The sequence below is a fragment of the Paenibacillus sp. J22R3 genome, from assembly GCF_056269305.1.
This window is the reverse complement of the sequence record NZ_JBWDNS010000013.1, coordinates 1-57,671: the sequence shown is the minus strand read 5'-3', so window position 1 is coordinate 57,671 and position 57,671 is coordinate 1. Positions and strand designations below refer to the sequence as shown.

The 57,671-nt window shown below is 49.9% G+C and carries 51 protein-coding genes and 1 other annotated feature (1 of these 52 running past the window's edge); of the genes, 32 read left to right on the top strand and 19 right to left on the bottom strand.

Annotated features, from left to right (window positions below; genetic code table 11):
• On the top strand, positions 1 to 836 hold the 3' portion of the coding sequence (locus AC0YN4_RS30515; protein ID WP_475784345.1) for an SMP-30/gluconolactonase/LRE family protein. 100 nt of this gene lie to the left of the window's left edge; the window shows 836 of its 936 coding nt (coding positions 101-936); the start codon falls outside the window, past its left edge; the stop codon is at positions 834 to 836.
• Positions 837 to 959: 123 nt separating this feature from the next.
• Complete coding sequence (locus tag AC0YN4_RS30510; RefSeq protein WP_475784197.1) at positions 960 to 1,475, top strand: hypothetical protein; 516 nt, start codon at positions 960 to 962, stop codon at positions 1,473 to 1,475.
• 86 nt (positions 1,476 to 1,561) lie between these two features.
• Here the strand turns inward: AC0YN4_RS30510 and tyrS are convergent, their stop codons facing one another.
• Positions 1,562 to 2,848 (bottom strand): tyrosine--tRNA ligase, encoded by a 1,287-nt coding sequence (tyrS, locus tag AC0YN4_RS30505; protein ID WP_475837557.1) that lies wholly within the window; start codon positions 2,846 to 2,848, stop codon positions 1,562 to 1,564.
• 68 nt (positions 2,849 to 2,916) lie between these two features.
• Positions 2,917 to 3,144 (bottom strand) — a binding site (T-box leader).
• Between the two features lie 135 nt (positions 3,145 to 3,279).
• Between tyrS and AC0YN4_RS30500 the strand changes: the two genes are divergently transcribed.
• The 4 genes from AC0YN4_RS30500 to AC0YN4_RS30485 all read left to right on the top strand — a co-directional run bounded on the left by AC0YN4_RS30500 (position 3,280) and on the right by AC0YN4_RS30485 (position 9,851).
• Complete coding sequence (locus AC0YN4_RS30500; protein ID WP_475784199.1) at positions 3,280 to 3,807, top strand: hypothetical protein; 528 nt, start codon at positions 3,280 to 3,282, stop codon at positions 3,805 to 3,807.
• A gap of 327 nt (positions 3,808 to 4,134) precedes the next feature.
• Complete coding sequence (locus AC0YN4_RS30495) at positions 4,135 to 4,884, top strand: hypothetical protein (RefSeq protein ID WP_475784200.1); 750 nt, start codon at positions 4,135 to 4,137, stop codon at positions 4,882 to 4,884.
• Positions 4,885 to 4,931: 47 nt separating this feature from the next.
• Positions 4,932 to 9,377: an S-layer homology domain-containing protein gene (locus AC0YN4_RS30490; RefSeq protein ID WP_475837556.1), complete on the top strand. Its 4,446-nt coding sequence runs from the start codon at positions 4,932 to 4,934 to the stop codon at positions 9,375 to 9,377.
• A gap of 183 nt (positions 9,378 to 9,560) precedes the next feature.
• On the top strand, positions 9,561 to 9,851 hold the full coding sequence (locus AC0YN4_RS30485) for a TlpA family protein disulfide reductase (RefSeq protein WP_475837555.1): 291 nt from the start codon (positions 9,561 to 9,563) through the stop codon (positions 9,849 to 9,851).
• A gap of 71 nt (positions 9,852 to 9,922) precedes the next feature.
• Here AC0YN4_RS30485 and AC0YN4_RS30480 read toward each other — a convergent pair whose 3' ends face one another.
• On the bottom strand, positions 9,923 to 11,287 hold the full coding sequence (locus tag AC0YN4_RS30480) for a dicarboxylate/amino acid:cation symporter (RefSeq protein WP_475784203.1): 1,365 nt from the start codon (positions 11,285 to 11,287) through the stop codon (positions 9,923 to 9,925).
• Positions 11,288 to 11,502: 215 nt separating this feature from the next.
• On the opposite strand from AC0YN4_RS30480, the gene AC0YN4_RS30475 reads away from it, so the two are divergent.
• From AC0YN4_RS30475 to AC0YN4_RS30445, 7 genes are all read left to right on the top strand, one after another.
• The gene (locus AC0YN4_RS30475; protein WP_475784204.1) at positions 11,503 to 12,192 is read left to right on the top strand and encodes a class I SAM-dependent methyltransferase; all 690 of its coding nucleotides are present in this window, start codon (positions 11,503 to 11,505) and stop codon (positions 12,190 to 12,192) included.
• 144 nt (positions 12,193 to 12,336) lie between these two features.
• Positions 12,337 to 12,597, top strand: coding sequence for a hypothetical protein (locus tag AC0YN4_RS30470; protein WP_475784205.1), 261 nt, complete (start codon positions 12,337 to 12,339; stop codon positions 12,595 to 12,597).
• A gap of 140 nt (positions 12,598 to 12,737) precedes the next feature.
• Positions 12,738 to 13,841, top strand: coding sequence for an N-acetylmuramoyl-L-alanine amidase (locus AC0YN4_RS30465; protein ID WP_475784206.1), 1,104 nt, complete (start codon positions 12,738 to 12,740; stop codon positions 13,839 to 13,841).
• A 185-nt stretch (positions 13,842 to 14,026) separates the two neighbouring features.
• Entirely contained in the window at positions 14,027 to 14,659 is a 633-nt protein-coding gene (locus AC0YN4_RS30460; protein ID WP_475837554.1) for a hypothetical protein, read from the top strand.
• A 15-nt stretch (positions 14,660 to 14,674) separates the two neighbouring features.
• Positions 14,675 to 15,268, top strand: a complete 594-nt coding sequence (locus AC0YN4_RS30455; RefSeq protein ID WP_475784208.1) for an eCIS core domain-containing protein — start codon at positions 14,675 to 14,677, stop codon at positions 15,266 to 15,268.
• A 166-nt stretch (positions 15,269 to 15,434) separates the two neighbouring features.
• Complete coding sequence (locus AC0YN4_RS30450; protein ID WP_475784209.1) at positions 15,435 to 16,877, top strand: glycoside hydrolase family 71/99 protein; 1,443 nt, start codon at positions 15,435 to 15,437, stop codon at positions 16,875 to 16,877.
• A gap of 141 nt (positions 16,878 to 17,018) precedes the next feature.
• Entirely contained in the window at positions 17,019 to 19,205 is a 2,187-nt protein-coding gene (locus AC0YN4_RS30445; protein WP_475837553.1) for an acyltransferase family protein, read from the top strand.
• A 53-nt stretch (positions 19,206 to 19,258) separates the two neighbouring features.
• Here AC0YN4_RS30445 and AC0YN4_RS30440 read toward each other — a convergent pair whose 3' ends face one another.
• From AC0YN4_RS30440 to AC0YN4_RS30430, 3 genes are read right to left on the bottom strand one after another with little or no spacing between them, the layout of a single operon-like run.
• Positions 19,259 to 20,134: an ABC transporter ATP-binding protein gene (locus AC0YN4_RS30440; RefSeq protein ID WP_475837552.1), complete on the bottom strand. Its 876-nt coding sequence runs from the start codon at positions 20,132 to 20,134 to the stop codon at positions 19,259 to 19,261.
• A 14-nt stretch (positions 20,135 to 20,148) separates the two neighbouring features.
• The gene (locus tag AC0YN4_RS30435) at positions 20,149 to 21,192 is read right to left on the bottom strand and encodes a FecCD family ABC transporter permease (protein WP_475784212.1); all 1,044 of its coding nucleotides are present in this window, start codon (positions 21,190 to 21,192) and stop codon (positions 20,149 to 20,151) included.
• Between the two features lies 1 nt (position 21,193).
• Positions 21,194 to 22,198 carry a FecCD family ABC transporter permease gene (locus AC0YN4_RS30430; RefSeq protein WP_475784213.1) on the bottom strand — a complete coding sequence of 335 codons (1,005 nt, stop codon included), beginning with the start codon at positions 22,196 to 22,198 and terminating at the stop codon, positions 21,194 to 21,196.
• 195 nt (positions 22,199 to 22,393) lie between these two features.
• Between AC0YN4_RS30430 and AC0YN4_RS30425 the strand changes: the two genes are divergently transcribed.
• A complete protein-coding gene (locus tag AC0YN4_RS30425) occupies positions 22,394 to 23,395 on the top strand; it encodes an ABC transporter substrate-binding protein (protein ID WP_475837551.1) in 1,002 nt (333 codons plus the stop codon).
• Positions 23,396 to 23,461: 66 nt separating this feature from the next.
• Here AC0YN4_RS30425 and AC0YN4_RS30420 read toward each other — a convergent pair whose 3' ends face one another.
• Together AC0YN4_RS30420 and AC0YN4_RS30415 are read right to left on the bottom strand one after the other, a co-directional pair.
• Complete coding sequence (locus tag AC0YN4_RS30420) at positions 23,462 to 24,013, bottom strand: DUF2812 domain-containing protein (RefSeq protein WP_475837550.1); 552 nt, start codon at positions 24,011 to 24,013, stop codon at positions 23,462 to 23,464.
• A gap of 6 nt (positions 24,014 to 24,019) precedes the next feature.
• Positions 24,020 to 24,352: a PadR family transcriptional regulator gene (locus tag AC0YN4_RS30415; protein ID WP_475784216.1), complete on the bottom strand. Its 333-nt coding sequence runs from the start codon at positions 24,350 to 24,352 to the stop codon at positions 24,020 to 24,022.
• A gap of 291 nt (positions 24,353 to 24,643) precedes the next feature.
• Here AC0YN4_RS30415 and AC0YN4_RS30410 point away from each other — a divergent pair, with 291 nt between their 5' ends.
• Positions 24,644 to 26,341: a M28 family peptidase gene (locus AC0YN4_RS30410; RefSeq protein ID WP_475837549.1), complete on the top strand. Its 1,698-nt coding sequence runs from the start codon at positions 24,644 to 24,646 to the stop codon at positions 26,339 to 26,341.
• Positions 26,342 to 26,742: 401 nt separating this feature from the next.
• Here the strand turns inward: AC0YN4_RS30410 and AC0YN4_RS30405 are convergent, their stop codons facing one another.
• Positions 26,743 to 27,138 (bottom strand): winged helix-turn-helix transcriptional regulator, encoded by a 396-nt coding sequence (locus AC0YN4_RS30405; RefSeq protein WP_475784218.1) that lies wholly within the window; start codon positions 27,136 to 27,138, stop codon positions 26,743 to 26,745.
• Between the two features lie 163 nt (positions 27,139 to 27,301).
• On the opposite strand from AC0YN4_RS30405, the gene AC0YN4_RS30400 reads away from it, so the two are divergent.
• Together AC0YN4_RS30400 and AC0YN4_RS30395 are read left to right on the top strand one after the other, a co-directional pair.
• The gene (locus AC0YN4_RS30400) at positions 27,302 to 28,534 is read left to right on the top strand and encodes an MFS transporter (protein ID WP_475837548.1); all 1,233 of its coding nucleotides are present in this window, start codon (positions 27,302 to 27,304) and stop codon (positions 28,532 to 28,534) included.
• Between the two features lie 21 nt (positions 28,535 to 28,555).
• Complete coding sequence (locus tag AC0YN4_RS30395) at positions 28,556 to 29,401, top strand: aldo/keto reductase (RefSeq protein WP_475837547.1); 846 nt, start codon at positions 28,556 to 28,558, stop codon at positions 29,399 to 29,401.
• Between the two features lie 112 nt (positions 29,402 to 29,513).
• On the opposite strand, the gene AC0YN4_RS30390 is transcribed toward AC0YN4_RS30395, so the two are convergent.
• The 8 genes from AC0YN4_RS30390 to AC0YN4_RS30355 all read right to left on the bottom strand — a co-directional run bounded on the left by AC0YN4_RS30390 (position 29,514) and on the right by AC0YN4_RS30355 (position 39,586).
• Positions 29,514 to 30,335 (bottom strand): serine/threonine-protein kinase, encoded by an 822-nt coding sequence (locus AC0YN4_RS30390; protein ID WP_475837546.1) that lies wholly within the window; start codon positions 30,333 to 30,335, stop codon positions 29,514 to 29,516.
• 134 nt (positions 30,336 to 30,469) lie between these two features.
• Entirely contained in the window at positions 30,470 to 31,315 is an 846-nt protein-coding gene (locus tag AC0YN4_RS30385; protein ID WP_475784221.1) for a carbohydrate ABC transporter permease, read from the bottom strand.
• Between the two features lie 13 nt (positions 31,316 to 31,328).
• On the bottom strand, positions 31,329 to 32,231 hold the full coding sequence (locus AC0YN4_RS30380; protein WP_475784222.1) for a carbohydrate ABC transporter permease: 903 nt from the start codon (positions 32,229 to 32,231) through the stop codon (positions 31,329 to 31,331).
• 88 nt (positions 32,232 to 32,319) lie between these two features.
• Positions 32,320 to 33,708: an ABC transporter substrate-binding protein gene (locus tag AC0YN4_RS30375; protein ID WP_475784223.1), complete on the bottom strand. Its 1,389-nt coding sequence runs from the start codon at positions 33,706 to 33,708 to the stop codon at positions 32,320 to 32,322.
• 155 nt (positions 33,709 to 33,863) lie between these two features.
• Positions 33,864 to 35,144 (bottom strand): extracellular solute-binding protein, encoded by a 1,281-nt coding sequence (locus AC0YN4_RS30370; protein ID WP_475784224.1) that lies wholly within the window; start codon positions 35,142 to 35,144, stop codon positions 33,864 to 33,866.
• Between the two features lie 27 nt (positions 35,145 to 35,171).
• Positions 35,172 to 36,158: a substrate-binding domain-containing protein gene (locus AC0YN4_RS30365; protein ID WP_475784225.1), complete on the bottom strand. Its 987-nt coding sequence runs from the start codon at positions 36,156 to 36,158 to the stop codon at positions 35,172 to 35,174.
• A 12-nt stretch (positions 36,159 to 36,170) separates the two neighbouring features.
• The gene (locus tag AC0YN4_RS30360; protein ID WP_475784226.1) at positions 36,171 to 37,958 is read right to left on the bottom strand and encodes a cache domain-containing sensor histidine kinase; all 1,788 of its coding nucleotides are present in this window, start codon (positions 37,956 to 37,958) and stop codon (positions 36,171 to 36,173) included.
• A gap of 2 nt (positions 37,959 to 37,960) precedes the next feature.
• The gene (locus tag AC0YN4_RS30355) at positions 37,961 to 39,586 is read right to left on the bottom strand and encodes a response regulator (protein WP_475837545.1); all 1,626 of its coding nucleotides are present in this window, start codon (positions 39,584 to 39,586) and stop codon (positions 37,961 to 37,963) included.
• A 224-nt stretch (positions 39,587 to 39,810) separates the two neighbouring features.
• Between AC0YN4_RS30355 and AC0YN4_RS30350 the strand changes: the two genes are divergently transcribed.
• Genes AC0YN4_RS30350 through AC0YN4_RS30340 form a run of 3 tightly spaced genes read left to right on the top strand, consistent with a single transcriptional unit; the run spans position 39,811 to position 41,227 of the window.
• Entirely contained in the window at positions 39,811 to 40,257 is a 447-nt protein-coding gene (locus AC0YN4_RS30350) for a hypothetical protein (protein WP_475837544.1), read from the top strand.
• Between the two features lie 7 nt (positions 40,258 to 40,264).
• Positions 40,265 to 40,477 carry a helix-turn-helix transcriptional regulator gene (locus AC0YN4_RS30345; RefSeq protein WP_475784229.1) on the top strand — a complete coding sequence of 71 codons (213 nt, stop codon included), beginning with the start codon at positions 40,265 to 40,267 and terminating at the stop codon, positions 40,475 to 40,477.
• Positions 40,478 to 40,495: 18 nt separating this feature from the next.
• Complete coding sequence (locus tag AC0YN4_RS30340) at positions 40,496 to 41,227, top strand: DUF4386 domain-containing protein (protein ID WP_475837543.1); 732 nt, start codon at positions 40,496 to 40,498, stop codon at positions 41,225 to 41,227.
• A 75-nt stretch (positions 41,228 to 41,302) separates the two neighbouring features.
• Here the strand turns inward: AC0YN4_RS30340 and AC0YN4_RS30335 are convergent, their stop codons facing one another.
• Positions 41,303 to 41,563 carry a hypothetical protein gene (locus AC0YN4_RS30335; RefSeq protein ID WP_475784231.1) on the bottom strand — a complete coding sequence of 87 codons (261 nt, stop codon included), beginning with the start codon at positions 41,561 to 41,563 and terminating at the stop codon, positions 41,303 to 41,305.
• 202 nt (positions 41,564 to 41,765) lie between these two features.
• Here AC0YN4_RS30335 and AC0YN4_RS30330 point away from each other — a divergent pair, with 202 nt between their 5' ends.
• From AC0YN4_RS30330 to AC0YN4_RS30320, 3 genes are all read left to right on the top strand, one after another.
• A complete protein-coding gene (locus AC0YN4_RS30330; RefSeq protein ID WP_475784232.1) occupies positions 41,766 to 42,170 on the top strand; it encodes a CBS domain-containing protein in 405 nt (134 codons plus the stop codon).
• Between the two features lie 1,004 nt (positions 42,171 to 43,174).
• Positions 43,175 to 43,897 carry a siderophore-interacting protein gene (locus AC0YN4_RS30325; protein WP_475837542.1) on the top strand — a complete coding sequence of 241 codons (723 nt, stop codon included), beginning with the start codon at positions 43,175 to 43,177 and terminating at the stop codon, positions 43,895 to 43,897.
• A 22-nt stretch (positions 43,898 to 43,919) separates the two neighbouring features.
• On the top strand, positions 43,920 to 44,432 hold the full coding sequence (locus tag AC0YN4_RS30320) for a MarR family transcriptional regulator (RefSeq protein WP_475837541.1): 513 nt from the start codon (positions 43,920 to 43,922) through the stop codon (positions 44,430 to 44,432).
• 35 nt (positions 44,433 to 44,467) lie between these two features.
• Here the strand turns inward: AC0YN4_RS30320 and AC0YN4_RS30315 are convergent, their stop codons facing one another.
• On the bottom strand, positions 44,468 to 45,730 hold the full coding sequence (locus AC0YN4_RS30315; protein WP_475837540.1) for an MFS transporter: 1,263 nt from the start codon (positions 45,728 to 45,730) through the stop codon (positions 44,468 to 44,470).
• 499 nt (positions 45,731 to 46,229) lie between these two features.
• Here AC0YN4_RS30315 and AC0YN4_RS30310 point away from each other — a divergent pair, with 499 nt between their 5' ends.
• The 6 genes from AC0YN4_RS30310 to deoC all read left to right on the top strand — a co-directional run bounded on the left by AC0YN4_RS30310 (position 46,230) and on the right by deoC (position 52,728).
• On the top strand, positions 46,230 to 47,348 hold the full coding sequence (locus AC0YN4_RS30310; protein ID WP_475784236.1) for a BMP family lipoprotein: 1,119 nt from the start codon (positions 46,230 to 46,232) through the stop codon (positions 47,346 to 47,348).
• Positions 47,349 to 47,467: 119 nt separating this feature from the next.
• A complete protein-coding gene (locus tag AC0YN4_RS30305) occupies positions 47,468 to 48,985 on the top strand; it encodes an ABC transporter ATP-binding protein (RefSeq protein WP_475784237.1) in 1,518 nt (505 codons plus the stop codon).
• A gap of 26 nt (positions 48,986 to 49,011) precedes the next feature.
• Complete coding sequence (locus AC0YN4_RS30300; protein ID WP_475837539.1) at positions 49,012 to 50,058, top strand: ABC transporter permease; 1,047 nt, start codon at positions 49,012 to 49,014, stop codon at positions 50,056 to 50,058.
• Between the two features lie 3 nt (positions 50,059 to 50,061).
• The gene (locus AC0YN4_RS30295; protein WP_475784239.1) at positions 50,062 to 51,021 is read left to right on the top strand and encodes an ABC transporter permease; all 960 of its coding nucleotides are present in this window, start codon (positions 50,062 to 50,064) and stop codon (positions 51,019 to 51,021) included.
• Between the two features lie 78 nt (positions 51,022 to 51,099).
• On the top strand, positions 51,100 to 52,020 hold the full coding sequence (locus tag AC0YN4_RS30290) for a sugar-binding transcriptional regulator (protein ID WP_475784347.1): 921 nt from the start codon (positions 51,100 to 51,102) through the stop codon (positions 52,018 to 52,020).
• 24 nt (positions 52,021 to 52,044) lie between these two features.
• Positions 52,045 to 52,728, top strand: a complete 684-nt coding sequence (gene deoC / locus AC0YN4_RS30285) for a deoxyribose-phosphate aldolase (RefSeq protein WP_475837538.1) — start codon at positions 52,045 to 52,047, stop codon at positions 52,726 to 52,728.
• 59 nt (positions 52,729 to 52,787) lie between these two features.
• On the opposite strand, the gene AC0YN4_RS30280 is transcribed toward deoC, so the two are convergent.
• The gene (locus AC0YN4_RS30280; protein WP_475837558.1) at positions 52,788 to 53,312 is read right to left on the bottom strand and encodes a DinB family protein; all 525 of its coding nucleotides are present in this window, start codon (positions 53,310 to 53,312) and stop codon (positions 52,788 to 52,790) included.
• A gap of 95 nt (positions 53,313 to 53,407) precedes the next feature.
• Here AC0YN4_RS30280 and queF point away from each other — a divergent pair, with 95 nt between their 5' ends.
• From queF to AC0YN4_RS30265, 3 genes are all read left to right on the top strand, one after another.
• Positions 53,408 to 53,911: a preQ(1) synthase gene (gene queF, locus AC0YN4_RS30275; protein ID WP_475784242.1), complete on the top strand. Its 504-nt coding sequence runs from the start codon at positions 53,408 to 53,410 to the stop codon at positions 53,909 to 53,911.
• Between the two features lie 26 nt (positions 53,912 to 53,937).
• Positions 53,938 to 55,143 carry an MFS transporter gene (locus AC0YN4_RS30270; protein WP_475837537.1) on the top strand — a complete coding sequence of 402 codons (1,206 nt, stop codon included), beginning with the start codon at positions 53,938 to 53,940 and terminating at the stop codon, positions 55,141 to 55,143.
• Between the two features lie 209 nt (positions 55,144 to 55,352).
• Positions 55,353 to 57,671, top strand: a 2,319-nt coding sequence (locus AC0YN4_RS30265; protein ID WP_475837536.1) for an Ig-like domain-containing protein, incomplete at its 3' end; no start/stop codon positions are given.

The window sequence follows — 57,671 nt, the reverse complement described above, 5'->3', positions numbered from 1 at the left end:
ATGCGGAGCAACGGAAGCTCTATTGGGTGGATATAACCGGCGGATCATTCAGCCGGTTCGATCCGGCTACGGGGCGCAACGAGCAGTTTACGATCGGCAAGCCGGTCGGCGCTGTCGTATGTGATGCTTCAGATGGCGATGCCGTCATTCTGACGACGCGGGATGGGTTCGAGCATTACCACTGCGGAACCGGGAAGCTGACCCCGATTGCAAATCCGGAGGCGCATTTGCCTGAGAACCGATTTAACGATGGAAAATGTGACTCTGCCGGCCGTTATTGGGCGGGGACGATGCAGGATGCCGAAGTGGATGTTAAAGGGTCCTTCTATGTGCTGGATCATGATTTAAGCTGCCGCAAAATGGTGGATGACGTTGGCGTATCCAACGGCATCGCTTGGAGTCTCGACGAAACGCAGCTGTACTATATCGACTCGATGAAACAGACGGTGACAGGGTTCGACTACGATGTGTTGACAGGGACGATTCGTAATCCGCGGCTGGTGATTGATTTTCGGCCGGAGGAAGGGTTCCCGGATGGAATGACGATCGATAGCGAAGGCATGTTATGGATCGCCCATTGGGATGGATGGCAGGTGTCGAGATGGAATCCACTGACGGGACAAAAGCTGGAATCGATCTACGTTCCTGTGGCAAAAGCGAGCTCATGCATCTTCGGCGGCGACAACCTGGATATCCTCTACATCACGACAGCTAGTATCGGTCTCACGCCGGAGACGAGTGGGGATCAACCGCATGCAGGCGGAATCTTCACCTGCAAACCGGGCGTAGTCGGTACGCCGACACATGCTTTTCGAAGCGACAAAACATTTACGTAAATTTTAGCAAATTCGAGCTTGCTGAATCTATCAATTTCACCCAAAACGGGTATAGTAGAGATAGAGGCAAGTCTTACTAAAAGGCAAGTCTCGCTAACGCTCGCGAGCGAGGAGATGGTAATTATGAACCGACATGCACTAGGCATCACGCTAACAATCATCGGATTGGTAGCTTGCATCTCAACAGCATCGGCAGTCGATAATAAGGGCTACGCGCCTGTAACCCAAACTCCGGAAATGATCACGGTTTACATCAACGGCATGGACACGCAAGGCGGTAAGCTGCTTCTGCAGACAGACGAGATTCAGTGGTTCGAAGGGGAAGCGGCGGATGCGGCTTTCGTCAAAGAAGAACCGGATTCCGGTCTCGACAAAGCCCCAGACGGCTACTACATCGTGAATGATGATGAAACGGTGAAGACGCTCGAGGTAGATCCTCACGCAGCCGTCATTATGCAGATCTATGACCGTACCGGCAGCCTTGTGAATGCTTCCACCGAGTGGAACCAAGCCATTTCGCTTGATAAATTCGATGCGATTTTTCACGCAGACGGCCTCATTACTGTCAGCGATTATCCGTATCATCTAACGATTCAGAACGGTAAAGTTACGCGCATCGTACAGCAATTTATACCTTAAACTATTGGGCCCTTGGCCATCGAAAAAGCCGCTATCCATCATGGATAGCGGCTTTATTTTGTTTGGTTATATCAAGATCAAGTATGTTATTCAAACCGCGCCAGGAAGTAGTTCTTCTTCCCGCGGCGAAGGAGAATGTACTTGCCGTACAGCTTCTGATCTTGTCCGAGTACGGTTTCACTGACGGTTTGTTTCTGTCCGTTGATAGAGACCGCACCGCTCTCAATGTCCTGTCTCGCTTGGCGACGTGATGAAGCCGCACCGACTTCGATCATCAGGTCCATTAAGCTGCGATCTTCTTCACCCGTACAAACGGTAGTCGGCATATCTTGCAGCGCTTCTACAAGCTCGGCTTCGCTCAGCGACATGAATTCGCCGGAGAACAGCGCTTGCGTGATTTTCTCTGCGGTTACGACGGCTTCTTCTCCATGCACAATCTTCGTTACTTCACGAGCAAGCTCCCGTTGTGCAACGCGGCGTTCAGGCTGCTGCTTCAGTTCGTTCTCGAGCGCTTCGATTTCCGCTTGGGAGAGGAACGTGAAGTATTTCAAGAATTTCACGACATCGTTATCGTCCGTGTTGATCCAGAACTGGTAGAACTGGTACACCGATGTTTTGCTCCGATCGAGCCAGATTGCGCCTGTCTCGGATTTGCCGAACTTCTTGCCGTCGCTCTTCGTAACAAGCGGCATCGTCATGCCGTAAGCGTCGCCGCCGCCCATTTTGCCGATCAATTCAAGACCCGCGGTAATGTTGCCCCATTGGTCGCTTCCGCCTACTTGCAGGGAACAGTTATGTTCTTGATGCAGCTTATAGAAATCGTAAGCTTGCAGGATCATATAGCTGAATTCCGTAAACGAAATGCCATTGGATAATCGCGAGTCTACGGAGTCCTTCGCCAGCATGTAATTAACCGTGAAGTTCTTGCCGATATCCCGCAGGAACGTAATGACATCTAGCTGAGCAATCCAATCGTAGTTGCTGACCAGCTTAGCAGGATTGCCTTCTGAGTTGAAATCGAGGAATGCAGAAAGCTGTGCTTTCAAGCTGTTCGTCCACGATGCAACCGTGTCCGCCGTATTAAGCGAACGCTCGCTGGAGCGACCGCTTGGGTCGCCGATCAAGCCTGTACCTCCGCCTACAAGTGCAAGCGGAATATGGCCAGCAAGCTGGAAGCGGCGAAGGCATAGAATAGGTAGCAGGCTGCCGATATGAAGGCTGTCGGCTGTCGGGTCGAAACCGCAGTACAGCGTGACACGCTCACTTTCCAGCTTCTTTCTCAAGTTTTCGGTATCCGTTAGCTGATGAATCAGTCCACGGTATTCCAGATCATTAACCAAGTCTTTACTGCTTTGTACGCTTCCGCTTAACATTGTTGAAATCCCTCCATTAGGTAGTTGAATTGAGTTGGAAAACAAAAGAAAGACCCGCCCCTGTCATAGACAGGGACGAGTCATCGCGTTACCACCCTAATTGAAAACGCAGTGCGCTGCGTTCTCCACTCTTGTCATGTAACGGCTGACAACCGTCTGCTCCTTCTGCAGCTTGCAGTTTCGGAGACGAGAAGCTCGGGAAATGTAATTGACGTTCAACCTGTACCGGCTTGCACCAACCGCCGACTCTCTGGAAGCAGGATTTGAACGCTGCTGTTTTCCTTCATGGCTTTATCCATTTGCTTGTTATTGAAATAACTGTATACGATTATAGCTCAGCATGTCAACTTGGAACGGAGCTGAAGAAGAACTTGGCAGGTATTTCACAACGTTATAAGATAAGACCATACCAGCGAAGGGAGCTCGATCATATGTTTGATCCGACTGTATTTGATAACTTGAAGGTAGCGATCGAGAATCAAGTCTATGATCTGGACAATATTGCCGGACAAATCCTGATTACGCATCGCGTCGATCGGCTGGAAATGGCTGTTATGGCACGGGTATTCGCGCTGCAATTCACGCTGGTGAACGGAGGCGGCATTACGGCAGAGATGCGGCTGGAAGCATCGCTGAAGGATCTCGCGGCAGAGCTGCTGGAACAGAAAGGCGAGAACCCGGGGTGTTCGCTGCGACTGCGCTTCTATATGCCGGTTCAAGATACGGAAGCGGAGTGCAAGGCGATTGAGCAGAAGCTGCTCGAATTATGGCAGCCGGAGCTGCCGCCTACACAAACGCTGAGCTTTACGTATGGTGAGCAAACAGTCAGCTATTTTAATGAAATTGAACTGCATTTTAATCGGAAAATCAACGAGGAGCAAATGGAGGATTTGCCGGATCTTATTGATCACGTGATGCAGACACTTGAGGCGCTGGATGGCCTAAGTACGGGGGATTGACGAGTTATTTTGAGGTATGAATTTTAATTCCGACAAAAACGATAGGAAAAGTCTTGACTTTGGATTCTATTGCCAATAAGATAGAAACAAGTAAAGCAAACGACAGCATTTCATTTGTCGGATGACATAGGATGATTAGTCTACTGGACCACCAGAGATTCAATGAGAGAGCGTGATTGTACACGCCATCGTTGGGTCTTCTTTTTTTATCCGGAATTCATCATTAAGGGGGAGGAACGACGAAGTAAGCTGTCGTTCTTTACAGGCAAGACCAATTAAGATCCCACTACACTATGCTCAGAGAGCGAAGAAGGAGATGTTCTTACTATGAAAAAACCAAACGTATCGAAACTTACTTATTCCCTTGTGATCGCAAGCGCTGTGTTTCTGGTGTTGACTTATACCGCCGTATTCGCCAATAAAGATTCGCAAGATAGCACGAATCCTACTACTCCTGCTGTTGAACAAGCTGCAGCACCAGCGTCTGCACCTGCCGAAACGAAGGAGACTGCTCCTGCGGCAGTTGTAACAACAGAAGAACAACAACCAGCGTCAACGGTTGCTCCTGCTGAAGAAACGCAGGCAGCCGAACCAACTGTTGAAACGGCTGCTGCCCCAGCGCCTGCCGAAGAAACACAAACGGCAGCAGTGGACAATACGGATGCTTCAGCGAAACAAGCAAAAACAGAGCCTGCTGCATCCACTAAAGCTGCAGCAGTGAAACAAGTGAAAGCTCCGGCTACAAGCACGAAAGCTGCTTCCCCGGTAACAACCAGCTCTGCTGCGCCTAAAACAGCAGCAGCATCCGTGAAACAAGAAGCACCGGCAGCAGCAGTTGTATCCGCACCGGTAGTTGAAGAGCAACCAAGCACACCGGCTCCTGCAGCAGCACCTGTTGACAAAGGACCGAAGAAGGTGGGCTCCCTGGTGGCTAAGAAAGAAACTACACAAGCAGCAGCTTCGACATCGTCTTCTTCATCATCGTCGTCATCAAGCTCCAACTCTTCGTCTTCGGATTCCTCGAACTCTTCAGGCGGAGAAAACAGTGGTGCGGTGGAAGAAGAGGTTTGCCCATAACCGCAGCTCTTCTATGCACTCATCCCACTAATTAGGAGCGTAACTATATGCGAAAACATCAGCCAATTGTCAGACTAGGGGCACTATTACTAGCCATCTTCCTAACGATCCCGTTCTTCCAAGCTTCGACCGCTGCCGCGGATCCGGCAACTCCAAGCCCAAGCGCAATCAGCCATTATAATTATTTCAGCGACGTATACCCGAATTTGAAGGATGCCAATCATGTGTTCAGAACGGCTACGTATGAAGATATCGCCCACATATTCGAGAGCGAAGGTACATACGCGGTTCTGTTCGGCGGCGCATCCGTTGCCAGCACACAGGCGAATATCGGTTTCATTAATCAGGTTGCCAAAGAATACAACATCTCGACGATCTACAACTTTGACACGAAGCTCGACGGCGTGAGCTTGGATCTGGCAGACAGCACCAACCAGTTTGCGGGTGTGTACACCGACCTGGTGAACAAATATTTGACGGCGAAGGATGCAAGCGGCACAGCGTTGGGCACAAGTCCGGCAGCGGACGTGAAGGATCAAACGCTCCTCTTCATCTACAACAAGGATAATAAAGACGGCGCGAACAGCCAGCCAATCGTGGCTTCGCTGAAGAGCAGCAACACTTCGGCTGATTTCCTGACAGACGGCGTGGAGGATGCGGCGAAGGTAACGGCGTATAAGGACCAAGTGAAAGCGGTCTTTGGCGCAGCGGAATCCTTCGACACGATCAATCCGAACGATTTTATTGAACTGGCGTTCAACAAGAACGTGAAATTCAATTCGACGATTGGCCGGGATATCTTCGACGGTACGGACGGTAATGTCGTACTGGAGCATGTAACGTATCATGAGCTTACGAAATTGCTTGCTTCGCAAGGCAACTACGCGATTCTCTTCGGCGGATCGTGGTGCCCGAATACGCAGGCGGCGATTAAGTTTATCAATGAATACGCGAAGAAATACAACGTCGATAAAGTGTACATGTGGGACCCAAGACTGGATGCGGGCGTTGATGTGACGCAGACGGATTCGGAGACGTTTGACTCCCACGATATCGATCGTCTGATGGTTCGCGACACGAAACACCCGTATGCCAACCTGTACGTGGACCTGGTAAAAACGTACCTGACTAACATTCAGACGCAATATGTGAAAGGGACAAATGACGTCCGATATAAAGATGTGAATAACAATGATGTCATTGCAAACAAGCTTCAAGTGCCTTACTTATTCACGTACAACAAGGATAACAAGGATGCAGCAGGCAACAGCGCTCCGATTCTTGGACATGTGGAGCTGATGTACTCGTGGACGAATATCCAGCCGGATTACGTACCGAATGGCGTATTGCCAAACACGATCTACAAAGCTGCGCTCGACAAACTGTTCTCGCGATTAGAGGCTGTACCGACAGGGCTTACTGGGGTTGCGCCAACTTCCCCAACCGTAAATGACGGTCGCATTACAGGCTCGAAAGCAGGCTTGGAATACAAGCTGTCCGGAGATGCAAGCTACACAGCTGTAACGGGCAATTCCATTACAGGCTTGGCGCCAGGTACTTACAATGTGCGTTATGCGGCTAAACCGGGCTACAATGGTCCTGTCAGCCAGCGTGTGAACAATGTTTCGACGCTGATTGCTCCAACAGCAGTACCATATAGCGCGGGCGAGTCCGTGAATGTAGTCGTACCGCCTTCAACCAATGCCATTAGCCATTATAATTATTTCAGCGACGTATACCCGAATTTGAAGCATGCCAATCATGTGTTCAGAACGGCTACGTATGAGGATATCGCCCACATATTCGAGAGCGAAGGTACATACGCGGTTCTGTTCGGCGGCGCATCCGTTGCCAGCACACAGGCGAATATTGGCTTCATTAATCAGGTTGCCAAAGAATACAACATCTCGACCATCTACAACTTTGACACCAAGCTTGACGGTGTGAGCTTGGATCTGGCAGACAGCACCAACCAGTTTGCGGGTGTGTACACCGATCTGGTGAACAAATATTTGACGGCGAAGGATGCAAGCGGCACGGCGCTGGGCACAAGTCCGGCAGCGGACGTGAAGGATCAAACGCTCCTCTTCATCTACAACAAGGATAATAAAGACGGCGCGAACAGCCAGCCAATCGTGGCTTCGCTGAAGAGCAGCAACAGCTCGGCTGATTTCCTGACAGACGGCGTGGAGGATGCGGCGAAGGTAACGGCGTATAAGGACCAAGTGAAAGCGGTCTTTGGCGCAGCGGAATCCTTCGACACGATCAATCCGAACGATTTTATTGAACTGGCGTTCAACAAGAACGTGAAATTCAATTCGACGATTGGCCGGGATATCTTCGACGGTACGGACGGTAACGTCGTACTGGAGCATGTGACGTATCATGAGCTTACGAAATTGCTTGCTGCGCAAGGCAACTACGCGATTCTCTTCGGCGGATCGTGGTGCCCGAATACGCAGGCGGCAATCAAGTTTATCAATGAATACGCGAAGAAATACAACGTCGATAAAGTGTATATGTGGGATCCTAGGCTGGATGCGGGCGTTGATGTAACGCAGACGGATTCGGAGACGTTTGACTCCCACGATATCGATCGTCTGATGGTTCGCGATACGAAACACCCGTATGCCAACCTGTACGTGGACTTGGTAAAAACATACCTGACTAACATTCAGACGCAATATGTGAAAGGGTCAAACGATGTCCGATACAAAGATGTGAATAACAATGATGTCATTGCAAACAAGCTCCAAGTGCCTTACTTGTACGTGTACAACAAGGATAACAAGGATGCAGCCGGCAACAGCGCTCCGATCCTTGGACATGTGGAGCTGATGTACTCGTGGACGAATATCCAACCGGATTACGTACCGAATGGCGTATTGCCTAACACGGTTTACAAGGCAGCTCTTGACAAACTGTTCTCGAGACTGGAAGCTGTACCGACAGGTCTTACGGGGGTAGCTCCAACTTCGTCAGGCGCAAGTGACGGTCGCATTACAGGCACGAAAGCGGGCTTGGAATACAAGTTGGCGGGAGCAGCAAGCTACACGGCAGTAACGGGCAATTCCATTACAGGCTTAGCGCCAGGTACTTACAATGTCCGTTATGCGGCTAAACCGGGCTACAATGGTCCTGTCAGCCAGCGTGTGAACAATGTTTCGACGCTGATTGCTCCAGTTGAAGTACTCTACAATCCGGGAGCATCCGTGGATGTTGTCGTTCCCGGCGATCCAATCATTAGTCCACCAACGCCGCCTTACGCAGTAGTCACGCCTCCTGCTGCAGAGGTAACGAATACAACTTCAGGTAACACAGCTACTTCAAGTTTTACTGTACCTTCCAAAACCGATGCGGCTACAGGTACAACATCAGCTGTCGTCACGAAGGAAGTAGTTACAGCTCTTGTAGCGGATGCAAAGAAAGCGGAAACGGCCGGAAAATCAGCGGTTGTCGAGTTTAAGGTAGAAGCAAGCGCAGCTACCGAAACCGGCCAGCTAAGCATTCCGCGCAGTGCTTTCAACGAAGTTGCGGATGGCACCGGGGCGCAGGTTAAAGTTAATTACACTGCAGTCGGTTCCATAGTGTTCGACGCCAAAGCAGCGGATAACATCCGTGCAGCCTCAGGTGATGGCGATATTAAGATCGAAATTGCTAAGCAAGAACTTACTGAAGAAGGTAAGCAAGTATTGGGCGACCGGCCTGTATATGAGCTTACCGTGAAAGCGGGAGACCAAACGGTTTCCACTTTTGGCGGAGGCAGTGTCAAAGTCAGTGTGCCTTATACGTTGAAGGCGGACGAAGATCCAAGTGCAGTCATTGTCTACTATTTGACCGACGATGGTTACTTGGAAACGGTAAACGGAGTCTTCAACGCTGCAACGGGTACGGTAGACTTCGAGACGAACCACTTCTCGCAATATATCGTGGGCTATAACAAGGTTACATTCTCAGATGTTGCGACGGCTTCTTGGTACAGCAAAGCGGTAACCTTCCTGGCGGCAAGAGATATTGCTACGGGAACGGACGATACTCACTTCAGCCCGCTCGCGAACGTAACGCGCGGCCAGTTCCTGGTGCTGTTATTGAAAGCATACGGCATCGTGCCGAACGAAACCGAAGCGAATAATTTTGCGGACGCAGGCAACGCCTATTACACGAATTATCTGGGCGCAGCGAAACGTCTCGGCATCACCAACGGCCTTGGCGACAATCTGTTCGCACCGGATAAAGCCATTACCCGCCAGGATCTGTTTACACTTCTGTATCGCTCGCTTGATGCACTTGGCAAGCTTCCTGAGGCCGAATCAGGCGTAAGCGTAAGCAGCTTCAAGGACGCTGATCAAATTGCAGCCTATGCACAAGAGGCAGCTGCAGCGCTCGTAGAAAGCGGTATCGTATCCGGCAATAACGGCAAGCTAAGCCCTCAAGGGGTTACGACAAGAGCTGAGGTCGCTCAGGTATTGTATAACTTGCTTTCGAGCAAATAAACCAAATAAACATTCCGTTCAAAATGGGCATCCAACCGGCTGCCCATTTTGTTCATTTGTAGTATGTAGGAGGAGAAAACATGGATATCATCGTTGCCTTGGTGATCCTCGGTGTCCTTGTCTTTACGGATAATCTGGAGCTGATTAGCGGAGGCGAAGGCCTGTTCGATCTATAGAAGGAGCTTGAAGAATGAAGAGAAGCGTGATGCTATGGGGGACGCTGATTATTGTCATGATGATTGGGGCTGCCGTAACGTCTACATCAACTTCTGGGCAAGCTGGTGCAAATACTGCAAGAAGGAAATGCCGGATATAAAGAAGATCTATGAACACTATCCGGATAAGAAGATCGCGATGAAGTACGGCATCACGTCGATACCGGTATCCGTGTTCGTTGATCGACAGGGTAATATTGTGCAAAAACGAGTGGGTGCGATGAAGGAATCGGATATGAGGGCTATTCTGACCCTATGATTAATTCGTAAATGATAAAAAGCCCTCCATCGTCCATAGGGACGGGAGGGCTGTTCTTCGACGAGTTCTACTTAAGCAGTTTGCAGGGAGATTTCGTCGTCCTTGTCATTGTTGAAGGCTTCACGGTCAAACTCGCCTTCCGAATTCGCAACGAGCAAGGAAGTAACGGTTGTTCCTGTTGCGTTAACCGTTGTGCGGCCCATGTCGATCAGTGCCTCAACGCCGGCAACAATGGCAATCCCTTCGAGCGGAAGACCCAGAGCAGTCAATACGACGGTTGTCGAGATAACGGCAGGTCCCGGAACGCCGGCAACGCCGATCGATGAAACAATGCTGACAAGCACAAGTACGATATAATCCGTAAACGATAGATCAATGCTGTACACTTGAGCGGTAAAGACAACGACAATGGCCGGCCAGATGCCGCCGCATGCATTGAAGTTAACGGAAGCGCCAAGCGGTGCAACGAAGCTCGCGATACGCGGCGACACGTGCAGACGCTTCGTAATGACATCCAGATTAACGGGAAGCGTTGCATAGCTGCTGCGGGTTGTGAACGCGACAGCGATTGTCGGATAGATTTTGCGGAAGAACCGAATTGGATTGACTTTGGCTACGAAGAAGACCAGACCGCCGAAAACGAGAACAAAGTGTACGATCAGTGCAACATAAGAGGTGATAATTACGCTTCCGAGTTCCTGCAGCGTTTCCCAGCCATAGTGGGATGTAACGCCGGCAATCAGAGCGAATACGCCATAAGGTGTGAGTCGAATGATGAACTTGACGACCTGATGAAGCACTTGAGCGAGCGATTGAATCAGATCACGGACAGGCTTCACCGTTTCCGCGTTTCTGGATCCGAGCTTGATAATCGCTACGGCAAGGAAGATCGCGAAGATAAGTACAGGGACGACTTTGCCATCAGCTGCTTCGTTAATCGGGTTCGAAGGAACGAGGCTCAGAATAACTTCAGAGAAGGTCGGGATTTCGCGGGCTTGGAAATCTGCCGGCGCCGCCTGTTGAATGCCGCTGCCCGGATTGAACGCAAGTGCGATCACAAGGCCGATAATAGAGCCGACGCCGGTCGTTCCGAGGAACCAAGCGAAGGTTTTAAGACCGATTTTGCGTAAGTACTCCAGGTTCGTTAAGGATGAAATACTGTTAAGGACAAGGATGAAGACCAGCGGCACGACGAGCATCCGAATTAAGCTTATGTATATACTGCCGAATGTTGTAATGCCCTTGGTGTCATAGTCCAAGTTCTGAAACAGAATGCCGACTACAAGTCCGATGCCTAGGCCGATCAGTACCCGAGCACCGAAGCTCACCCGCTTACGTGCAAGATAGAATAATACCCAGAATACAAAGATGGAAGTAACAAAGCTGTACCAGTTCGTTTCAATGGCTGACAAAAAGTTGTTGTCTATATGTCCCATCGTTTAATCCCCCTAATCCAAGTTGTTTTGTCGGAAATATAGTTTTACTCTAATGGCATAGGCGAATATTGTCAATAAAAAATAACAAATAAATGGCATCGATGATGATATCTTCAGTTAGTATAGGTGAAAGTGATGGAACTCATAGATTCTAAATATTTCACGGATTCGCTTCGCTCTATTATGATGGAGGCAATCATTGGGAGGTGTTCAGCATGGAGAAACATGAGCATGTGCGCAGTACATTCGATGAAACAGCAGCCGTCTACGATCAGCAGAGGCGGAAATTAATCCCTTGCTTTGACGACTTCTATGGCGTTGCTTCGGCGCTCGCCGAGGTCGAAACGGAGGCACCTGCGATTTTGGATTTAGGTGCGGGAACAGGGCTGCTCTCTTCCTTTCTCTTAGCGCGTTATCCGCAAGCGAAGCTCACGCTCATCGATCTATCCAATAAGATGCTTGCCGTCGCGAAATCGAGATTTATGGAAATGGATTCGTCGCGTATTACGTACCTCTGTGAAGACTACACGGCCTATGTTCCGGGAGAGGCATTCGATATCATCGTTTCCGGGCTGTCGATCCACCATCTGTCCGATGCGGATAAGCTCACTTTGTATCGCAACAGCTTCGCTAATCTTAAGCCCGGCGGCGTGTTTATCAATGCGGATCAGGTGCTGGGACATACGCCTTTCGTGGACACGCTCTATAGAGAGGATTGGAGAGGAAAGGTTGAGGCGAGCGGATTGACAGAGCCTGAAATCGCTGCCGCTTACGAGAGGACGAAGCTTGATCGGATGACGGATTTGCAAACCCAGCTTGGCTGGTTGACCGGAGCCGGCTTCTCAGATGTGGACTGTGTATACAAGTATTATAATTTTGTAGTGATGTTCGGGAGAAAGCTGTAGCGGACGATAGAGGAGTTCGGCGAGTGAAGCGCGCATGATGCGCCTTGACTGTCGGACTTTATATTTTAGCGGGCCATAAGCTATTGTGCCTATTTTACGGGTATAATGAGGAACAACACCAAGATGAAGAAGGAGGACATTAGGATGAGTCAAATGCTGAACAAGCTGTGCGTGAAAACGTTCAATAATACGAATGTCATTACCGAAATCGGCGTCGTGAAGAAGGTGAATAACCGTACGATTCACGTGGATTGGGGCAAGAAAGTATGGGTCTATCAGAATCGCGAGTTTCGCTGGGTGCCGGTGACGGAAGAAGAGTTCCTTCAGAAGTACGCTAAGAATAAGTTTTCCCCTGAGGCACTTGCCAGAGCAGAAGAGCTCGGTCTGAATATCCAGAAGGGATAGGGACATGGGTTTAGTATATGGAATCGACTTTGTTCGACAACCTTCGCAATACCTAATTATTTTGTAAAATAGGATGCCCTAATCGGCAAACTGCTGATATAATAAGAGTCTACCTTTTTTATCCACTGGAAGGAGACTCTATGCGTAGATATATCAGCCTAGTAATCATGTTTACACTTCTGGTCGGCAGTCTCGGCATTTCATTGGTTTCTGCCACGTCGGCATTCCCTTATCAAGCTAAAGTCAGCAGTACCGCACTGAATGTACGCAGCGAGCCTTCTCTGCAATCCTCCGTAGTCGGCAAGCTGAATAAAGGCGAAGTCGTTACGGTTACCGATGAAGACAGCGATGGCTGGGTTCAAATTAAACACAACAAATTGACCGGTTACGCCGCAGGCTACCTGCTCAGCAAGCTGGATAACTCAGGCGAAGAGTCCAGCCCGGCGGCAAGCGAGCCGCCTACGAGCGGTACGGTAAGTACAAGTCCCGGTTCAACGGCGACTGTGCTTGCGGATTCGCTTCGAATTCGTTCCGGCCCGGGCGTAAGCTATAAGGTGGTCGGATCTTTGTCACAAGGCGAGCAGATTACGATTACGGGCAGTCAGAGTGATTGGATTAAAATTCGCACAGCAGGCCGTACAACGGGCTGGGTGTCCAAGGCATACGTCGGCAAAGGCGCTGTCCCGCCTAAGCATTCCGGCAAGGGACTTAGAGGCAAGGTCATCGTCGTTGACGCCGGACATGGCGGTAATGATCCGGGCATGATTGGTACAACGTACGAAACCAAGGAGAAAGATCTTACGCTGAGTACCGCCACTTATCTCAAGCAGGAACTGCAAAGCTTAGGCGCTACGGTCATAATGACACGGACGACGGATAAGAAACCGGAGCTCTCGGAGCGTGTACGGATAAGCGAGAAAGCGGACGCGGATGCGTTCGTCAGCATTCATTATAATTCCTCGGAGAAACAAACCTCCGGCATCCTTACTTTCTTCTATTCCGAGAAGAAAGACAGGCCGCTCGCGCAAGCGATTGAGGATGAATTGACTGAAGTCGGCGGGCTTCGCAGCCATGGCCTATCCTTCGGCGATCTGTATGTGTTGCGGGAGAACGACACGGTAGCGACACTCGTTGAACTTGGATTTCTATCGAACCGCAAGGATGAATCCATCGTTCGCGGATCGGCTTATCAGAAGAAAGCGGCTGCGGCGATTGCCAGAGGCTTGGCGAATTATTTTGGATAATCATGGCTTGGCGAATTATTTCGGATAAACACGGCTGCTTAGCAGCATAGATGAGAAGGAGACTGCCCCTTGCGAGCTTGCGAGGGTCGGTCTCCTTTTCTGTATAGCGTCGAACTTTAGCGTATTCTGGGAACCATTGTCTTGCGCAGAAAGAATTGATATTTTTGGCAAACTGGTAGTGTTAAATGAAGCCGAAATCCGCTAAAATAACGATGACACCCACCTCATTATTCCATGTGAAGAAAAGGGGAATCGCCATGCTGACCGTACTGCGTCAAATGCAGACAAGGCTGAGTAATTGGCAAGTCATCTCAGGGTTGTTCATCGTATTGCTTGTTATTGAAGCGGTTGTGCTGCCTTACGGATCATCCAAGCTAAATGAGTATTCAGGCGGTGCAGGCATTCTGGATTTGCGTCTCTCCTATTCCGTAGACAAGGCGTATGCCATAATCGGAGCATACAGCGACGCAGGGAGATCCTTTTACGTCACATTTACTCTCGCAGCTGACTATATCTACCCCATCGTATACAGCTCGTTCTTCGCGCTGCTGACGACCGTAATATACCGCCGGGGATTCGCACCGAAGTCATGGTTACATCAATTACCTCTACTTATCTATATCACGCTTCTGCTGGATTACTTAGAAAATGCATGCATCTTGACGATGCTGACCAACTATCCGGATCAAATCACTTTCATCGCTCAGGCAGGCAGTCTCTTCACCACGCTCAAATGGACGATGGCGGCGATCAGCATTCTGCTGCTGCTGTTCGGGGTAGTGATGCTGATCACCAAACGGTTGCGCAAAACCCATTAGAAAAGAGGAGTCCCAGTGTCGCACGAGCATCAGTCCCCGTCTGCCAAGTTTAAACGTCCTACCGCTCTTCAAGCAGAAGCTCGGAGCACCGCAAGTTCAGCCTCAGCTTCTTCAGCCTCCGGTTCCGGCGGTGAGCGTGTGCTCTCTCCCCAGCAGGTGCTGCAGCTGCAGAAAGCGGCAGGCAACCGAGCAGTTGTGCAGATGATGCATAGCAGCCGCTCGCAAGTCGTGCAGCGAAGCGCAGAGGGAGATGACGAGCAACGTGAGAAAGGACGGCTTCCTTCGGGCGTGCAGGTAAAGATGGAGGCTGCCCTTCAGTCGAATATGTCGGATGTGCGCGTCCATGAAGACTCCTCATCTGCAAGAGAAGTAGGTGCGCTTGCATACACGCAAGGCAGCGACGTTCATTTTGCGCCGGGACAATATCAACCGGATACCCAAGAAGGGCAAGAGCTGATCGGCCATGAGCTGCAGCATGTCGTGCAGCAGCGTAAGGGGCGAATCGAACCGACGATGTCGGTAGCCGGCATGCCGGTCAACGATGACCCTGCGCTTGAGCAGGAAGCTGATGCCATGGGCAAGAAAGCCGCTTCTCAGAAGGTTGATTAATTAGCAGAATGCTCCATTCGAAGCTTTGGCTTCGAACGGAAACCAATCACCGGCAGCAGAATGCTCCATTCGAAGCTTTGGCTTCGAACGGAAACCAATCTGCATAACTGCTCTCCTCCCGCATGGGAGAAGGGCATTTTTTCTATCATGAGAGGGGATAGGGAAGATGAGTAGGCGGGATGAACAAGCTTTTCTGGCAGGAGCTATTCGGTGGGATGCTTGGTTTCCGACGAACGTATCCTACGCGGGATTCGTAGATCCATCGCTGTATACAGCTTACAGCAGCAGGGAGCCGATCGATGGCTGGTTCGATTCGGAGGTACCCGATCACGCAGAGCGGGTTGATCGCCAAATCCAAGCGGCGGCTGATGGCCTGCTTGATTTCTGGGCCTTCGTCTGGTATCCGGAAGACGATGCTCATGAGGGGATAAGGCGCCTAAACAATCCCTTGAAGGATTACATGGCTTCTGCGAAACACGAGCTGCTGCAGTTTGCGCTTATTCTGCAGACCGGCTGGGTGAGCGGTACCAATCAAGAGCAGCGACGTGGCTGGCGGAGACGCAATGTACCTGAGTTTGTAGCGTTAATGAAGGACAAGCAGTATGTGCTGGTGGACGGCAACCGACCGCTGTTGTTCTGGATGGACACTGCCTTCCTCGATGATGCGGAGCGCGGATTCGGCAGCCGCTGGGCGGAAGAGCTGGCCTATTTGGCGGATGCTTGTACAGAGGCTGGATTAGGTGCGCCTTATTTGGTGGATATGCGTAACGATTACGAGTCTGCCGCGAGGTTTGGGTTTGACGGCGTTTCCGATTATGGTCCTGCGTCACACAGCGGCGAGGGGCATTACACCTACGAGCAGCTGGCACGCCATGATCGTAATAAACGTGATATTGAGAAGGGACTTAAGGTGATTCCCGGTGTCAGTGCGGTAATCGACCCGAGTCCGCGGCATAATGAGGCTTGGACGGCCGCTGTCGGGGCTAGTTATTATGGCTACTCGTTTGAATATCCGACGTATACGGAATGGTTCGAGCATCTCAGTGAAATGCGCAGCTGGCTGTTCAATCATGCGCAGCATACGAGCTCGCCGCCGGTGATGGCGATCTATGCATGGAACGAGCTTGATGAAGGCGGTCCCGGCATTATGCCGACGAAGCAGGAAGGCACGATGTTTCTGGATGCGCTCCGCGCTGTGAAGACAGGCATTCATCCGGAGCATATCGAGAATCGAATGAATGATTCGAATCCGAACATCAGCTATGAAGGGAACTGGCAGCGGGAGCGCGGAGCTGCGGGCAGTTATAACGATGACTACACGTGGAGCGACACGGAAGGCGATGGTTTCAGCTTCTCCTTCCATGGAACATGGGTGAAGCTCTGCGGAGAGCGCGATATGGCCTTGGGTACGGCATCGGTACAGATCGATGGTGCTGTCGTTGGTATCGCTGATCAGGTAGTGGAGCGGGACAGCGTTTGGTTTGCAGTTGAAGGCTTGGCTGCAGGTGCTCATACGTTACGCGTAACGTTGACCAGTGGCAAATTGGTGCTGGATGTGATTCGGTTCGGCGGCAAGGGCGGTTATCATACGATGGGTGAAGCGGTTTAGTCGCATTTTGATAACGAAATGTAACTCTTCTGTAACGCAAAATCGGCTATCTCGTTCTATAATCAAACATGCAGCCTAGAGTCAGGTTAGTCAGTCAGCAAGTAGGGGGAAACGGTCCCCTGCCGGAAGGAGAATGTTAATATGCCAAAACCATTAGGAAACAGCGGTCGCTACATGCCCGGAATCGATGGTTTGCGTGCCATTGCCGTCTTTGCGGTAATCGCTTATCATCTGAATCTATCGTGGGTACCGGGCGGATTGCTTGGCGTAGGCATTTTCTTCGTCCTCTCCGGTTACTTGATCACCGATATCTTATTAAAACAACAAAGTCACACAAGGCGGCTGAACCTCGGCGAGTTCTGGATTCGCCGGGCTAGAAGGCTGCTGCCGGCCATGGTTATCATGCTCCTGCTCGTTGCAGGTTGGCTGCTTTATATAGACCCGGCAAGAATCTCCTCGTTAAAAGGGGAAATGGTCTCCGCGCTTATTTATACGAGTAACTGGCGGTTGATTTTCCATCAGGTCTCGTATTTCGAATCCTTCGGGCCGCCTTCGCCGTTTGGCCATTTGTGGTCGCTCGCCGTAGAAGAGCAGTTCTATCTCGTATGGCCTTTGGTGCTTGTGCTCCTCGTGCGCTGGGTACCGCAGCGCGGTAAGCTTGCGCTTGTTATCTTGGCAGGGGCGGCAGCATCAGCGGGGCTGATGGCTGCGCTCTACGTGCCGGGGCTTGATCCGAGCCGCGTATATTATGGCACAGATACACGGGCTTTCGCGCTGCTCATTGGTGCTGCTTTGGCTGTTATTTGGCCAAGCTGGAAGCTGTCCGACTACGCCAGAAGCAAAACGAAAATGGTGCTGGATATCGTCGGCTTCAGTGGTCTGGCTGTTGTGCTGGCCATGATCGCGACTGTTGGCGAATATGATGAGATGCTGTATCGCGGCGGTATGGTGATATTGTCGGTTGCGACTGCGGCTGTTGTCGCTTCGCTGGCGCATCCATCAAGCAGGTTTGGCCGCATGATGGGCTGCAAGCCGCTGCGCTGGGTAGGCGTGCGATCCTATGGTATTTATCTCTATCATTATCCCATTATTGCTCTGACTACTCCTACAGCGGAGGTAGACGAGTTTCATGCGATGCGAGCCGTGCTTCAAGTGGCGGCTGCTATTGTGCTGGCCGAGCTCTCTTGGCGCTTCGTCGAGGAGCCGATCCGGCGCGGTGCGCTGGGCAGACTCCGCGGTAAGTTATCGCAGCTGGCAGCAAGGCAGCGGCAGTTGCAGTCGCTTCGCGCAAGTCGGATCGTGCTGGTCATGTCACTTTGCACGCTGATGGCTGTCAGCGTATCTTGCTCGACTCAATTGTATGCGATAGACGGTGGTTTATCGGTGGGCATTCCCATTCTGAAGCCGGGAATCGCGAATGAGAGACCGACTGAAGATCAAGCAGAGCACGCTGTATCGGAAGGTGGTCAGGGAACTGAGGATCGTCCGGTCGTGACGAATCCGAACGATACACAGCCGGGTGATACGGCTGCGAACGATACGAAGGCTGATGATACGGCTTCGAACGATACGAATCCGGCGGGCTTGAGCCCAAGCGAACCAGATTCAGGGAGCACAAGTTCAAACGATACGAACCCAGGCGATGAAGGCGTCGTTACGGATACCAAACCGGAAGTGGATGGGACAAGCCCTGATAAGCCGGTTACTAGTAAACCGGGCAAGGCAGGTTCGGCGGAGGATAAGCCGGACAACAATGGTGCGAAGGATCAGGAAACCACGAATGGCAATGAAGCCACCGAGCCGCCAACGACTCCTCCTCCTTCCAAACCGTCAAAGCCACTCAAGCCGATTAAACCAGCAGCAGGCAGTGTTACAGTGATCGGCGACTCGATCCTTCTGGATGCGAAGCCCTATCTGGAAGAGCTTGTGAAAGGCATTGTCGTGGACGGGAAAGTCGGACGGCAGATGTCGGAGGCTGACGAGGTGGTCTTGGAGCTGAAGGAAATGAACAGGCTAGGCCAAACCGTCATCATCGAGCTCGGCACGAACGGTTCATTCACGGAGAAGCAGTTAAATACGTTGTTAACGGCCATTGGCAGTGAACATAAAGTCATTCTCGTCAACACGCGCGTTCCTCGTAAATGGCAGGATGTCGTAAACGACATGCTGGCAGAGACGGTCACGAAGACGCCGGGCATTGCGCTGATTGACTGGTATTCCGCCAGCAAAGGTCAAGACAATTTCTTCAGCACGGATGGTGTTCATCTGAGGAAGAACGGCGCGCAGTTTTTTGCGCAATTGCTTGTAGACGCATTGGCCAAAAGCTAAACAAGAAGCCCTCGCGGTCCCGTGTTATCACGGGTCCGCGGGGGCTTCTTCTGCTAGTATTGAGGTGCCAGAAGCGCCCCATCCTCATTCATAATAACATTCACATTCACACTAGCCGTCTGCTGCGACTGTTCATCGATAAGCCTCCGACCCTTGCCGTATGGAATACACAGCGGTGTCCCGAAGATCGGATCCTGCACGACTTGGCATTCCATATTGAAAACCTCGCGGATAAACGACTCATGCACAATTTGCTCCGGCTTTCCTTGCGCAAAGATACGTCCTTCCTTAACCGCCACGATGTGATGGGCATAACGGCATGCAAGATTGATATCATGGAGCACCATCACGATGGTCCGGTTTTCTTGCGCATTGAGATCAAATAGGAGATCCAAAATTTCGATTTGATGGGTCATATCGAGATAGGTGGTTGGCTCATCGAGCAGTATCGTTTGCGTATTCTGCGCTAACGTCATGGCAATCCAGGCGCGCTGCCGTTGTCCGCCGGATAGGGAATCTACCGTACGTCCGGACAGTTCCTCCATATGTGTGGCTTGCAGCGCCTTCTTCACCATTTTCTCATCCTCTGCGGACCACTGTTGAAGAAAGCTCTGATAGGGATAACGCCCTTGCTTCACGAGCTGCTGGACGGTCAGTCCCTCCGGAGCTGTCGGCCCTTGCGGAAGAATGGCCAAACGCCTTGCGACTTCTTTGCTGGACAGCTTGGCAATGTCGGAGCCATCCAGCACAATAGAGCCCTCTTGCGGCTTCAATAACCGGGCGAGCGAGCGCAGCAGCGTTGATTTGCCACAGCCGTTGCTCCCGATAAACACCGTTATTTGCCCTTTAGGAATCTCCAGCTCAAGATTTGCGAAGATCGGTTTCTTTCCATACGATAACGTGAGGTTATTAGCTGCAATAACGGTCACAAGATTCACTCCCTTTACGAGTTGCGATGGCGATACAGCAAGAAGATAAAGAACGGCGCTCCGATTGCGGCTGTAAATACGCCTGCAGGGATATCGAGCGGAATAAACGCGACTCTGGCGACCAAATCAGACAGCAGCAGGACAAGCGAGCCAATCAGAGCGGACACCGGGATGACTCCGCCGTACGAAGGTCCAACGAGCTTGCGCGCGATATGCGGAGCCATGAGTCCGATAAAATTGATGGCGCCGCCAATGGCGACGGCTGTACCTGCGAGTGCGACACTGATAATAAGCAGGATCGTTCTCTTGGTATTGACGGAGCTGCCCACGCCTGTAGCGACCTCATCACCGAGCTCCTGTACGTTCAGATGCCGGGCATAGATGAGCGCGATAGGCATTAATACGACCATCCACGGCAGCAGCGTCAGCACATCGCGTTTCCACGACACCCCGTAGATGCTGCCTGTCATGAACGTAAAGGCTTTAACAGCTACAGCAGTCGGTGTAAAAGATGCGGTTAGAATGAGCATGTAGGTGGCTGCCGTTAACGCGGTTGCCATGCCAATCCCGATCAGCACGAGCCGAAGCGGAGTGATCCCGCGACGATAGGCAAAGAGATAGATTAGGAATGCCGCGGCAAAAGCACCTGCAATCGAGCTGAGCGGCATGAAGCGTATGCTGAGATGCGAGAAATAAATGATGAAGAACACGGTGCCGAGCGAGGCTCCGCCCGAAATGCCGATCACGTCCGGTGACGTAAGCGGATTACGCACGATACCTTGCAGCAGAGCACCGGATACAGCCAGCATCGAGCCCACCATAATGGCAATGACGACACGAGGCATTCTCAGTTTGAAAATAATCATGGAATCCGCTTGGTCGCCTATACCGAGCAACGAGCGAATGACCGCGATCGGGCTTACGACCGTGCTGCCAAGACCTACGCAAACAATGAAGGCAACCAAGTTGGCAGCAATTAATAACAGAATGACTGACAAAGTTCTGCGTTCGATCAGAAACGAGAGACGATTGTTTCGCAGAATCAGAGATTTGCTCATCTTAACGCTCCCCCCTTCTGGCGATGTACACGAAGAACGGAACGCCAATAATGGCGGTCATGATGCCGACAGGTACTTCTCCGGGATACGCAATGAATCGTGAACCCACATCAGCGACAAGCAGCAATATAGCACCAAGGAAGGCACTGTAAGGGAGAACCCAGCGGAAATCGATGCCTACCACGTAACGTGTAATATGCGGAATAATGATTCCCACGAAAGCGATCGGACCCGCAATGGAGACCGAACCGCCGGCCAGCAGAACAATAATGACGGCAGCTGCGAGCTTCACGTAGACTGTCGTTTGGCCAAGTCCAGTTGCGACGTCATCCCCTAATACGAGCAAATTCATATGACGAGACAGGGCCATGGTACCTAGAAGAGCAATTCCCATATATGGGGCTGCAGTCGTAAAGATATGCATATCTCGTCCGGCTACCGAACCTACGAACCAATACAAAACTTGATCGAAGGTTTGACCGCCTGTCAGCAGCACGCCCATCGTAAGGGAAGAGAAGAACGCTGTCATGGCAGCCCCTGCAAGCGTCACCTTGAGCGGAGTCAGACCATCACTGCCGATGGAGCCGAGAATATAGACGAGCAAAGCCGTAAAAGCAGCGCCAACGAATGCGAGCGTCGCGAACGTGCCCAGACTGCTTGCCCCGAAGAATGCAGAGCTAACGACAATGAAGAATGCCGCGCCGGCGTTGATGCCAAAGAGGCTTGGCGATGCGAGCGGGTTGCGGGTAATACCTTGCATTAATGCGCCCGCTACAGCAAGACTGGCACCGGCGAAGGCTGCGATCAGAGCTCGTGGCATCCTTGCCGTTTGGATGATGAGATGCTCTTGCGATCCGTTATAAGCGGTGTAAGATTCCATAATGGTATGTAGGCTTATATTGGAAGTTCCAAAGACGATACTGCCTAACATCCCGAGGACGAGAAGGACGAAACAGGCGATTAGACCTAGTACCTTCTGAAAGCGCGTTGTAAGTAAGATGTTCATAATTGCCCCATTCCCAGCATGAGAGATTAAGTGTAGAAGAGTATAATAGCACTTTGTCATTCTAGGCGATGAGCACTTCGATGTCAATGAGAGTGATTCTCAAAATCATTGACATCCGAAATTATCCCTGCTATAGTTGCTATCTGTAAACGCATTGATAATCATTTTCAAATACGAAGGGAAGTTATTTACGTAATGGTATCCGCTCTGAAGAAGAAGTACATGTGGTCCGTCACTGTTCTGTTGTTTACTTTCGCACTCCTCTTGTCCGCTTGCGGGCAGTCCAATTCTAGCAATAATACCAGCAATAACATGAGTAATTCCTCGAATTCGCAGGCAGCGAATGCTGAAGAGCATAAGGTCACGCATGCAATGGGAGAGGCCACGATTAAAGGCACTCCGCAGCGCATCGTTGTATTGACGAACGAAGGAACAGAAGCATTGTTGGCACTTGGTGTGAAGCCTGTTGGCGCTGTTAAATCATGGACAGGCGATCCTTGGTACGATCATATTAAAGCGGACATGGAAGGCGTTACGGTAGTTGGTGAAGAGAGCCAGCCGAACGTGGAGCTTATTGCCAGCCTGAAACCCGATCTGATCATCGGCAACAAGCTGCGCCAAGAGAAAGTATTCGATCAGCTGAACGCAATTGCGCCGACGATCTTCTCGGAAACGCTTCGCGGAGCATGGCAGTCGAACTTCATGCTGTATGCGGATGCACTGGGTAAAACAGCCGAAGGCGAGAAAATCATCAAAGCCTACGACGACCGTACAGCTGATTTCAAAGCGAAAGCTGGCGACAAGCTGAATGAGAAAGTTTCTGTTGTCCGGTTTATGGCAGGTAAGACGCGTATTTACCTAGATGATACGTTTACGGGACTTGCGTTCTCCAAGCTTGGCATCACCCGTCCTGATAATCAGAAGAACTATAAGGATACATTCGTTGAAGAAATTACGAAGGAACGTCTTCCGGAGGTTGATGCGGATCGATTGTTCTACTTCACTTACGAGACCGGTGATGGCAAAGGTACGGCGATGGAAGAGGAAATGCTGAAGGATCCGCTGTGGCAGAGCCTGAACGTTGTGAAAAACAAGAAGGCGATCAGCGTGAGCGATGCGATCTGGAATACGGCCGGCGGCGTAATTGCAGCGAACTTGATGCTGGATGAAATGTTCAAAATCTACGAAATTAACTAATATGCGAAACAAAAGAGGCTGAGGCGTCCTGAGTAACAGGGCGCAATCAGCCTCTTTTTGCTATGCCTATTTCGTGAGTTTGTTGATTTTGCTGCCCATCTTCACGTAACCAACCGACAGCAAGGCGAAGAGGGAGATATAGATGATTGCCATGGGAAACACTACGCCCCAGAATTGATGGCCGCGAGGCAGCAGATTCGCCATATTTATCGCACACAGAGCGACGTTCAAGAGCAGCATCGCACCCATCATGCGTTGAATTTTCTTATAATGTGCGGTAAGCGAATCACGGTCGGAGTATAGACGAGGCACCTCGCCGGGCTCCCACGCTCTGCGAAAATAGTGCCAGATTCCGCCGTAGGAAGTCACATACTCCCAGCCCGCATCCCGGTACAGTTCAATATATTCCTGCAGCTTGCCGTTCTTCTTCGTCAGGCCTGATTGATAGTCCAGGGAGTAGGAATAGCGCACTGCCTCATCTCGTGCGAAGGTACTGCTCAAGAAACCGGGCTTCTCGAGATGCAGACCGCGTGCGGAATGCTCGTTCATCCACTTTTCCTCGTTCTCGTAATCCCAGCTCAAGTTGAGCCGATATTTCTTCACCTTATTTGGTTTCATCTCGGATCACTCCTTATAAGAAATTTGAGCCAGCTGACCGGCCTTCAGAAGCTCTTCTAACCGAACCATTTCGGCGGCTACGACTGCCTTGCCATCTTCTGTGATCGCATACATCTTACGCCGGGGATCAAAGCCATCCGGCGCGGGGGACGGATCAATGAGCCCTTTGTTCAGCAGGGTATTGAGTGCGGTATAAAGTGTGCCTGCGCCGATCTTCACGCGGCCGCTGCTCATCTTCTCGACGTCTTGCATAATCCCGTATCCATGAGAAGGCGCTGTGTGCAGTGCTACTAGGATGTAATAAAAAGCCTCTGTAAGGGGCAAGGATTCTTTGACCATAGGGTTCACTCCTATCCTCTATATCGAAATCCGATATATCTTATACCGATATAATACTCCTGGATATATCGGGTGTCAATATAGTTTGCGTACAAAAGTTGGAAAATAGGCGGAACCGTCGCAAATACCGATGGTTTTACCAAAATTTTACCGTTTCCGGGCTATTATAGATTTAGTTGTGATCTGCAGAGGTATTTGAACTGAGGTTCTTAGTGTTGAGGTGATTTATAGGAGGCGTGGGGAGGAAATATGAATAGACGAATATCGAGGATACTTCTGCTAATCGTAGTTATGGCGGGGCTTTGGATCGGTTTTCTGCAGATGAGACCGCCATCACCACCGACGGAGTCGAATGCTGATTATCCTGCCTTTGAACGGATGCTGGCTAACTTGAAGGCGATGACGGTCGCGCCGCATCCGTCCGGTTCCAAGGAGCTGGAAGCGGTACGGACGCATCTATTGGCTGAAATTCGAGATATGGGGTTGGCACCGACCGTGGATCATGAAGTGTACACGGCAGCCGACTTGGAGGCTGAGCATCTTGCCCAAGATGGCCCGCCGAGGGAAGTTCGAATGGAAAAGAAGAAACCTGCAGCCGGCGACAAGAAGCCTGCTGCAGGAGGCGGGACATTTGACATCGTACATAGAGAAGGTCCGCCATTGAAAAATCTGGCTTTGAGCAATATCTGGGTGAAACTGGACGCCCCTGATACAGATCACGGTATTCTTATGCTGGCTCATTACGACAGTGAGGACAATGCTCTTGGTGCGGCTGATGATATGGTTTCCGTCAGTTCGTTATTAGAGGCCATGCGCGAACAAGGGAGTCATCCCGAGCTGCTCAAGAACGATCTCTACTTCTTGTTTACGGATGGGGAGGAAGAGACGGCGTTAGGCGCCAAAGCCTTCGTGAAGTCGCATCCGGAGGTTAAGAGCAAGATTGATCTCGCCATTAATTTCGATGCGCGCGGGAATCGAGGCGGTCTGCTTATGTTTGAGACATCGACGCCAAACTATGATCTCTTGCAGCATTTCCAGTCGGCAAGCTCCCATCCGATTGCGTTCTCGTTCACAACCGGTCTTTATCGCAAAATGCCCAATGGTACCGATTTGACCTTCTTTATGGAAGCGGGCTATCAAGGGCTAAATTTCGCAGTGGCAGAAGGCGTGGAGCACTATCACCGGATGTCCGATAACGTTGGAAATTTGGATCGCGGTACGGCTTATGATTTCTTGCAGACTGCCATGGAAATGGCTGAATACGCCGCAGGAAACGAGCAAATTGGCGGGGCCAGCGGTTCGAAACGCGACAGCGTCTTCTTCACTTTTCTGCCCGGTCATCTTATAGTCATGAATGATCTAGTCGCGTATTTGCTAGCTGCATTGGCTGTGTTAGCTTCGCTGGTCTGGTTGATGATGCAGCTTCGGCTGGGCAAAGTTAAGCTTGGCCAAGTCGCAGGCGGCACGGGGTGGTTGGCGGGTTCGATTGTGGCGATGGGGTTACTGAGCTGGGGTCTTGTTTTGTTGGTAACGCAGATGATGGGGTTGAGCAAAAGAACGAACAATGATCATGTTTTTCTCTGCCTGTTCGTTGTGCTAAGCTTGATCATCCTTGTTGTTATGTACTTCCGCATGCGTAAACACTCAATTGCCGAAGCGCTGGCAGGCTTGCTGCCGATTCAGATACTGCTCACGATCGGAACGACGTTCCTGTTCATGGAGCTCAGTTACTTATTTGCATTATCCACGCTGGGCATGCTGATTGTCGCCATCATGGATTGGCATCGTATTGGACGGATGATTGCCTCGTCAGTGCTTGGTTTTGGAATCATGCTGCTTTATGTGCCGGTAGGCTGGTTAATCTATGTCATGTTTATGATGCCCATATCGCCGATTGTTATCGCCTTGAGCGTAATGCCGTTTTCGATTCTTACCGCATTCTTCGCAACGACCTATAAGCCGGCCGCCAAAGTTGCTGCTGAGCTGTAATAAAAAGCAAAGCCCCCTCTATAAGAGGGGCTTTGCCGGTCTGGTGAGAAACCCGTGTTTGTTACAACGTCGGTTTATTAGCTTCCGGTACGGTAGTTCTATGTGCCTCCGTGATGAGTGCATACTTTGTCGTCGCATTCCAACGCTAACGGTTGTGACAGTGGTTATTTGGCATAAATTAGCCCTTTTTATTGTTTAACGGTTGCCAGCGAGCTTATTTGATCATGTTCCCCTTGAAATCGACCCATTTGTTGCAAATAACGACTGTGGCAACCGTTAGATTTTCAAAAAGGCTTTTTTGTATGAAATAGAAACGCTGGCAACCGTTAAAATTATTTTCATGATGTATAGACAACAAAGTGGCTGCCCGAGACTTTCTCGGGCAGCCTGCAAAGCCCCCTCTATACGAGGGGGCTTTCTTCTATTTGATTGTCTTTATGATTCAGAATGCTTTCCTCCAGCACAGCAGATCGATCGCCATATTCTTTAATAATATGGGTGTCTCCCCAATTGCACAGCGCATTTAATATGGCTTCCAAGCTTCGGCCATAGTCGCTGAGCTCATATTCCACTTTAGGCGGAACCTGATTATAGCTAATCCGATTGACGATGCCGTCATGCTCTAATTCTCTAAGCTGCTGCGTTAACATTTTCTGCGTAATCCCCGGCATGAGGCGCCGGAAATCACTTGTTCGTTTCTTCCCGTGTGTCAGATGACAGAGGATGACGCATTTCCATTTTCCGCCGATCACCTCAAGCGTTGCTTCCACCGAGATGTTGTATTTCTTCTTAAGCAAAGGCCGTTCCTCCCCCGAACATCCAATAGGCACTTTTAAGTGCGTATAGCACTTAGAAGTGCCTATATCACTATAAAGTACGTACTGTTCATACAAACTTATTTCATCTATAGTAGCACTTACCGGCCGGGAATACCAAACTAAACGAAAGAAGAGATTTCACATGGCATTCGATAAAAAGAGAAGTACATTAGCCCTGCTTGCGCTCGCCATAAGCGCCTTCGCAATCGGGACAACGGAGTTTATCAGCGTGGGACTGCTGCCTCTAGTCTCGCAAGACTTGAACATATCTGTGACTACTGCCGCTTTAACGGTAACTATATATGCGCTGGGGGTAACGCTTGGCGCCCCAATACTGACTACTTTAACGACTGGTGTCCCGCGCAAAACCTTGCTGCTATGGATCATGATTGTCTTTATCGCGGGGAATAGTCTTGCGGCAGGGGCAAGCGGGATTGGCATTCTGCTGACAGCTCGCGTAATTTCGGCATTCGCACACGGCATCTTCATGTCGATTGGCTCAACCATTGCGGCTGATCTCGTACCCGAGAACCGCAGGGCGAGCGCTATTGCGATTATGTTCTCCGGACTTACTGTGGCGACCGTTACAGGTGTGCCGCTCGGAACTTTGATCGGTCAAGAATGGGGCTGGCGGGCTGCGTTTATTGGGATCGTTGTAATCGGCATTGTTGCCCTGATCGCCAACTTGATCTTGATTCCCGCGAATATGCGCAAAGGGAGTCGAACACCGCTTCGCGAACAGCTCAAGATTGTTACGAATGGGCGGCTGCTGCTGGCATTCTCTATTACGGCAATCGGGTATGGGGGGACCTTTGTCGTCTTCACTTATTTATCCCCGTTGCTTCATAATATAACCGGATTTAAAGATACGACGATTGCGATCATTCTTCTCGTATATGGCGTGGCCATTGCGATCGGTAACGTCATTGGTGGTAAAGCGGCCAACCGCAAGCCGGTTTCTGCTTTGTTCTATATGTTTATTTTGCAATCCATCGTGCTGCTCGTCCTAACGTTCACCGTGCCGTTTAAAATTGCGGCTCTGATTACGATTTTCTTCATGGGGCTGCTGGCTTTCATGAATGTGCCGGGCTTACAGGTGTATGTCGTGCTGCTGGCTGAGCGTTACGCGCCCAAAGCGGTTGATACCGCATCTGCTGTCAATATTGCCGCGTTTAATGCGGGCATTGCGATTGGGGCTTTTATGGGCGGCGTCGTTACGGACTCCATCGGGCTTGTTCATACGGCATGGGTGGGAGCATTGATGGTCTTCGGAGCGGTTATCTTAACGGGTAGAGCACGAGTCTTGGAGCGGCGAGCTGAAGCAAACGCCCCATCTGCAACGGAATCTACACCTGCACAAGCGTCTTCATACTAAACATAAACAGGAGGTTTTTAGATGATTTCGAAACATATCCAAGATACAACAACGCTGCACAACGGTGTTACAATGCCTTGGCTTGGGCTAGGCGTATTTCAAGTGGCAGAAGGCGACGAGCTGGTCCAAGCTGTCAAAACAGCGATTAAACAGGGCTATCGCAGTGTAGATACAGCAGCCATTTACGGAAATGAGCAAAGTGTGGGGCTGGCCATTCAAGAAGCCATATCCGAGTCTGGGATCACAAGAGAAGAGCTGTTCGTGACGTCGAAGGTTTGGAATGCAGACTTGGGCTACGAGGCGACGCTGGCGGCGTATGAGACAAGCTTAGCTAAACTAGGTCTAGACTATCTTGACCTGTATCTCATCCACTGGCCGGTGCAGGGCAAATACAAGGAAGCATGGCGGGCGCTCGAAACGCTCTATAAAGAGGGCCGTGTACGAGCGATTGGCGTGAGTAATTTCCAAATCCATCATCTCGAAGAGGTAATGAAGGATGCTGCCGTTAAACCTATGGTGAACCAGGTGGAGCTCCATCCACTGTTATCGCAGCAGGAGCTGAGACGATTCGGTGCGGAGCACGGTATTCAAATCGAAGCCTGGTCCCCGTTAATGCAAGGTCAGCTGCTGGAGAATCCGGTGTTAAAAGAAATCGCAGATGCCCATAGCAAATCGATTGCTCAAGTCATCCTGCGCTGGGATTTGCAGCATGGCATTGTAACAATTCCAAAGTCGACGAAGGAGCATCGCATCATCGAGAATGCCTCGCTGTTTGATTTTGAGCTCACGGCCGATGAGGTAGCTCGCATAGATCAGCTGAACCAGAACCTTCGTGTCGGCCCGGATCCGGACAACTTTGATTTCTAAGTTGGGCTTGCCTAGCGGACAATATCCGATAAAGAAATGTTGCCAGCAGGGCAACATTTCTTTTTTTGATTAGAGATCAGCCACAAGAGAGGTACTAGTTACCGTTCATTCGTTACGCGTTCATCCAAGCCTCATAATACTCCTCAAGGGTCGGATACCGATCGTCTTTATCGGCACTAATCGTTCGCAGAGCCGCGCGGTGCTGCTTCTCGGAAGCTTGCCATTTCTCGATAGAGCGGTCCATACCGCCGCCCATCAGTTGAAATGCGGTAGCTCCCATTACGAAAACATTGGATCGCTCATCGATCTCTGCGCCTAGCTGAAATTCTTCCGGAGACATATAGCGACTGGAGCCCCACATGCGTCCCATCGTATTGATTACGGGGTTCTTGCTATATACTTCAATATCGCAAATCATAGTCCGTTGTGTGCGGAAGTCATACATGATCGATCCATCGTAGAAATCTAACGCGATATACCCACATTTGATGGTATGGATATGAAATAATACGAGGTCCGAGTAGATCTCCAGCTTTTCTTCAATCGGCAGGGCTAAGAATTTATCGTGAGACTGATATTGCCTACCCATACAATCGCCTTCAAACCACTCATAGACAGTCAGATATCCGCCGGGGATCACCTTGTGCGCGATCATATCAATGAGCACCGGGTGACGTAAATCCTCATATACAGCGACGGTGGATCGGAGTCGAGCGATGGCTGTTTCCGGACTGACGTTGCTCACTAAAGTGGCTGCACCGGCCATTTTCAAGAACAGCTTCCTGTTGTCGTTCTCATTATGAACGCCAAAGCACAGATAGCCGGAATCCTGCTTGTCGAAGACGGCAAAGACCTTGCCATATTGCGCAAGAAAATCAAAGTTAAACTCCGCTTTCAACCCAAAAGATACGCCATCGATTGTATGAGTTATCATCTCTACCTCCTTGAATTAGCCGCCCTCACAAGAGCTATTTGGTTCAATTATAACGGATTCCCGCCATCGAAGGTGAGAAAAGAGGGCTGTTCCATAAGTCATCCAAGATGACTTATGGAACAGCCCTCTAAATCTTATTTCACGGCGCCAGCGGTAATGCCGCTTGCGATTCGACGCTGAAAGATAATATACATGAACAGCACAGGCACGATCGTAATAAGCAATGCAGCGAATAGGGGACCCCACTCCGTCCGATACTGCATTTCCGCTCGCATGACTCCGATCTCAACAGGCAGCGTATACTGCAGGGGATCATTGACGAGAATCGTACCTACGATATACTCGTTCCAGATGTTTAAGACATTGATGATAGCGAGGGTGATCAGACCTGGCTGCGACAAGGGCAGCATAACTCGGAAGAACGTTCCGAAATAAGAGGTACCATCAACAATAGCCGCTTCTTCCAGTTCCTTCGGCAGCGATTTGAAGAATCCGACGAGCACGAAGATCCCAAAAGCCAGCAAGCTTGAAGCGTAAACGACAATCAATCCGAGCTTCGTATTAATTAAACCCATCGAATTCATTAAGAAGAACAGAGGGATAAGTGCCAGCACGAATGGGATCATCATCGAAGAGATGTAGAGCAGATACAGCATATTACTGCCTCTGAACTTATATCTTGCGAGCACGTAGGCCGTCATAGCGGATAATATAAGGCCTAACCCCGTGGAGCCAGCCGTAACGACCAGCGAGTTGATGAAATACGTACCGAAATTGTAATTGCTCCATACATAGGAGAAATTGGACCACAGCAGCGGGAATTCCGGCAAGGACCAAGGCGCGTTGCGGAAGAACTGCTCGTTATTTTTCAAAGCATCCAGGAGTGTCCAAAGCAGCGGGTATAAGACGGATAACCCCCATACGCCAAGGATTCCATAGAAGAATAGTTTAGCGACCGGATTTTTTAAGCCTACAATCATCTCGAAGTCCTCCTTAACTCATCTCGACGGTCTCATGACGCATTAACCGCTGAAGTACGATTGTCGTAATTAACGACAAGATCAAGATGATAAATCCTATCGAAGCACCATAGCCGAAATGATATTGGCGGAATGCCATTTGGTACAAATAAGAGCCCATAACCTGCGTGCTGTTATCCGGTCCGCCCTCTGTCATGATCCATACAATAACGAACGAGCCGTTAAGCGTTGTCATCATAATATTGAGCGTCGAAACTTTAATTTGCTCCCAAACGAGCGGCAGGGTAATGTTGCGGAATTGTCCCCATTGTCCCGCCCCTTCTAAGTTTGCAGCCTCGTAATAGGAATCCGGAATACTCTGAATCGCGGCGATCAGGAGAATCATATAAAATCCGATACCGGCCCAAATTGCCGGAGGCAGCAGCATCCAAATCGTGTGATTCGTAAATCCAAGCCAGGTAATCGTGACCTGTTCTTTGGTGAATAGCGATAGAAACGCGTTCAAGAAACCGATTTGCGGATTATATATGAAGTTCCACAATACGCCGATGACGACGACGGAAATAACATTCGGAATGAAGAAAATCGACCGGAAGAACCCTGACAGCCTAAAGCCAAACCGGGTAAGCGCTACAGCGAAAAAGGTCGCGATCGTCATAATGCCGATAACCTTGCCCACTACCAGAAAATAATCGTTGCCAATCGCTCTCCATACAATGGGATCGTGAAACAATTCCTTGAAATTATCCAAGCCGATAAACGTTTTATGTTTCGACATACCGGACCAGTCGAAGAAAGAGAAATACAATCCTTGCGCAACCGGATAAATCGTAAATACCCCAAAGAACAAGAGAGTAGGGATAATGAAGGTTGCGATAAATACATTACGCTGCCACTTAGCCGTTCTATGAGTCATAGTGCCTGCCATCCCTCCGAGTAAATTCGCAGAGAAGGATCGAGGCGGCTGCCCCGATCACCCTCCGCGTTAAGCCTCTGAAGGCTTATTATTTACTTACTTTTTTCACTGCGTCAGTTACACGTTTGACCCACTCTTCAGGGGTGATTTTGCTGATTGTAAGGGCATCTGTTGCATCCATCATCGCTTTATCCACGTCTGCGTTGTAAGTGATCGTCGGGATAACAACGGTGTTTGGATCTGTTAGGTATTTCGCTGCATCCTTAACGAAGTTCGGCGCGTTGGAGGCACTGATATCGCCTTTGATGTTGGAAGGTGCACCGCTAAGCTCTGCCCACTGGGATGCTTGCGCTTTAGAGAAGATGAATTGCAGGAATGCTTTCGCTGCATCTTTGTTCTTCGCATCTTTAGCGATTGCTACTGTTGATGTCGAAGTATTCGCTACAACTTTGCCGCCCGCATCTTGCGTTACGGAAGGAATGAAGCCGAAGTCGAAGCCATCCGGAATGTCTTTGGACATTTCGTTAGGGAGCCACAGGCCGTTCGGGATAAAAGCATCCTTGTTCTGCAAGAAGAGCATTTGCGAATCGGTGTGGTTGATTTGAATCGACGCCGGATCGATGAAGCCTTTGTCGCGCAGCTCTACGATTTTGTTCAAAGCCGTAAGTACGGCAGGGCTTTCGAAAGCTTCTACTTTATTAGCTGCCATGTCTTGAAGGATCGTGAAATCATTGTTATTCGCCGAAACGATTGCCGGGTATAGAATCGATCCGTTGATGTAGTACGGATATTTACCGGTGTGGATGAATGGATTGATGCCGGCTGCTTTGATTTTGTCGCTAGTGTCTAGGAAGGATTGGAAATCAGTAGGTTCCGTCCATCCTTTTTCTTTGAACAAAGCTTTATTCCAGAAGACGCCCCATGAGTTAAGCACGAGTGGAATGTTGAATACTTTACCGTCGAATTGCTGTGCAGGCTGTGCCAGAATGTCGGTGATGAGATCGCCGTCAATGTTTTTGGCATCCTTCAGCCAGTCGGTCAAGTCTTCGAGTTGGCCATCTTCAACCATTTGGCGGTCATTCAAGCCAGCGCCGTCGATGTAAACGAAATCAGGCGGGTTGCCTCCGATCCAACGTGGTTTCATTTGCTCATTGATTTGCGGACCGCCGGATTGCTTAATCTTCAGATCCGGGTTAGCGGCTTGGAAATCATTGATAACCTGTTTCCACCATTTGTCGCCGTATCCGCCAACGAAATATTGAATTTCGAAGTCGCCGGTCAATTTAGCGGTTGTATCCGTGGATGTGTTAGTGGAATTGGTTGCTGTTGTGTTCTCCGTGGTATTGGCAGTCGTATTCTCGGTAGTCGTGTTGGTGTTGGCAGCCTCGTTGTTATTCTTGGAACCGCATCCTGTCAGTGATACGGCAGCCAGAATGCCGGCAAGACCGATTGCAGCCATTTTTTTGTTCATGGTCATAAAAGCAAACCCTCCCAATAATGATGATTTACGCTTGTTGTGGTCGTTCACAAGTGAACGCCTGCGCTTGTTCTCATCATAAGGCGGGAGGGCTTTGGTCTCTATCGAATATCTTCCACGAATTCTTTGTTTTCTTCTTTTCTTCTTCTGCCGCGTTATCGGCCGCTCTTGGATTCGGCAAATTGCTGCAGCTTGTCCAGCGCGTCCTTCGGCGTAAGATGCTCGTAGAGGACGGCATCACCCATCTTGCGGGCGTAGTCGAGGACGGCCTGCCAAGCGGGCTCCCCAACCGGATAGAACATCGCTTTGCTCAGCGCATCGAGATTGCCTTTCATGACGGTGTCTTGCATGGACAACTGGCTGCCGACAGTGCTTGTTACAGGGAGCAGTCCTTCGCGCTTAATCATATCGCCATAAGCCGAATCGTCGTACAGAAAATCCAGAAACGTAGACAATGCTTCTTTGTTCGTATGATCGGTCTTGAAGGAGATGAGCACATCCTGCACGGCGAACGTAATCGGAGGCTGCCCGTCCTTCACGGGAATCGGACCTTTGTCCCACTTGAGCGCGGGAAATTCTTTCGGCACGACGGAAGTGAAGTAGTTGCCCGAGATGAGCATGGCCAGTCCGCCTCCGCCCAGAATCCGCTGCTTCTCATCACGGGTCGTAACGGTCGGTTCCGGATCGGTTAATCCTTTATCGAATAACGTCTTCAGATACGTCAATCCCGCGATATTCGCAGGGGAATTAATCGTCCATTTGCCATCCTTCGTCCAAGAGCCGCCGGCTCCGTAGAAGAAATATGATAGATACGCTTGTGTCTCATTGTCGGTCAAATCAACGCCGAAACCATCTGCTGCGCCTGATGCTTTAATTTGATGCGCCGCTTTCTCGAGCTCGGACCAAGTGGTAGGCGGGGACTTAATACCGGCCTTCTCCAGCAATTCCTTGTTGTAGTAGAGATTCCGTGTCGAGGCTACGTACGGTAAGGCGAATTGTACGTTGTTCATCTGATCCATCGCCACTAAATTCGGGTAGAGCCTGCCGGCGAGCTCCTTCGAAATAATCGCACCCAAATCATTGAGCATGCCATCCTGGGCGAAATGAGCGTATACATTCGTATTTAGCAGATCGGGCGGTTGATTCTTGCTAATCATCGTCGTATAGATGGCATCTAGATTGTCCCAATTCGCGACTTGAAGCTCGACGTCAATCAGAGGATTCTTGATTTCGAAATCCTTCACGAGCTTCTCTAGGAATGGCTTCGTCTCCGTGCTGTATTCAGCGGCAACAAACCGAATAAGCGCTCTATCCTCCTTGGCGGGAGGCGTCGGCTCTTCGCCCGATGACATACAGGAAGACAGAATCACGGATAGAAAGATGACTGAAAAGGTTGCTTTCCAATGCGGACGGACCGGACGGAAGAAGACGGTCATATGCGGCTCACATCCTTCTCCTAGGTATTATTTGTTCTCAATGAATGGAAACAGCAGCTTCTGATTCTCCGGCAAATACATATTCTTGCGATTGATGACATTGGATTCGATGTATGTAACGGGAGCCGTATTCGTGCCTTCGATCAGACTTAAAGCCCTCTTCACGCCGAGATAGCCCATATTAAACGGCTTCTGCACGATGACCGCATTCAGGACGCCTTCCTCCAGCAGCTGGATTTCGTAGAAGGAGCTGTCGAAGCCGATCAGCTTGATCGCACCTGCTTTGTTCTGTTCCTTCAGCAATTTGGCTACGCCGATGGTCGCGGATTCATTCATCGTAATGAACGTATTGAAGGACTGACCTTCGGCCAGCAGCTTCTTGGCCATCTCATAAGCTTTATCTTCAGACTGCTCGCCATAATAAACGCCAATAATGCTGTCCTTATAGCGCTCAAGAGCATGCTTCAGACCCTGCAGCCGCTCCTTCGAGATCGTGGCATCCGCATAATCGCTTATGATCGCGATAACGGGTTTCCTCTTCGTCTCGTTCACGGCGGTTTCTCCCGCTAATCGCCCAGCTTCTACATGATTGTTTGAAACGACAACTGGGGCAGATTTCATCTCAAGCGGCGTATCGATCACGACCAATTTAATGCCTTCGTCACGAATTTGTTCGAATAGGGCAGGCATGCGATCATCTGCGTAAGGAGCCACCACGATCGCTTGCGGCTTCTCCTTGATGGCCTCTTCCAACTCATGAATTTGCTCGTCCACGTCACCTTCTTGCAGCGGGCCTTGGATGTTAAGCGAGAGCCCGGTTTCTTTAGCCGCTGCTTCTGATCCTGCGCTGACTGCTTGCCAGAAATCCGAACGAACGTTTAAGTTCTTGAGTACGACCGTGATGCTCTTCTCGTGATGGTTCGTTACACTAAACAGTTTAAAGTAGAAAATCGAATAAACAGCAGCAATGAATAGTACGAGCGCCAGCCCTATCGTAAATCTCTGCCTAAACATAACATTCTCCCTTTAATCGAGTTTCGGGATCGAAATCGACACGCAGGTGCCGACTTCAATTTCACTGCGAATTTGGATGCCGTATTCATAGCCAAAATACAGCTTGATCCGCTCGTTGACGTTCCTTATCCCAATCCCTTGATTGCGGGTTTCCCCTTCGACGGGGATCAGCAGGCGTTCGGCTTGTTCCGGTGTCATTCCAAAGCCGTTGTCCTCGACCTCGAATATGATTTTATCATCCGTCTGCCATCCGCGTATGGTAATGATGCCGTCATTAATGCCGTATTTATTGCGAATGCCATGATAGATCGCATTCTCGATTAAGGGCTGAAGCAAGATCTTCAACGTTTTGAAGCCGAGGATCGATTCATCCATCTGAATATCATATTCGAGCTCCTCGTAGCGCATCTTCTGGATGAGCAGGTAGTTCGTAATATGCTCGATCTCCACGCGGATCGGTACCAGCTCCTGATCCTTCGTGATACTTGCGCGGAATAGCTTCGCTAATGCCGAGGTCATCAGTACGACCTCTTCATGCTGTTTCTGCTCCGCCATCCATACGATGGAATCCAGCGTATTGTACAGGAAATGGGGATTAATCTGCGATTGCAGCAGCAGCAGCTCGCTCTTCCTCTTACTCTCTTGATTAAGAATCGTTTCTTCCATGAGAGATTTGGTTCGACTGACCATCATGTTAAACGATCGCCCCAGCTGCCCGATCTCGTTCATTTGCCCGATTTCCGTCTGAATGTCGAAGTTGCCTTTCTCCACTTGCTTCATATCGGATTGCAGCACTTTAATCGGCTGCGATAAACGGTGGGAGAGCCAAACCGAGATGAGCAGGGAGATGGCCAGTCCGCATAAGGAATAGAGAAGGATCGAGTTTCTTAAGTCGTCCTTGCTTGCAATGAGGTCGTCCGTGTAAGCGACGCCGGCGATTTTCCAACCGAAATTCGTATCCTGCACGGAATAAATCCGTTTGCCTTCGCCATCATTGACTACGAAGGAGCTGCCGCTTGATGCCTTGATGACATCGGCGATTCGCTCCGACCGCAGTTTGCTGTCGATCAACTGCTGCTGCGGATGATAGACGATGTTGCCGTTATTGTCCACGATGAAGAGGTACCCTTTCTTGCCTAAGTCGATATTTTTGCAAATATCGTTAATGATGCTGAGGTTCAGATCGACGAGAAAGACACCTTCGGCCGTAATGCCGTCTGTGCTCTTGAGCTCTCGACTTAAGGAAACGACCCATCGGTATTCGTTCTGGATAATATTCTGCACGTGGGGAGAGGAGATGACGGATTTGCCGCCCTCGCTCTTCGCCATCTGGAACCAGCTCTGATCCAGCAACTTCATATTCGGATTCAAGTTCGTAATCCGCCGATCGGATACGAAGCGTCCATTGTAGCCAAAAACCATAATCGAAGCGATGTCTTGGCGGGTGTATAAGATAGCCTGGAAGAGGTCGGATATCCGCTTCTCGTAGATTCGGCGATCCTCGGCGCTTATGTACGAATTGTCGGATATGTAGTACTTGACGTCCTTGTTCGTCAGGGCGAGCAAGGAAATGTTCTCCATGTTATCGACGTAGGATTGAATATTCATGTTGACTTGTTTAATGATTTCTTCGATATATCCCTTGGAATTTCGTTCAACTGCATCGACCGACAGCTGATAGCTGATTAAGCTCGTGAGCACGATGGCTGCGAGAATGAGAAGAGAGAAAGCCAAGGAGATATTCGATTGAATGCTTTTTAACGGAAAAAGGGGTATTCTTCTCGCGCGTTCGCTTGGCATCGTTAGTTTCCGCTCTCCTTAAGCTGCTTCTCTCTGAAGTCCTTCGGGGTCATGCCGGTATGTTTCTTGAACAAGATGCTGAAATAATTCGGGTCCTTGTAGCCGACTTGCTCGGCAATCTCATAGAATTTCATCGTCGTGTTATGAAGGAGCTCCTTCGCCCGCGCTATGCGTACCCCGGTTAAATATTCAATGTACGTTTCACCGGTATGCTGCTTGAAGACGAGACTGAAATAACTGGTGCTCATCAAGACGTGACGGCAGATATCCTGCAGCGACATTTTATCATTGGCGTAATTCGTTTCAATATATTCAACTGCCTGATGAATCTGCATGTTCGTCAATTGGCTGCGGTTATCGGCAATTGTGGCCATTACTGAACGCACGACATCCTTGAGCCAAATCTCGACCTCATCCAGTGTCTTCAGTCCATAGACGTCCATAAGCCGCATCTGTCTGTCGAAGGATGCTTCCGGATCATGAGCGACGAGCTCCTGGATCGAGTTCATCAAGGACAGCACAACCTTCTGCATCTGCAGGAAACAGGCTTCAATCGGAGCGAGGGAGGATTTCAACTCCGCAACACCGTTCTCGATCAGTTGAAAAGCTTCCTGGGCAGCGCCTCTCTTAACGGCAGAGGCTAGCTTGCGGTCCCAATCGAGCTGTGGCGGCAATGGAATGGAGGGTTTGCCTTCCATATCCAGAATGCTTAGCACGCGGTTCTTCCCGAGCAAGAAGCGGTAATCCAGTACGGAGAGCGCGCTCTTGTAGGATTCCGGCAGCTGTTCCAGGTGAGCGCAGGCTCGTCCGATGCCGATCGTGACGGTAAACTTCAAATACTTCTCGATATGGTGCCTGACTTGCTCCGCCAAGGAATAGACCTGCTCGTAGAGCAAGCTTTCGTCATCCTGACCGGATATAATGGCAACCATTCGTTCCTCCCTAGTACGGAAGAGCATCACGCCTTCGCGTTCGAGCGTTTCCTTGAAGATATCAAAAGCCGCAAACCGCAGAAACTCCACATCATGCTCGTACGAATGAAGCTCCCGGTCGCCGAAATCATCAATATCGACGATTAGGACAACATGAAGGGGGAGCGGCGCAGGAATACCGAAATAGGAGAACCGTTCGGTAATTTCCTCCTGATTAAGTCCTACTGCGACCAGGCGTTCGAGGAAGCGTTCTTTCAACAGAGGAAGGCTCTGGTTCAATTGGCTCTTCAATCGCCCGAGATCCTCGCGATGCTTGGTCTCCTCGTCCATCTCTTTCTTGACGCGATCAAGCAAGGAGCGGATTTCATTGGCCGTAATCGGCTTCAGGATGAAATCGGAAACCTTCAGTCTTATCGCTTGCTGCGCATATTCGAATTCATCAAAGCCCGTTAATATAATCAATTTGATATAAGGGAATTGAGTAGAGATCAAACCGGCCAGCTCAAGGCCATCCATGAAAGGCATGCTGATGTCCGAGATCACAAGCTCCGGCTTGTGCTGCTCGACCGCCTCCCAAGCTTCGCGACCGTTCGCATAATCGCCTATCAATTCGAAGCCATGCTCGTTCCAGTTAATCGTATTCTTCAATCCGACCCGGACAACCGCTTCATCATCCACAATAATCACTTTGTACATCGGCGTTCCCCCAGACCACTGCGGTAAGTATAAGCGCTATAATTATTTCAATTATGCCTTATTCAAAGGCGGCTTACAAAGGCTTATTATTTGAAGTTGGTTTAGGGAGTCTGTTTTGCCGCCTATTTATGTATAGTAAACTTGACATTGTGTATGGTTTTTATTACATTATGTATAAGGTAATTTACTTCATTTACGGGAAATGATAAATAGGAGGCAAATCCATGACTTACCAAGAGAAGAAGAGCATCGTTTCTTTAATCAGCACTATCGTTATTTTCGGCTCGTATTGCTTGTACATGTATTCGCAGTACCCCGAAGGCGGGCTTGAAGCGGAGAAAGCCTTTCATTATTGGGGCTCGTTCGTCCTCATTCTCATGGTGGTCTCTATCGTTGCGCATATCCTGGTCAGCATTATTTTTAACATCATCTTCAGAATCACCACGCAAGAAAAAGAGCCGACCTTCGCAGATGAGCTCGATAAACTTATCGAGCTGAAAGCGAACCGGATTTCGTTCTTTGTGTTTATCCTCGGTTTTCTGCTTGCTATGGGATCGCTGGTTATGGATCAGCCTTCACAGGTCATGTTCGTTATTCTGATCGCCGGCGGATTCATATCCGATGTGACCGGCTCCTTCACGAAACTTTATCACTATAGGAGAGGAGTTTAAGTCTAAGATGAGTAAGCATCTTGTCGGCAATCACATCCGCAAATTACGCTTCAACCATGATGAAATGACACAGCAGCAATTGGCTGACAAGGTGGGCGTAACCAGACAAACCATCGTGGCTTTGGAGAAGGGCAATTACTCCCCGTCTTTGGAGCTTGCTTTTCGCATCGCGCACGCTTTTAATTTGCCTTTGGAAGAAATTTTCTTTTACGGAGAATAGAAGAGGAGATGGGGGAACATGATGCCACCTAAATTAGCTGCGAAGATTGTGGGAGTACTGTTTATCCTTGCAGCCGTTACGTCGATAATCGCTGCTTTTATTTTGTACAAACCGATCCTAAATAATCCTGATTATCTGGTTGGAGGTTCTAAGCACGGGAACCAAGTGATACTCGGCGCGGTAATGGAGTTGATGCTTGTCGTTTCCGCGATTGGTACGGCGACCACCATGTTTCCCATTCTGAGAAAATACAATGAAACGATCGCGCTGTGGCATATATGCTTTCGATTTCTTGAAGCGATTATGATTACGGTTGGCGTAATCAGCGTGCTGTCCTTGGTGACGCTAAGCCGAGCATTTGTTGCGGGAGGAGCGACGGATACGGCCGCGTTTCAAGCTTCCGGCACTCTATTAACAGCGATACATGACTGGACCTTTCTGCTTGGGCCGCTTTTCATGCTTGGTATCAACACCATGATGTACAGTTATATCTTCTACAGATCGAGACTCGTACCGAGGTTTATTCCGATCCTGGGCATGACAGGGGCGATTCTCGTTTTCGTTTGTGCGCTGCTCGTCATGTTCGGTGTCATTGAACAAGTTTCGTTCTGGGGTGGTATTCTAGCGCTGCCGGTAGCAGCTAATGAAATGATTCTCGCGGTGTGGCTTCTCATTAAAGGCTTCAATGATGCTGCGCTTACTTCTCTGTCTGCTAACAAGAAAACGATGGCGATAGAAACTACTATGTAACTGAGACGGGCGGCAAGCTGCAGGCGGGCAAATGGTTGATGCAGATCAACCGTTTGCCCGCCTCTTCAACTAGCTCTACCGACAAGCCGGATACGGCAAAATATCATTGATCTGATTAAACGGATAATGGAATGTAGCGAATTGAGAGGCGTACAAATATTGCATGACATACACCTCGCCGCCTTGTACGCCGCAGATGACACCGGATACACCTTGGCCGCTCCGCAGGGAGATCCCGACTGGGCGCCCAGTAAGATACATTGCTTTCTGCTGCAGCGACATGTTAATCTGTGCCTGACCGGGGCTTTGCATTTGACCCGGGCTTTGCATGAACATAAGGAGTCACTCCTTCATATATAGGCAAGCTTGAGCATGCGGAAACGTTAATCACATGTAGTGTATGCCCTGCCGGGTCAGATGCCCTCCGCCGCTGCCCAGCACACTGTTTATGCAAAAATTGGTATGCAAATTGTGTTTCAATTACGCGTATTTAGGGTTAAAACACTCTAGTACCCGCAACCAGAGGAGGAGCTATGTAATGGAAATTGGATTCTTTCTGCTGCCGAAAGAAAAAGTGTCATACTTGACGACATCAGCCACCATGAGAGACGCACTTGAGAAGCTGGAAGCATGCCATTATTCAGCGATTCCGATTATTGACGAGGAAGGCAAATATATCGGTACCTTATCCGAAGGGGACATTCTGTGGAAGCTTCGGGGAACAGCAGGACTCGATTTTGAGAATATGCATGAAATTCCGGTGATCAGCATCAAGAAAAGAATTTATAACGAGTGCGTCGCGATTACAGCGCTCATGGACGATATGTTAACCCTCGCCGCTGATCAGAATTTCGTACCGGTCGTAGATGATGATCGCGTGTTTCTCGGCATCATAAGGCGTAAAGATATTATTGAGTACTATACGCGCAATATTACGGATTGATGGATGTTAATAAGGCATGAATGGCGTCACAGGTCTCGGATCTGTGGCGTTATTTCTCGTATTCGGACATCTGCGGCCATGTTGATATCTCTAACGAATCATAGAGGGCTTAATAGTTATAGGGTGCAATTAAGCCCTTTTGAAATTCTAACGAATCGTAGAAGGGTTATTTGGGTTCAAAATGCCCATTACCTCTCGAATTTAGCTAAATAGGACTTCCACGATTCGTTAGAGTTTTTTGGAGGCCATTTTCGCCCAAATAAGGCTTCTACGATTCGTTAGACGCGTACAGCCTCGCACCGGGCAAGGTCAATGGTGCAAGGTGGCGACCTCGCACGGGTCAGGGGCAATGTTGCAAGGTGGAAACCTTGCACCGTCGAGGGCCAATGTTGCAGGTGATGGCAACCTTGCACCGCAAGCTGGCTTTCCGGCATTTTCCTCACGAAGTGTCGTTCTATGAGCAACAAATCGCCCACTAACTTCTGAGGCCACTGAAAAAGTCCAACTGATGAAAGAAACAGAATTTCAATTTACTTGCCAGAGACAAGGGGGGTATAGAAGGTTTAGTCGGCTTCCTCCTTGAGTTGTACAAATTACACGACAAACCGAATCCTTCCGAGAATTAAGTTAGTTAACGTGTATAAAATGCATTTGAAATACGGATAACCAGCTATATGCACTTGAAAGAAACGTATGAATTGTATGAAGTACATGTCATTCGTCATTTGACACTAGAAAGTAGCGATTGTGTTGTACTCCTTACACGTCATCTTCGTGCCGCGTGATAAGTGATCCCTCGCACCTCATTACTTTGGCAGCTAGAGAGCAATGTCACAATAAATCGAATCGCTACGATCGCTAAAAAACCTACTAAGTTCTTCAATTACCTCCTAACTTCTTGGAAAGCCCTCTGTTTCTTGTCAGCCTCGAGACGGATTACAGCGGCAGCGGAGTCATGCTATATTGTTTCCTAGGAAACAACGAGTGCGAGGAGCTGTGAATTTATGGGGTTGGTAGAAAGTCTGGTTAAGAAAATGTCGCGCAAGGCTGTCGTTGTGAGTAAACAACAAATCGCCGATCATACGTTTCGCATTTCAATGGAGCTGCAGGATTTGGACAAGATGCCGTATACACCGGGGGAGTTTCTTCGCGTATTCGTAGGAGAGGGTCAGCCGGTCAAATTATCGGAGATGATAAGGACCTATTCCGTCTGGAACTATGACACGCAAAGCCGGATTGTAGATATAGCTGCGTGTACGTTCTCTTCAGGTGCAGGTGCGCGTTGGGCCAAGCAAGTGAAGGTCGGCGACCCCGTTCACTTCGCAGGGCCGAAGGGGAAGTTCGTGTCCGATGATTCGGGGGATTATTACATCCTGATCGGCGATATTTCGGCACTGGCCCATCTCTATGAGCTTAACCGCCATATTCCTGCTTCTAAGAAAGTGTTCAGTCTCGTGTATGCGGAGAAGGAACAATCCTTCTTCCCAGATCTAGATGGCCAAACGAAGCTTACTTTCCGTTCGTTGCCGGCGAATCCGGTACAAGCGTTGATCGAACAGATTGAGCACATCACGAAGCAGGCACAAGGAAGAGGCGTGGTGTATGTAGGCGGCGATGGACGAGTATGCGTGGAGCTTCACAATTATTTCAAGAAAACGTTACAATGGGATCGTGGGCAAATTAAAGTAAAGCCATTTTGGATGCCCGGCAAAACAGGACTCGAATAATCGTTGGAGGCCATCCAATTCTATGGACGATCAGGAGAAGAAGCTTTTATTTAGCAAGCTGCAGCAGCTGTTTCATCAGTATGAAGCGTTTGAGAAGAAGGAGAAAAGACTCGTTCTGCCTTTTGCCAAGCAGTGGGGAATTTCCAAGATTACGCGCGATCTGACTCTGTCGGAGGTTCATCTTGTTGAGCAAATCGGTCTCCATGAATCCATCAATGTGACCGGTCTTGCGGATAAGATGGGCATGACCAAAGGGGCCATTACCAAAATCAGCGCCAAATTGCTGACCCGAGGCTGGATCGAGAAAGTGGCTGCCGTAGGAAACCTGAAAGAAGTGTATTATCAATTGACGGCCGAAGGAAAGAAAGTACATCTCGCGCATAATCACTACCATGAGAAAGTAGAGCGGCAATTCAACGACTTTATCCGGAAATATTCCGATCAGGAATTACAGTTTATCGGCGTCTTGCTTGCCGATCTATCGCGGGAAATGGATCAAGCCATGGTGCAGATGGATACAATGATAAACAAATAGTGCGGCATGCTCTGACCAAACGACAAAGAAAGACCCTATCCGACTGCTCGGATAGGGTCTTTCTCGTTCTCGCGGACATTGAGATATAGGAAGGCGGAAGCGATCAGCACGCCGCCTGCGACGCACCAGGTGATGGAGATCGAAGCATACTGTGCGATGAAGCCGTGGATGAAGGAACCAATCATGCCCCCTAGCTGCAGAAATAACGAATTGAGCGACTGCATCGTGGAACGATTGTTTTCGTTTAGCTGCTGATTGAATAGGGCCATGTCCGGTGAGCCGGCGATGCCGTTGCTCATGAACAAGATGAAGTAAAAGACCGTGAATCCGGCAACACCATGCTGTGCGGCAAGGATGAGGAACAAGATGCCAAGCGCTGATCGGAATCCGAATAACAGCACCGTCACCGGCAATCGCAGCAGCTTGGACAGCGGCGTGAAGAGCAGGCTCCCGGCGGATGCGGATAGGAAGTAGCCGGCGGTCAGCAGACCGAATTGCCAATTCGCGGAATCAGGGCCGAGCATGTTCTTCACTTGCGGCTGCCAGTAGGTTTCGAGGCCTGAGAATGCGAAGCCCCAGGCGAATGATGTTAATAATAACAGCAGTACGGCAATCTGCTTGAATCCGTATTGCACAGAATCCGTGACCAGTTGAGGCAGCTGGCGAAAGCCGCTCAGCATACTCATTGACCTGCTCTCATGAATCTGCTCTACCACGAGCTTGGCAGTGAGGAGGAACTGCACCAAGATCATGACGGCCATGGCAATGAAATTAATGGAGTAGATGCCTGCGCCGAAATCCGAAGTAAGCGGACCGAGCAGATCAGGCAGCCAGCCACCGGCAAGAGCACTAATTCCCATGGCAAGCGGGATGAAGATACCTGCTTTCGCAAGTTTACTGCTTAAGTCGCCTTCGGGCTCAAGTCGGTTATATTCATCGACGAACCATGCGTCGATGGATCCGGAGGAAAGTGCTCGGGCTATGCCGAACAGGATGTAGCCAATCATAAGCGTAATCAGATTCCAAGAAACCATGACGAGCAGCACCGCGCCAAGCATGAAGACCAGGGAAATCAGATAGACTCGCTTACGGCCGAGCGCATCCGATAATCCGCCGGTCGGTAATTCGAGCAGCAGCACCGCCGCCGAGGATACGGCGAAGATAAGTCCGATCTCTTGTAGATTCAGTCCCTTATCTAACATGAACAGGCTGGAGACGGGCAGAATCAAGCCGATAATGAACCAGTGCAGCGATTGATTCAAGATATAGACGAACAATAATGATTGGGCAGATCTCATGCGGGTAGAACCTCCTGAGAGTGATAGGTTAAAGTGTAACGGGAAATGAATAAACGAACAAGAGAATGTTACATGGACAAGGTTGCGTAAACGCGTTAAACTAATAAAGAAAAAGTGGTATTTTCTGCTAATTTGTCGAAACAAAGGTGAAGAGGCTGCATCTGTATGGATGGTCTCTCAGTCATTTGAAGCCGATTGTGTTTGGAAATGGAATCCTATGACAGTGCGAAGCAAAAAAACGTATTTAAAGTCGAAAAATATGGAAGAATTTAATCGTTATGGGAATGCTATACGTGAATAGAATGAGATGTGACGTAAGTGTGAGGAAACGTTACATATCAAGGTAGGGATACTGGATTTAATCCGCAAAACTAGTTTACAAAAAGCCCAAATCACCGTATATTTGATACAGGTCAAACAAATGCTAAAACAGGTTTTTTACAAATGTTCAGACTGGGGTTAGCAGTAAACTAAATATGGAAATGAGGAGTAGAATACCATGAAGAAAAGTTTAGTAACAATCGTGATTTGTATGCTGGCATTTGCAATGGTCGTAGGTTGCGGAAGCAAGAACAACAACACTAACAATGCAGGTGAGAATGCAGGTACAAATGAAGGCACCAAGGCTTCCTTTAAAGCGGGCATGGTTACCGACTCCGGTACGATCGATGACAAATCGTTTAACCAAGGTACTTGGGAAGGTTTGCAGCGCGCAACGAAAGATCTTGGCGTAGAAACGAAATACTTGAAACCGGCTGGTACAACTGAAGCTGACTACCTGAAGGAAATCGGCAACCTGTACGATGCAGGCTTCAAAGTTATTGTTGCGCCGGGCTTCAAATTCGAAACAGCGATCTTTGCGGCACAAGATAAATATAAAGACGCGAAATTCGTTCTGATCGACGGCGCTCCTCATACTGCTGACGACTTCACACCGGTTGTGAAAGAAAACACAGTATCGATCTTCTTCGCAGAGCATGAGTCCGGCTTCATCGCTGGCGTAGCTACTGCGCTTCAATTGAAAGAAGGCGAAGCAGGCTTCATCGGCGGGATGGAAATTCCGGCTGTACAGAAGTTCAACTGGGGCTTCCAGCAAGGCGTGAAATACGCGAACGACAACCTAGGCACGAAGATTTCGATCAAAAAAGAAAACGTGGTTTACCAAGGCAGTTTCGACAACGTAGCGGCAGGCGGCCAACTGGCAGCTCAAATGTATGACCGCGGCGTTAAAGTCATCTTCACAGCAGCAGGCGGCGTAGGCGTTGGTGCAATCAACGAAGCTAAGACTCGCGCTAAAGCAGGCAAAGAAGTATGGATCGTTGGCGTTGACGGCGACCAATTCAAAGACGGCGTGTATGAGGGAGACAAATCCATTATCATCACTTCCGCAATGAAGAAAGTTAACTCCGCGTCCTTTGATATGATGAAAGCTGAGCAAGAGGGTACATTCCCTGGCGGCAAAACGTTGACGTTCGACATCAAGAACGATGGCGTAGGCCTGCCGGAAGAGAATCCGAACCTTAGCGAAGATACAATGACTAAAGTCAATGATGTTGAAGCGAAGATGAAAAGCGGCGACATCAAAGTAGCAGCTGAAAAAGGCGAGCTTATCAAGTAAGAGTCTTTCGCAATAAACTTTAATTACGAGAAGAGACGGGAAGCTCCGTCTCTTTTTACCATTAAAAAAGTCCTAATCAGCTTTACCCTTACGATTAATTAGGTAAAGGAGCCTATCGTATGGAATTTGTAGTGGAAATGTTAAACATTCGCAAGGAGTTTCCGGGAGTTGTGGCTAACGACGATATTACGCTCCAGCTGCGCAAGGGTGAAATTCACGCTTTGCTCGGAGAGAACGGGGCCGGCAAGTCGACGCTTATGAGTATTCTGTTCGGGATGTATCAGCCGGATCTCGGTATGATTAAGATCAATGGCGAACAGGTTAAGATCGCCAATCCGAATGTAGCAAACAAGCTTGGCATCGGCATGGTTCATCAGCATTTTAAGCTGGTCAGCAATTTTACCGTTACCGAAAATATCATTCTTGGCAATGAAAAAGGTTTAGTGTTAGACATCAGTGGAGCAGCCCGCCGTATTGAGGCGCTCTCGAAGCGTTATGGCTTGAATGTGGATCCTCATGCGAAGATTGAGGATATTTCGGTTGGCATGCAGCAGCGTGTGGAAATTCTGAAGATGCTGTATCGGGATGCGGAAGTGCTTATTCTGGATGAGCCGTCAGCTGTTCTGACGCCGCAGGAAATTGTAGAATTGGGCAAAATCATGCTGAGCTTGATCGCTGAGGGCAAGTCCATTATTCTCATTACGCATAAGCTGAAGGAAATTAAAGCGGTAGCTAATCGGTGTACGGTCATCCGCCGCGGCAAAACAATCGGTACGGTTGATGTCGCGACAACGAGCGAGCTCAAGATGGCTGAGATGATGGTTGGACGCAATGTCTCGTTTAAAGTTGAAAAAGAAGGTAGTCGGCCAGGCGAAGTGATCCTGAAGCTGGATGGGCTCACCGTGAATAATAATAAGAACGTACCCGGGCTCAAAAACTTCACGCTCGATGTTCGGGCAGGCGAAATTGTCGGTATTGCCGGCGTAGAGGGCAACGGGCAAACAGAGCTGGTGGAAGCGATTACAGGTTTGCGCAAGGTTGAGAGCGGACGTATTGAGATGGATGGTCAAGATATTACGCGCGAATCCATTCGAGGCCGGATTCATAAGGGCATTGCCCATATTCCGGAAGATCGCCAGAAACGTGGGTTAGTACTGGATTACACGCTTGAAGAGAATATGATCCTGCAGATTTACAACCGCAAGCCATTCGCTAAGCGCGGCATCTTGAATAAGGCTGCGATACGCAAGTATGCAAGCGGTATATTGGAGAGTTTCGATGTGCGTTCAGGAAGAGGTCCGCTTTCCATGTCGCGTTCGCTATCCGGCGGTAACCAGCAGAAGGCGATCATCGGGCGTGAGATTGAACTGGATCCGGGTCTCTTGATCGCGGTTCAGCCTACGCGGGGCCTTGATGTAGGCTCGATTGAATATATTCACAAGCGATTGATTGAGCACCGGAACAGAGGCAAGGCGGTGCTGCTCATCTCGCTGGAGCTTGACGAGGTGCTTAACGTGTCAGACCGCATTGCGGTACTCAATAACGGAGAATTGATCGGCGTCGTCAACGCGTCCGAAACAAACGAGAACGATATCGGCCTGATGATGGCCGGAGTTGGAAATGGGGGAGACCAATGAGGAATGTCATTATATCCCTATGTGCGGTGATATTCGGTTTACTCGGGGGCGCAATTCTGATGGCCGTGACGGGTCATCAGCCAATCGAGGGTTACAGGTACCTCTTCGAAGGCGGGCTCAAGAATCCGTCGCGCTTCGGAGACACGTTAGCAACCGGGACTCCGCTTATCTTTACAGGGCTATCGGTCGCTTTTGCATTCCGTACGGGTCTGTTTAATATCGGAGCGGCGGGACAGATGTTGTTCGGCGGCTTCTGCGCCTCGGCGGTGGGTCTTAATATCGATACCTCAAGACCGCTGCTTCTACTGCTCATGATACTTGCCGCTATTCTGGGCGGCGCAGTTTGGGCATTTATTCCGGGACTGCTCAAGGCCAGATTCAATGTACATGAGGTGGTATCCACCATCATGATGAACTGGATTGCTTATTGGACCATCTATTATGCGGTTCCGGCTTATCTGAAAGCGGAACAAATCGAGACGGAATCACGCTCACTTGCCGATAAGGCTACGTTGAAATCACCTTTCCTCTCCGATATGTTCGGCGGTTCTTATGTGAATTTGGGATTGTTTCTGGCGGTGATTGTCGTGATCGTCATTGCGTTCATCATCAACAAAACAACGCTCGGATACGAGCTTAAAGCAGTCGGCTTCAACCGTCATTCCGCTGAATATGCAGGGATTGGCGTTAATCGCAGCATCATCACGTCCATGCTGATTTCCGGCGCTCTCGCGGGACTTGGCGGACTGGCGCAATATGCCGGTAACGGTAATAACATTCAGATCGGTGTATTGCCGACGCAAGGTTACGATGGAATCGCGGTTGCCCTGCTTGGTGCCAACTCTCCGATCGGCGTATTGTTATCCGCGCTATTCTTCGGCCTCCTGTACTCCGGTCGCGGCTTCATGAACGCGATGACGGAAATACCGCCGGAAATTGCGGATTCGATTATCGCGATCATTATCTACTTCGCAGCAACAAGCGTACTGATGGACAAGCTGATTACGCGATTTATGTCCAAACGCAAAGAGGCAGCTGCAAACGCAGCGGTCAGCGGAAAGGAGAAGGTGTAGCGTATGTGGATCACGATTCAACAAATATTCCCGTATGCGATCATGTTTACGATTCCGCTGCTCATTACCGCGCTGGGCGGACTGTTCAGTGAACGAAGCGGAGTCGTGAATATCGGTTTGGAAGGGCTGATGGTCATTGGTTCCTTCGCAGCGGCCTTCACGATGTATAAGCTCCAGACGGCTTGGCCTGATCATCAGATTGCATCCATCTGGATCGGACTTCTGGTGGCGATTGTGGCAGGGACGCTCTTCTCGTTGCTGCATGCTTTCGCGAGTATACATCTAAACGCGAATCAGGTTATCAGCGGCACGGCTATTAATATGATTGCCGGAGCTCTTACGGTGTTCCTCTCCCGCAACATCACAGGCAGCGGTAATATCCGCCTTGCCGGCGGGTTTCCGCCTTTTAATGTGGGTTGGGGACTATCGGATATTCCTATCCTTGGACCGCTGCTCTTCACGAAGACATATTGGACGACTTGGATCATTCTGCTCGTCGTCGTTCTCAGTTCATGGGTGCTGCGGAAGACGGCTTTCGGCTTACGATTGCGCTCTTGCGGTGAATATCCGCAGGCAGCAGAGGCAGCCGGCGTTAATGTTCGCAAAATGCGCTATATCGGCGTTCTGATCTCCGGTGCTTTCGCAGGTTTGGGCGGTGCCATCCACCTGGTTACGATCGCCGGTGAATTTACGGGGACGGTTTCCGGTCTAGGGTTCTTGGCACTCGCGGCTTTGATCTTCGGACAATGGCGTCCGATTGGCATTCTGGCTGCAACGCTGTTCTTCGGCTTTGCGAGTACGGTGGCCAACGTATCGCAGGTTATTCCGGCATTTGCTTCATTTCCGCCGATTATTCTTAAGGTGTTCCCATATGTCATTACCTTGATCGCGCTCGTTCTGTTCTCCAAGACATCACAAGCGCCTAAGGCTGCCGGGGAGGTATTCGATTCGGGCAAACGTTGATGAACAGTGAGTGAGCTATTGACAGGGGAGAGTTGAGAGCCAGTGCATGAAGAACGTTCAGATGATAAAAGGGGAAAAATGCTGGATGCGGTCCGGATGTACTATCAACTGGACTACAGCCAGCAGGAAATTGCCAAGCAGCTCGGCGTATCCAGGCCGACTGTAAGTCGCTTCATTCAACAAGCTAAAGAAGAAGGCTACGTGATTATCAGCATCGTCGATCCGCTGGAGAACAACGACCTTCTCGCATGTCAAATCGAGCGAAAGTTCGGGCTCAAGAAAGTCATCATCGTCAACGTGCCGCATTATGAGGATGCCGTGGTCAAGAAGTATTTAGGCCCGGCAGCGGCGAAGTACGTGGACAAAATCATCAAGGACGGCGATATCGTCGCCACGACTTGGGGAACTACGCTGTATGAGGTTGCGCTAAACCTGCAGGATAAACATGTCAAGGACGTGAAGGTCGTACAGTTGAACGGCGGCGTCAGCCATTCCGAGACGAACACCTACGCGTATGAGATTGTGAACCTGTTCGGCAAAGCGCTCCATACCGTCCCGTATTTCATTCCTCTGCCCGCGATCGTCGATCATCCTGTCGTGAAGAAGACGATAGAAACGGATCGCCATATTCAGAATATATTGGACCTAGGCAAGAAGGCCAACATCGCGATTGTGACGGTGGGTGCGCCGACGGAAGATTCCGTCCTGATTAAAGCGAACTATTTTAACGAGAACGAGCTTCGGATGATCTTCGAGAAAGGCGCAGGCGATATTTGCTCGCGATACTTCAATCTGGACGGCGTGATCTGCTCCCAAGAGCTGAATCAGCGCACCATCGGCATTGATCTCGAGGATCTGAAGAAGAAAGAGAAATCCATTCTGGTAGCAGGCGGCATCCGCAAGGTCGACGGCATCTACGGCGCGCTGCGCGGAAGATATACGAATGTGCTGATAACGGACCAATTCACCGCCAAATACCTGCTGGAGCGGACTAATTAAAACAGACAGAGAGTAGGAAATAGGATGGGTAACGAGTTACAAGGAGCAGCATTAGCGGCTTATTTTGACCATACGTTGTTGAAACCGGAAGCGACGGCGACGCAAATCGCTAAGCTCTGTGAAGAAGCGAAGCAGTACAAATTCGCGACCGTTTGCGTGAATCCCTACTGGGTATCGGAAGCAGCGAAACAGCTTGCAGGTTCAGGGGTCGGCATCACGACTGTTATTGGCTTCCCTCTGGGTGCATCAAGCTCGCTCGTCAAAATAGCAGAAACGAATGACGCCATCGCCAATGGCGCAACGGAAATCGACATGGTGCTTAACATAGGCGCGCTGAAATCCGGACGCCTCGAAGAAGTAGAACGCGATGTTCGCGGCGTAGTCGAAGCTTGCCAAGGACGCGCGGCCAGCAAAGTTATTCTTGAAGTGGGCTTGCTCACGGATGAAGAGAAAGTCACGGCTTCCGAGATTTGCAAACGTGCCGGCGCAGGTTTCGTGAAAACCTCGACCGGTTTCGGTCCTGGCGGCGCGACCGTTGAAGATATCGCGCTTATGCGTCAAACAGTCGGACCGGAGATGGGTGTTAAAGCTTCGGGCGGCGTGCGTGATCTGGCAGCAGTTCGCAATCTCATTGCAGCAGGTGCGACACGCATTGGCGCAAGTGCGAGTGTGACGATCGTCAGCGGCGGTACTAGCGAAGGTTACTAATTTCATGTGTTATGACAAAGCGAGAGAGGTGCATCTGATGCACCTCTCTCGGTTATTTTCTAGCTATTCAAATATCGCTCGCGGATGACATTCAGATGATGCAGCTCATGGCCGACGATGACGTACGCGAGCGCTCTGGCGGATATATCGGTGTTGCTCGCGATGCCCTTTCGCAGGAAGGACGACGGCGTTAGGCTGCGAAGCAGTGAAGCGGTCGCGGCGCGAACGGCTGAATAATCAGTGAGAAGATCGGCGATCATGCTGTTGTCAAACGATGCGCCTTGCACAAATTCATTCTCTTCAAAGCCGGGAAGCGGCGTACGGTCCCCGCGCGCGATTCGAAGTAACCGGTAACTCATAATGCGCTCCGTATCTGCGATGTGGCCGAGTACTTCTTTGAGGCTCCACTTACCAGCCGCGTATCGATACGCCGCTTGTTCCTCGGTTAACGAGGAGAACAGTGCTGTCGTTTGGCTGCGGTTGCTCTCAAGGTGCTGCAGCAAATCTCCGTCCGGAGTCACTGCGATATACGTGCCGAAGTGTGATCCGTATTCATCTGCTGAAGGTCTGGTTAACAAGAGCATCATCCCCTTAGGTTGAATTGAGCCTGCGATAAGGTGTAAGCTACTAGAACAAGAGTAACCCTCGAACCAAGTAAATACAAGGAGTGTATTCGAAAATGTCAGGAAGATCCAAAGAAGAGCTGCAAAGCGGCGGCATTACCCAATTGGGCAATCAAGGTACGTCCTATCTGTTCAACTACAGTCCGGAGGTGCTGGAGTCGTTCGATAACAAACATATCGGGCGCGATTATTTCGTGAAATTCAATTGTCCTGAGTTTACGAGCCTGTGCCCGATTACGGGACAACCCGATTTCGCCACCATCTATATCTCGTATATTCCCGATGTAAAAATGGTGGAGAGCAAGTCGCTCAAGCTGTACCTGTTCAGCTTCCGTAACCATGGCGATTTCCACGAAGATTGCATGAACATCATTATGAATGATCTCATTGCGCTGATGGAACCGCGCTACATTGAGGTGTGGGGCAAGTTCACGCCGCGCGGCGGCATCTCGATCGATCCTTATACCAACTGGGGCCGTCCGGGCACGAAATTTGAAGAAATGGCACAATACCGTCTGATGAATCACGATCTGTATCCGGAGAAAGTCGATAACAGATAAGTCAATAAGTCAGGAAGTGGCTGCAAATGAATTTTTCATGGGAACGGAACTTAGTTGTACTGTGGATCGGGGTTTTCTTCTGCAGCATGGCCTACTCCATCTCGATTCCTTTTCTGCCGATCTTCTTAAATACCGAGCTTGGCGTGGAGCATCATCTGGAAGCGTGGTCCGGGATCGCATTTGGCATTACCTTTCTGGCGAGTGCGTTGATATCCCCGTTCTGGGGCTCGCTCGCCGATAAATACGGACGCAAGCCGATGTTGATTCGCTCAGGCTTCAGTCTTGCTGCACTTTATTTATTGAACTATTTTGTCCATGATCCGTACTGGTTTCTGCTTATCCGTATCTTCCAAGGGCTGCTGGCCGGCTTCGTGCCTGCCTCAATTGCGCTTGTGGCAACGAATACGCCGGAAGAGAAGACAGGCTATGCGCTTGGCATTATGTCAACGGCCGGAGCGACAGGGAGCATACTCGGACCGCTCGCAGGCGGCTTAGTCAGCCACTATATCGGTAATCGGGAGGCTTTCCTGTTCTCCAGTGCCATTGTTCTGATCTCTGCCCTTGTGGCAACCTTCTTCGCGAAGGAGCAGAATTTCAATCGCATGGCTGCCAGGTCGCATGTACGTGATGATCTGAGACATGCGCTGGCCAATCGTCCGTTTATGATTCTGCTGATGCTTGTTGCCATCAGCACCTTCTCGGTCATGATATTGGAACCGCTGATTACGCTGTATGTGTTGAAAATGGGTATTTCCCGAGAGAAAGCCTCTTTAAGCTCCGGTATTATTTTCTCGGCGGTCGGTATCGCTACGGTCATTATGGCGCCTAGATGGGGCAAATGGGGACGTAAGTTCGGCTATCAGAAAGTACTGCTGATTGGGCTTATCGGCAGTGGTATCGGCAATCTGCTGCAAGTTTTCATTACCGGTTATATCGGCTTTGGCGTGCTGCGGTTCGGGTACGGTCTGTTCTTCGCCGCCGTTAATCCATCGATTAACGCGATGATTGTACAGAATACCGAATCGGAATTCCGAGGTCGGGCGTTCAGCTTGAACCAGTCCGCCTCGCAGCTTGCGACGATGGCGGGACCGATTATCGGAGGCTTGCTCGGCGGCATGATGCCGATCCATTATATCTTCGTCATTAACGGTGCTCTGCTGCTGTTATCTGCCCTATTGTTTAAGCTGAAAGTAAAGCAGAATTCCGTCGCCGTTACCAGTCATCAACCATAATTTGTAAAAATACGGAATCCAAAACCGCTTCGCGAGATGAATCATCCCGCAGGCGGTTTTTTCGTCATAAAATGACAAAAATATGGCACTTTCGCATTCTCTATCGAATGCTCCCGTGGTATAGTAGCAGTAGTATAAATGGTATAGAATGCCTATTGCGATGATAGATTCCACTCTTCATATATGCCAGGGGAAGGATTTGTTCGTTCATGACTAAGAAACAGAGAAAACAGCGGCTGAAGTCCGTGAAGAATGCAGCTAAGATGCTCGGTACGGCAGCAGCGCTAGCCGTTCCGGTTGCCCTCGCGGTTCCCGGATTTGCAAGTGCAAGCCCGGTGATTATCCCGCAGCCGACTAATCTACCGGTCGTCATCAAGAGCATCAACAGTACACTCGCCGATGAGTATGCTTCTAAACTAATTGCGGGAAGTAACTTTCAAATTGCTTTAAACACGATCTTTGAAGAGGCTGCTGCGCTAGAGTATACCGTTGTTGTCCAGAATAGCAGCGTAGCTGACGTTAAGGTCACGGGCAACAACACCTTGAACATAAACCTCAAGAAAACCGGCTCCACCATGGTAGATCTCATTGTACATAAGCCGAACGAGAGTATGTCCATCCATGAACGTTTCTCCTTAAAGGTCGGCGCTAACGGAGCGCTCGATCCTGATCAAGATGGAGCTGGAATTGCTGATATTATTAAGTATTTCAACAGCCACGCAGGTGAATTCCACTCCACAGGTGATTTCCGCACACTCCTGCAAGCCGCAGTCTCAAGTACAGTACCGACGCCGAATCATGCGCCGATCGTCTCCCCTGAAACCACATTTATCGTAATGACAGCAGGAACCTACAACGAAATTCAATTAAACGATCTATTCAGCGACGAAGACGGCGATGAGCTTTCCTTCGAACTGATTAACCCTCCATCCAGCACTTCTTTTGTAAATGCACATCTGTATAGCGATACTAGTACTCTAGTCCTGAGCGCTATAAATCCAAGCTCTCAGCCTCTCATCGTTACCGTGAATGGGACAGATGGTGAAGAGATTGCTACGAAGCTGTTTAGCGTGACGGTTGGGGCTGCGCCGGTGGTGAATCATGCTCCGGTGGCGAACGTGCTCAGCGTGGTGGAACTGAATGAGAACACTACGACATCCATTCAACTCGGAGGTACGGATGAAGACGAAGATGAGCTGACAGCGATTATCGTAGAAGGCAAAGGTCCGATTCATGGCGAGTTGATCGCAAGCTCATCGGAGCAGAACAAGTTCACGTACGTGCCGGATGCGGACTATAATGGACCGGATTCGTTCACGTATATCGTGAACGATGGTACGGAGGATTCAGATGAGGTTACCGTAAACATTACGGTAAATGCAGGGAATCACGCGCCGGAAGCGAACGTGCTCAGCGTGGTGGAACTGAATGAGAACACTACGACATCCATTCAACTCGGAGGTACGGATGAAGACGAAGATGAGCTGACAGCGATTATCGTAGAGGGCAAAGGTCCGATTCATGGCGAGTTGATCGCAAGCTCATCGGAGCAGAACAAGTTCACGTACGTGCCGGCTGAGGACTACAATGGACCGGATTCGTTCAAGTATATCGTGAACGATGGTACGGAGGATTCGGATGAGGTCACGGTAAACATTACGGTAAATGAAGTGAATCACGCGCCGGTGGCGAACGAACTCAGTATGGTGGAACTGAATGAGAACACCACGACATCCATTCAGCTCGGTGGTACGGATGCAGACGAAGATGAGCTGACAGCTATTATCGTAGAAGGCAAAGGTCCGATTCATGGCGAGTTGATCGCAAGCTCTTTGGAGCAGAACAAGTTCACGTATGTGCCAGATGCGGACTATATTGGACCGGATTCGTTCAAGTATATCGTGAACGATGGTACGGAGGATTCGGATGAGGTCACGGTAAACATTACGGTAAATGAAGTGAATCACGCGCCGGTGGCGAATGAGCTCAGTGTGGTGGAGCTAAATGAAGATACTACGACATCCATTCAGCTCGGCGGGACAGATGCAGACGAAGATGAGTTGACGGCTATTATCGTAGAAGGTCCGGCGCATGGCGAGTTGATTGCAAGCTCTTTGGAGCAGAACAAGTTCACGTACGTGCCGGCTGAGGACTATGATGGACCGGATTCGTTCACGTATATCGTGAACGATGGTACGGAGGATTCGGATGAGGTCACGGTGACGATCACGGTCAACGCCGTGAATCATGCGCCGGTGGCGAATGAGCTCAGTGTGGTGGAGCTAAATGAAGATACTACGACATCCATTCAGCTCGGCGGGACAGATGCAGACGAAGATGAGTTGACAGCTATTATCGTAGACGGTCCGGCGCATGGCGAGTTGATTGCAAGCTCTTTGGAGCAGAACAAGTTCACGTACGTGCCGGCTGAGGACTATGATGGACCGGATTCGTTCACGTATATCGTGAACGATGGTACGGAGGATTCGGATGAGGTCACGGTGACGATCACGGTCAACGCCGTGAAT

Coding starts and splice junctions, on each gene's coding strand:
- AC0YN4_RS30460 (WP_475837554.1), top strand. CDS start 14,027: ATGAAGCCGAAATCCGCTAAAATAACGATGACACCCACCTCATTATTC.
- AC0YN4_RS30375 (WP_475784223.1), bottom strand. CDS start 33,708: ATGACCATGAACAAAAAAATGGCTGCAATCGGTCTTGCCGGCATTCTG.
- AC0YN4_RS30490 (WP_475837556.1), top strand. CDS start 4,932: ATGCGAAAACATCAGCCAATTGTCAGACTAGGGGCACTATTACTAGCC.
- AC0YN4_RS30350 (WP_475837544.1), top strand. CDS start 39,811: ATGACTTACCAAGAGAAGAAGAGCATCGTTTCTTTAATCAGCACTATC.
- AC0YN4_RS30475 (WP_475784204.1), top strand. CDS start 11,503: ATGGAGAAACATGAGCATGTGCGCAGTACATTCGATGAAACAGCAGCC.
- queF (WP_475784242.1), top strand. CDS start 53,408: ATGTCAGGAAGATCCAAAGAAGAGCTGCAAAGCGGCGGCATTACCCAA.
- AC0YN4_RS30480 (WP_475784203.1), bottom strand. CDS start 11,287: ATGGGACATATAGACAACAACTTTTTGTCAGCCATTGAAACGAACTGG.
- AC0YN4_RS30390 (WP_475837546.1), bottom strand. CDS start 30,335: ATGATAACTCATACAATCGATGGCGTATCTTTTGGGTTGAAAGCGGAG.
- AC0YN4_RS30510 (WP_475784197.1), top strand. CDS start 960: ATGAACCGACATGCACTAGGCATCACGCTAACAATCATCGGATTGGTA.
- AC0YN4_RS30385 (WP_475784221.1), bottom strand. CDS start 31,315: ATGATTGTAGGCTTAAAAAATCCGGTCGCTAAACTATTCTTCTATGGA.
- AC0YN4_RS30445 (WP_475837553.1), top strand. CDS start 17,019: ATGCCAAAACCATTAGGAAACAGCGGTCGCTACATGCCCGGAATCGAT.
- AC0YN4_RS30410 (WP_475837549.1), top strand. CDS start 24,644: ATGGCGGGGCTTTGGATCGGTTTTCTGCAGATGAGACCGCCATCACCA.
- tyrS (WP_475837557.1), bottom strand. CDS start 2,848: ATGTTAAGCGGAAGCGTACAAAGCAGTAAAGACTTGGTTAATGATCTG.
- AC0YN4_RS30290 (WP_475784347.1), top strand. CDS start 51,100: ATGCTGGATGCGGTCCGGATGTACTATCAACTGGACTACAGCCAGCAG.
- AC0YN4_RS30310 (WP_475784236.1), top strand. CDS start 46,230: ATGAAGAAAAGTTTAGTAACAATCGTGATTTGTATGCTGGCATTTGCA.
- AC0YN4_RS30340 (WP_475837543.1), top strand. CDS start 40,496: ATGATGCCACCTAAATTAGCTGCGAAGATTGTGGGAGTACTGTTTATC.
- AC0YN4_RS30435 (WP_475784212.1), bottom strand. CDS start 21,192: ATGAGCAAATCTCTGATTCTGCGAAACAATCGTCTCTCGTTTCTGATC.
- AC0YN4_RS30365 (WP_475784225.1), bottom strand. CDS start 36,158: ATGTTTAGGCAGAGATTTACGATAGGGCTGGCGCTCGTACTATTCATT.
- AC0YN4_RS30345 (WP_475784229.1), top strand. CDS start 40,265: ATGAGTAAGCATCTTGTCGGCAATCACATCCGCAAATTACGCTTCAAC.
- AC0YN4_RS30500 (WP_475784199.1), top strand. CDS start 3,280: ATGTTTGATCCGACTGTATTTGATAACTTGAAGGTAGCGATCGAGAAT.
- AC0YN4_RS30370 (WP_475784224.1), bottom strand. CDS start 35,144: ATGACCGTCTTCTTCCGTCCGGTCCGTCCGCATTGGAAAGCAACCTTT.
- AC0YN4_RS30400 (WP_475837548.1), top strand. CDS start 27,302: ATGGCATTCGATAAAAAGAGAAGTACATTAGCCCTGCTTGCGCTCGCC.
- AC0YN4_RS30320 (WP_475837541.1), top strand. CDS start 43,920: ATGGACGATCAGGAGAAGAAGCTTTTATTTAGCAAGCTGCAGCAGCTG.
- deoC (WP_475837538.1), top strand. CDS start 52,045: ATGGGTAACGAGTTACAAGGAGCAGCATTAGCGGCTTATTTTGACCAT.
- AC0YN4_RS30280 (WP_475837558.1), bottom strand. CDS start 53,312: ATGCTCTTGTTAACCAGACCTTCAGCAGATGAATACGGATCACACTTC.
- AC0YN4_RS30330 (WP_475784232.1), top strand. CDS start 41,766: ATGGAAATTGGATTCTTTCTGCTGCCGAAAGAAAAAGTGTCATACTTG.
- AC0YN4_RS30325 (WP_475837542.1), top strand. CDS start 43,175: ATGGGGTTGGTAGAAAGTCTGGTTAAGAAAATGTCGCGCAAGGCTGTC.
- AC0YN4_RS30425 (WP_475837551.1), top strand. CDS start 22,394: ATGGTATCCGCTCTGAAGAAGAAGTACATGTGGTCCGTCACTGTTCTG.
- AC0YN4_RS30470 (WP_475784205.1), top strand. CDS start 12,337: ATGAGTCAAATGCTGAACAAGCTGTGCGTGAAAACGTTCAATAATACG.
- AC0YN4_RS30395 (WP_475837547.1), top strand. CDS start 28,556: ATGATTTCGAAACATATCCAAGATACAACAACGCTGCACAACGGTGTT.
- AC0YN4_RS30295 (WP_475784239.1), top strand. CDS start 50,062: ATGTGGATCACGATTCAACAAATATTCCCGTATGCGATCATGTTTACG.
- AC0YN4_RS30305 (WP_475784237.1), top strand. CDS start 47,468: ATGGAATTTGTAGTGGAAATGTTAAACATTCGCAAGGAGTTTCCGGGA.
- AC0YN4_RS30360 (WP_475784226.1), bottom strand. CDS start 37,958: ATGCCAAGCGAACGCGCGAGAAGAATACCCCTTTTTCCGTTAAAAAGC.
- AC0YN4_RS30355 (WP_475837545.1), bottom strand. CDS start 39,586: ATGTACAAAGTGATTATTGTGGATGATGAAGCGGTTGTCCGGGTCGGA.
- AC0YN4_RS30270 (WP_475837537.1), top strand. CDS start 53,938: ATGAATTTTTCATGGGAACGGAACTTAGTTGTACTGTGGATCGGGGTT.
- AC0YN4_RS30420 (WP_475837550.1), bottom strand. CDS start 24,013: ATGAAACCAAATAAGGTGAAGAAATATCGGCTCAACTTGAGCTGGGAT.
- AC0YN4_RS30450 (WP_475784209.1), top strand. CDS start 15,435: ATGAGTAGGCGGGATGAACAAGCTTTTCTGGCAGGAGCTATTCGGTGG.
- AC0YN4_RS30465 (WP_475784206.1), top strand. CDS start 12,738: ATGCGTAGATATATCAGCCTAGTAATCATGTTTACACTTCTGGTCGGC.
- AC0YN4_RS30315 (WP_475837540.1), bottom strand. CDS start 45,730: ATGAGATCTGCCCAATCATTATTGTTCGTCTATATCTTGAATCAATCG.
- AC0YN4_RS30415 (WP_475784216.1), bottom strand. CDS start 24,352: ATGGTCAAAGAATCCTTGCCCCTTACAGAGGCTTTTTATTACATCCTA.
- AC0YN4_RS30430 (WP_475784213.1), bottom strand. CDS start 22,198: ATGAACATCTTACTTACAACGCGCTTTCAGAAGGTACTAGGTCTAATC.
- AC0YN4_RS30380 (WP_475784222.1), bottom strand. CDS start 32,231: ATGACTCATAGAACGGCTAAGTGGCAGCGTAATGTATTTATCGCAACC.
- AC0YN4_RS30335 (WP_475784231.1), bottom strand. CDS start 41,563: ATGTTCATGCAAAGCCCGGGTCAAATGCAAAGCCCCGGTCAGGCACAG.
- AC0YN4_RS30495 (WP_475784200.1), top strand. CDS start 4,135: ATGAAAAAACCAAACGTATCGAAACTTACTTATTCCCTTGTGATCGCA.